General features: G+C 33.6%; 51 protein-coding genes and 1 tRNA gene (2 of these 52 only partly in view). 23 read left to right on the forward strand and 29 right to left on the reverse strand.

Translation table 11 applies throughout. The features are described from left to right. Both FJV36_RS14810 and FJV36_RS14815 read right to left on the reverse strand, forming a co-directional pair. On the reverse strand, positions 1–21 hold the 5' end (the start) of the coding sequence (locus tag FJV36_RS14810) for a hypothetical protein (RefSeq protein WP_158728464.1). It extends 399 nt beyond the left edge of the window; 21 of the gene's 420 nt are visible here — the first part of the coding sequence; it begins with the start codon at positions 19–21; the stop codon falls past the left edge of the window. A 330-nt stretch (positions 22–351) separates the two neighbouring features. After that, a tRNA-Phe gene (locus FJV36_RS14815) sits at positions 352–424 on the reverse strand. A 98-nt stretch (positions 425–522) separates the two neighbouring features. Here FJV36_RS14815 and FJV36_RS14820 point away from each other — a divergent pair. From FJV36_RS14820 to FJV36_RS14840, 5 genes are all read left to right on the forward strand, one after another. Further along, entirely contained in the window at positions 523–1,254 is a 732-nt protein-coding gene (locus FJV36_RS14820) for a type III pantothenate kinase (protein ID WP_158981231.1), read from the forward strand. Further along, complete coding sequence (locus tag FJV36_RS14825) at positions 1,251–2,501, forward strand: hypothetical protein (protein WP_158981233.1); 1,251 nt, start codon at positions 1,251–1,253, stop codon at positions 2,499–2,501. The genes FJV36_RS14820 and FJV36_RS14825 overlap by 4 nt, the downstream gene beginning before the upstream one ends. Positions 2,502–2,529: 28 nt before the next feature. After that, positions 2,530–3,084 carry an LPS export ABC transporter periplasmic protein LptC gene (gene lptC / locus FJV36_RS14830; protein WP_158728467.1) on the forward strand — a complete coding sequence of 185 codons (555 nt, stop codon included), beginning with the start codon at positions 2,530–2,532 and terminating at the stop codon, positions 3,082–3,084. An 11-nt stretch (positions 3,085–3,095) separates the two neighbouring features. Beyond that, positions 3,096–3,299 carry a hypothetical protein gene (locus tag FJV36_RS14835; RefSeq protein ID WP_158728468.1) on the forward strand — a complete coding sequence of 68 codons (204 nt, stop codon included), beginning with the start codon at positions 3,096–3,098 and terminating at the stop codon, positions 3,297–3,299. A 348-nt stretch (positions 3,300–3,647) separates the two neighbouring features. Then, positions 3,648–5,744, forward strand: a complete 2,097-nt coding sequence (locus FJV36_RS14840) for a peptidylprolyl isomerase (protein WP_158981235.1) — start codon at positions 3,648–3,650, stop codon at positions 5,742–5,744. 74 nt (positions 5,745–5,818) lie between these two features. Here FJV36_RS14840 and FJV36_RS14845 read toward each other — a convergent pair whose 3' ends face one another. Beyond that, on the reverse strand, positions 5,819–6,733 hold the full coding sequence (locus tag FJV36_RS14845; protein ID WP_086452717.1) for a GYDIA family GHMP kinase: 915 nt from the start codon (positions 6,731–6,733) through the stop codon (positions 5,819–5,821). Positions 6,734–6,793: 60 nt separating this feature from the next. After that, entirely contained in the window at positions 6,794–8,110 is a 1,317-nt protein-coding gene (locus tag FJV36_RS14850; protein ID WP_086452718.1) for a hydroxymethylglutaryl-CoA reductase, degradative, read from the reverse strand. Between the two features lie 180 nt (positions 8,111–8,290). Between FJV36_RS14850 and FJV36_RS14855 the strand changes: the two genes are divergently transcribed. The 6 genes from FJV36_RS14855 (at position 8,291) to FJV36_RS14880 (ending at position 16,500) form a co-directional block, all read left to right on the forward strand. Beyond that, positions 8,291–10,462 (forward strand): S9 family peptidase, encoded by a 2,172-nt coding sequence (locus FJV36_RS14855; protein WP_158981237.1) that lies wholly within the window; start codon positions 8,291–8,293, stop codon positions 10,460–10,462. 34 nt (positions 10,463–10,496) lie between these two features. After that, positions 10,497–12,170, forward strand: coding sequence for a peptide MFS transporter (locus tag FJV36_RS14860; protein WP_158728473.1), 1,674 nt, complete (start codon positions 10,497–10,499; stop codon positions 12,168–12,170). A gap of 78 nt (positions 12,171–12,248) precedes the next feature. Continuing rightward, positions 12,249–13,907, forward strand: a complete 1,659-nt coding sequence (locus FJV36_RS14865; RefSeq protein WP_158981239.1) for a peptide MFS transporter — start codon at positions 12,249–12,251, stop codon at positions 13,905–13,907. Between the two features lie 3 nt (positions 13,908–13,910). After that, positions 13,911–15,422: a peptide MFS transporter gene (locus FJV36_RS14870; protein ID WP_199250873.1), complete on the forward strand. Its 1,512-nt coding sequence runs from the start codon at positions 13,911–13,913 to the stop codon at positions 15,420–15,422. Positions 15,423–15,474: 52 nt separating this feature from the next. Continuing rightward, positions 15,475–15,933, forward strand: a complete 459-nt coding sequence (locus FJV36_RS14875; RefSeq protein ID WP_158728475.1) for a thioredoxin family protein — start codon at positions 15,475–15,477, stop codon at positions 15,931–15,933. 111 nt (positions 15,934–16,044) lie between these two features. Then, the gene (locus FJV36_RS14880; RefSeq protein ID WP_158728476.1) at positions 16,045–16,500 is read left to right on the forward strand and encodes a thioredoxin family protein; all 456 of its coding nucleotides are present in this window, start codon (positions 16,045–16,047) and stop codon (positions 16,498–16,500) included. Positions 16,501–16,511: 11 nt separating this feature from the next. On the opposite strand, the gene FJV36_RS14885 is transcribed toward FJV36_RS14880, so the two are convergent. Genes FJV36_RS14885 through surE form a run of 5 tightly spaced genes read right to left on the reverse strand, consistent with a single transcriptional unit; the run spans position 16,512 to position 21,361 of the window. Beyond that, complete coding sequence (locus tag FJV36_RS14885; protein WP_158728477.1) at positions 16,512–18,548, reverse strand: ComEC/Rec2 family competence protein; 2,037 nt, start codon at positions 18,546–18,548, stop codon at positions 16,512–16,514. A 60-nt stretch (positions 18,549–18,608) separates the two neighbouring features. Continuing rightward, positions 18,609–19,139 (reverse strand): C40 family peptidase, encoded by a 531-nt coding sequence (locus FJV36_RS14890; protein ID WP_158728478.1) that lies wholly within the window; start codon positions 19,137–19,139, stop codon positions 18,609–18,611. A gap of 28 nt (positions 19,140–19,167) precedes the next feature. Then, a complete protein-coding gene (gene lpxB / locus FJV36_RS14895) occupies positions 19,168–20,280 on the reverse strand; it encodes a lipid-A-disaccharide synthase (RefSeq protein ID WP_158728479.1) in 1,113 nt (370 codons plus the stop codon). 36 nt (positions 20,281–20,316) lie between these two features. Continuing rightward, on the reverse strand, positions 20,317–20,589 hold the full coding sequence (locus FJV36_RS14900) for a hypothetical protein (protein WP_158728480.1): 273 nt from the start codon (positions 20,587–20,589) through the stop codon (positions 20,317–20,319). Then, entirely contained in the window at positions 20,582–21,361 is a 780-nt protein-coding gene (gene surE, locus FJV36_RS14905) for a 5'/3'-nucleotidase SurE (protein ID WP_158728481.1), read from the reverse strand. Before surE ends, FJV36_RS14900 begins: the two co-directional genes overlap by 8 nt. A gap of 208 nt (positions 21,362–21,569) precedes the next feature. On the opposite strand from surE, the gene FJV36_RS14910 reads away from it, so the two are divergent. Both FJV36_RS14910 and FJV36_RS14915 read left to right on the forward strand, forming a co-directional pair. After that, positions 21,570–23,747 carry a carboxy terminal-processing peptidase gene (locus FJV36_RS14910; RefSeq protein ID WP_158728482.1) on the forward strand — a complete coding sequence of 726 codons (2,178 nt, stop codon included), beginning with the start codon at positions 21,570–21,572 and terminating at the stop codon, positions 23,745–23,747. A 132-nt stretch (positions 23,748–23,879) separates the two neighbouring features. Continuing rightward, the gene (locus tag FJV36_RS14915) at positions 23,880–24,722 is read left to right on the forward strand and encodes a DNA/RNA non-specific endonuclease (protein WP_158728483.1); all 843 of its coding nucleotides are present in this window, start codon (positions 23,880–23,882) and stop codon (positions 24,720–24,722) included. 59 nt (positions 24,723–24,781) lie between these two features. Here FJV36_RS14915 and rodA read toward each other — a convergent pair whose 3' ends face one another. The 6 genes from rodA to purH all read right to left on the reverse strand — a co-directional run bounded on the left by rodA (position 24,782) and on the right by purH (position 32,008). Continuing rightward, positions 24,782–26,017, reverse strand: a complete 1,236-nt coding sequence (gene rodA, locus FJV36_RS14920; protein WP_158728484.1) for a rod shape-determining protein RodA — start codon at positions 26,015–26,017, stop codon at positions 24,782–24,784. Further along, positions 25,992–27,977: a penicillin-binding protein 2 gene (mrdA, locus tag FJV36_RS14925; protein ID WP_158728485.1), complete on the reverse strand. Its 1,986-nt coding sequence runs from the start codon at positions 27,975–27,977 to the stop codon at positions 25,992–25,994. Before mrdA ends, rodA begins: the two co-directional genes overlap by 26 nt. Further along, positions 27,974–28,480, reverse strand: coding sequence for a rod shape-determining protein MreD (locus FJV36_RS14930; RefSeq protein WP_158728486.1), 507 nt, complete (start codon positions 28,478–28,480; stop codon positions 27,974–27,976). The genes mrdA and FJV36_RS14930 overlap by 4 nt, the downstream gene beginning before the upstream one ends. Further along, positions 28,473–29,297: a rod shape-determining protein MreC gene (gene mreC, locus FJV36_RS14935; RefSeq protein WP_158728487.1), complete on the reverse strand. Its 825-nt coding sequence runs from the start codon at positions 29,295–29,297 to the stop codon at positions 28,473–28,475. The genes FJV36_RS14930 and mreC overlap by 8 nt, the downstream gene beginning before the upstream one ends. A gap of 102 nt (positions 29,298–29,399) precedes the next feature. Next, positions 29,400–30,428: a rod shape-determining protein gene (locus FJV36_RS14940; RefSeq protein WP_086454445.1), complete on the reverse strand. Its 1,029-nt coding sequence runs from the start codon at positions 30,426–30,428 to the stop codon at positions 29,400–29,402. Positions 30,429–30,481: 53 nt separating this feature from the next. Then, entirely contained in the window at positions 30,482–32,008 is a 1,527-nt protein-coding gene (purH, locus tag FJV36_RS14945; protein WP_158728488.1) for a bifunctional phosphoribosylaminoimidazolecarboxamide formyltransferase/IMP cyclohydrolase, read from the reverse strand. A 195-nt stretch (positions 32,009–32,203) separates the two neighbouring features. Here purH and FJV36_RS14950 point away from each other — a divergent pair, with 195 nt between their 5' ends. Next, entirely contained in the window at positions 32,204–33,454 is a 1,251-nt protein-coding gene (locus FJV36_RS14950) for an ABC transporter permease (protein WP_158728489.1), read from the forward strand. A gap of 134 nt (positions 33,455–33,588) precedes the next feature. Here FJV36_RS14950 and accD read toward each other — a convergent pair whose 3' ends face one another. From accD to FJV36_RS14965, 3 genes are all read right to left on the reverse strand, one after another. Next, positions 33,589–34,443, reverse strand: a complete 855-nt coding sequence (gene accD, locus FJV36_RS14955; protein WP_086454725.1) for an acetyl-CoA carboxylase, carboxyltransferase subunit beta — start codon at positions 34,441–34,443, stop codon at positions 33,589–33,591. Between the two features lie 67 nt (positions 34,444–34,510). Continuing rightward, entirely contained in the window at positions 34,511–35,578 is a 1,068-nt protein-coding gene (fbaA, locus tag FJV36_RS14960) for a class II fructose-bisphosphate aldolase (protein ID WP_158728490.1), read from the reverse strand. Positions 35,579–35,637: 59 nt separating this feature from the next. Next, positions 35,638–38,205, reverse strand: a complete 2,568-nt coding sequence (locus FJV36_RS14965) for a BamA/TamA family outer membrane protein (protein WP_158981241.1) — start codon at positions 38,203–38,205, stop codon at positions 35,638–35,640. 37 nt (positions 38,206–38,242) lie between these two features. On the opposite strand from FJV36_RS14965, the gene FJV36_RS14970 reads away from it, so the two are divergent. Further along, positions 38,243–38,968 (forward strand): RNA methyltransferase, encoded by a 726-nt coding sequence (locus FJV36_RS14970; RefSeq protein WP_158728492.1) that lies wholly within the window; start codon positions 38,243–38,245, stop codon positions 38,966–38,968. A 30-nt stretch (positions 38,969–38,998) separates the two neighbouring features. Here FJV36_RS14970 and FJV36_RS14975 read toward each other — a convergent pair whose 3' ends face one another. The 4 genes from FJV36_RS14975 to FJV36_RS14990 all read right to left on the reverse strand — a co-directional run bounded on the left by FJV36_RS14975 (position 38,999) and on the right by FJV36_RS14990 (position 41,841). After that, on the reverse strand, positions 38,999–39,703 hold the full coding sequence (locus FJV36_RS14975; RefSeq protein ID WP_158728493.1) for a porin family protein: 705 nt from the start codon (positions 39,701–39,703) through the stop codon (positions 38,999–39,001). A gap of 1 nt (position 39,704) precedes the next feature. After that, entirely contained in the window at positions 39,705–40,436 is a 732-nt protein-coding gene (gene ubiE / locus FJV36_RS14980) for a bifunctional demethylmenaquinone methyltransferase/2-methoxy-6-polyprenyl-1,4-benzoquinol methylase UbiE (RefSeq protein ID WP_158728494.1), read from the reverse strand. A gap of 577 nt (positions 40,437–41,013) precedes the next feature. Continuing rightward, the gene (locus FJV36_RS14985; RefSeq protein ID WP_158728495.1) at positions 41,014–41,496 is read right to left on the reverse strand and encodes a dihydrofolate reductase; all 483 of its coding nucleotides are present in this window, start codon (positions 41,494–41,496) and stop codon (positions 41,014–41,016) included. Between the two features lie 15 nt (positions 41,497–41,511). Beyond that, positions 41,512–41,841: a 2TM domain-containing protein gene (locus FJV36_RS14990; protein WP_158728496.1), complete on the reverse strand. Its 330-nt coding sequence runs from the start codon at positions 41,839–41,841 to the stop codon at positions 41,512–41,514. Positions 41,842–42,082: 241 nt separating this feature from the next. On the opposite strand from FJV36_RS14990, the gene FJV36_RS14995 reads away from it, so the two are divergent. Then, positions 42,083–42,379 carry an isoamylase early set domain-containing protein gene (locus FJV36_RS14995; protein ID WP_158728497.1) on the forward strand — a complete coding sequence of 99 codons (297 nt, stop codon included), beginning with the start codon at positions 42,083–42,085 and terminating at the stop codon, positions 42,377–42,379. A gap of 19 nt (positions 42,380–42,398) precedes the next feature. Here the strand turns inward: FJV36_RS14995 and FJV36_RS15000 are convergent, their stop codons facing one another. From FJV36_RS15000 to FJV36_RS15020, 5 genes are all read right to left on the reverse strand, one after another. Then, on the reverse strand, positions 42,399–43,223 hold the full coding sequence (locus FJV36_RS15000; RefSeq protein ID WP_158981243.1) for a thymidylate synthase: 825 nt from the start codon (positions 43,221–43,223) through the stop codon (positions 42,399–42,401). An 18-nt stretch (positions 43,224–43,241) separates the two neighbouring features. Then, a complete protein-coding gene (locus FJV36_RS15005; RefSeq protein ID WP_158981245.1) occupies positions 43,242–44,525 on the reverse strand; it encodes an amidohydrolase family protein in 1,284 nt (427 codons plus the stop codon). Between the two features lie 122 nt (positions 44,526–44,647). Continuing rightward, the gene (locus FJV36_RS15010; protein WP_158728500.1) at positions 44,648–45,271 is read right to left on the reverse strand and encodes a bifunctional nuclease family protein; all 624 of its coding nucleotides are present in this window, start codon (positions 45,269–45,271) and stop codon (positions 44,648–44,650) included. Between the two features lie 149 nt (positions 45,272–45,420). After that, on the reverse strand, positions 45,421–46,386 hold the full coding sequence (locus FJV36_RS15015) for an electron transfer flavoprotein subunit alpha/FixB family protein (protein ID WP_158728501.1): 966 nt from the start codon (positions 46,384–46,386) through the stop codon (positions 45,421–45,423). A 73-nt stretch (positions 46,387–46,459) separates the two neighbouring features. Then, positions 46,460–47,206, reverse strand: a complete 747-nt coding sequence (locus tag FJV36_RS15020; RefSeq protein WP_158728502.1) for an electron transfer flavoprotein subunit beta/FixA family protein — start codon at positions 47,204–47,206, stop codon at positions 46,460–46,462. A 292-nt stretch (positions 47,207–47,498) separates the two neighbouring features. Between FJV36_RS15020 and FJV36_RS15025 the strand changes: the two genes are divergently transcribed. The 5 genes from FJV36_RS15025 (at position 47,499) to FJV36_RS15045 (ending at position 55,063) form a co-directional block, all read left to right on the forward strand. Then, the gene (locus FJV36_RS15025; protein ID WP_144891543.1) at positions 47,499–48,476 is read left to right on the forward strand and encodes a pyruvate dehydrogenase complex E1 component subunit beta; all 978 of its coding nucleotides are present in this window, start codon (positions 47,499–47,501) and stop codon (positions 48,474–48,476) included. 97 nt (positions 48,477–48,573) lie between these two features. Further along, entirely contained in the window at positions 48,574–51,060 is a 2,487-nt protein-coding gene (locus tag FJV36_RS15030; RefSeq protein WP_158728503.1) for a DUF5686 and carboxypeptidase-like regulatory domain-containing protein, read from the forward strand. A 96-nt stretch (positions 51,061–51,156) separates the two neighbouring features. Further along, a complete protein-coding gene (locus FJV36_RS15035) occupies positions 51,157–51,759 on the forward strand; it encodes a DNA-3-methyladenine glycosylase (RefSeq protein WP_158728504.1) in 603 nt (200 codons plus the stop codon). A 106-nt stretch (positions 51,760–51,865) separates the two neighbouring features. Continuing rightward, positions 51,866–52,396: an inorganic diphosphatase gene (locus tag FJV36_RS15040; RefSeq protein WP_086453321.1), complete on the forward strand. Its 531-nt coding sequence runs from the start codon at positions 51,866–51,868 to the stop codon at positions 52,394–52,396. Positions 52,397–52,507: 111 nt separating this feature from the next. Next, entirely contained in the window at positions 52,508–55,063 is a 2,556-nt protein-coding gene (locus FJV36_RS15045) for a sodium-translocating pyrophosphatase (RefSeq protein WP_158728505.1), read from the forward strand. 87 nt (positions 55,064–55,150) lie between these two features. Here FJV36_RS15045 and FJV36_RS15050 read toward each other — a convergent pair whose 3' ends face one another. After that, a complete protein-coding gene (locus tag FJV36_RS15050) occupies positions 55,151–55,765 on the reverse strand; it encodes a deoxynucleoside kinase (RefSeq protein WP_086453323.1) in 615 nt (204 codons plus the stop codon). Next, a complete protein-coding gene (locus FJV36_RS15055) occupies positions 55,765–56,556 on the reverse strand; it encodes a hypothetical protein (protein ID WP_158728506.1) in 792 nt (263 codons plus the stop codon). The genes FJV36_RS15050 and FJV36_RS15055 overlap by 1 nt, the downstream gene beginning before the upstream one ends. A 114-nt stretch (positions 56,557–56,670) precedes the next feature. Between FJV36_RS15055 and FJV36_RS15060 the strand changes: the two genes are divergently transcribed. Further along, a complete protein-coding gene (locus FJV36_RS15060; protein ID WP_158728507.1) occupies positions 56,671–57,567 on the forward strand; it encodes a GLPGLI family protein in 897 nt (298 codons plus the stop codon). A 31-nt stretch (positions 57,568–57,598) separates the two neighbouring features. Beyond that, positions 57,599–57,671 carry the start of a carboxypeptidase regulatory-like domain-containing protein gene (locus FJV36_RS15065; RefSeq protein WP_158728508.1) on the forward strand. It continues 2,678 nt past the right edge of the window, so 73 of the gene's 2,751 nt are visible here — the first part of the coding sequence; the start codon lies at positions 57,599–57,601; its stop codon lies beyond the right edge, outside the window.

Genomic DNA, 57,671 nt, shown 5'->3' on the forward strand with positions numbered 1-57,671 from the left:
CGGGCAGGCTAAAAGCTCCATGTATATAAATTTTGCATAAATATACTAAATTAGCAACATTCTAAATCAGAATTGTTTATAAAAAAACAGAATAAATATACAAACTGTTTATTTTTACCTGTCATTTGTTGTGGTATTATCAGTAAAATAAGGTTTTGACTGTAAGTGATTTTAAAGAAAAAGAAGATTTAGTGCAACAGGAGTAAAATTGCTACAAATAGATTTATGGTGTCTTGAAAAATAGTTTGTAGGTAATGCGTAGTGTTAAAATAAAATTGAAAACTAGTTTTTAATTTTATTTTTGCGAGGCATATAAAAACAAAAAACCCGAATATCTCTATTCGGGTTCTGTGGTACCTCCAGGGATCGAACCAGGGACACATGGATTTTCAGTCCATTGCTCTACCATCTGAGCTAAGGTACCGTGCTATTGCGGGTGCAAATATAGAATCATTTTTTGTTTCTCCAAAATAAATTTAAAAAAAAATGAATTTGTATCTTCGTCATTTTAAATATTTAAATATGGTTCTAGTAATAGACGTTGGGAATACCAGGATTAAAGCGGCTGTTTTTGAAGGAGATAGGTGTGAGGGAGTTTTTGTTTTTGCTAAAGAGGAAGTTCAAAAAAATATTGAAAATATTTTAGAAAAATATCCTTTTGTTATTCATGTTGCAGTTTCATCAGTTGGTTTTGTAGATGAAATTGCTTTTTTAGACCATCATTCAAAGTTAAAAGTACACTATGTTAGACGTGAGGATGAGTATCCCTTTTGTAATAAATACGCAACACCAGCAACATTAGGAATTGATAGAATGGTTTTGGCTGCGGGTGCTGTATTGCAGTTTCCTGGGCAAAATAGGTTGGTAATAGATGCTGGGACTTGTGTAACTTATGATTTTATAGATGATCAAGATGATTATTTGGGTGGTGCTATTTCTCCTGGCTTAAGATTGAGATACGAATCTTTGCACAATTTCACAGCAAAACTTCCTTTGCTTACTTTGGAAATGCCAAAAGACAGTATTGGCGATTCTACTAACAGTTCTATTCATTCAGGTGTAGTAAATGGATTGGTTCATGAAATCGATGGATTCATAGCAGATTACAAATTGAGGTATTCAAATTTTATAATAATTTTAACGGGCGGTGATGCAGTTTTTTTGGCTAAACGATTAAAAAATACCATATTTGCCAATTCAAATTTCCTATTAGAGAGTTTGAATAGAAAATTTCATTATAACATCAAAAAATGATTAAAAAAATTTTAATAAGTTCTTGCTTGTTTTTTTCAGTAGCAACTTTCGCACAAGAAGGATCGGCATCTCCATATTCTTTCTACGGTATAGGTCAAATAAGGTTCAGAGGAGCTCATGAATACCGTTCTATGGCTGGTGTTGCGGTAGAGCAAGATAGTATACATATCAATTTACAAAATCCTGCAAGTTATGCTAATTTGAAATATACAAGTGTGGTTCTTGGCGGTACGTATGGAACTACAACTTTAAAAAATGATTCGCAATCTGCAAATGCAACAAGAACAACTATAGATCACTTAGCTGTTGGTTTGCCAATGGGTAAATTAGGTCTAGGTTTTGGTTTGATACCTTATTCGTCAGTTGGTTTTAAAATACAATCTACATCTGATAATGATGCGGATACTAACAGACGTTTTGATGGAAAAGGTGGTTTGAACAAAGCTTTTTTAGGGCTTGGCTACAAAATCACTCCTAAGTTTAACATTGGTGCCGATGTGAGTTATAATTTTGGTAAAATTGAGACCAATAGCTTTGAGTATATTAACGGTGTTGCTACTGGAACTCGTGAATTAAACACTGCTGATTTATCAGGTGTTAATTTTAGTTTGGGAATGATGTTTGAAACCAAATTGTATAAAAAGATTAATGCATACAGTAGTTTAACGTATACTTTACAAAGTAACTTGAGGTCAAATAACTCTCGTAACATTGCAACTGCGCTTTATAGTTCAAATTTTAACATTGCGGTTATTGATGTTCTTGCAGATATTAATTCGTCTAAAGATCTAAGTATGCCTAGTAAAATTGCGCTTGGTGGTGGTATTGGAGAATCTAGAAAATGGCTCTTGGGAGGTACAATAGAGTATGGAAAAGCTTCAGGTCAAGCCAATGAATATAATAATAGTGCTAATGTAGGTTATGGTAAATATGGTAGTGTTTCTCTAGGAGGTTACTTTATTCCTCAATACAATTCCTTTACCAGTTATGCCAAAAGAATTGTGTACAGAGGTGGTTTGAGATATGAAAAAACGGGTCTTGTTATTAATTCAGAATCTATCAATGACATGGGTCTTACGCTTGGTGTAGGTTTGCCGCTTAATGGAACTTTCTCAAATGTAAACCTTGGTTTTGAATTAGGTAAAAGAGGTACGACAAAAGCTAATTTGATTCAAGAAAACTATGCTAATGTTAGTATTGGGTTTTCATTAAATGAAAAATGGTTTGAAAGAAGAAAGTTCTACTAGGATTCTTTTTTGCTCTTAATAGCGGTATATGACAATTACGAAACGTTTTTTTTTAAAATTTGCAGCCATTAGCTGTTGTGCATTTGCACTGGTAAGTTGTGAAAGTAATTTTAAAAATATACAAAAAATTAATTTCTCGGAGTTTGTACCTAGTAGCGATGCTGATTTGGTTGATTTGAAATATACGGATTCTGGACGTATAACGGCGGTCTTAGTCAGCCCAAAAATGCTAGATTATGCTACCGTTGATTTTCCATTTACTGAATTTCCAAAAGGTATTGATGTAACATTATATGATAAGAAAGGAAAAAAAACGTTTATTCAATCAAAATATGCAGTTTCTTACAAAGCTACTAATATGATTGACTTACAAGGAAACGTAAAAATCTTCACCGAAGACGGACAAAAGTTAGAAACAGAGCAATTGTATTTTGACCAAAAAAACGAATGGTTTTTTACCGAAAGAAAGTTTAAATTATCAGGTGCCAAAGGAGTTTCAAACGGTCAAGGAATAGATTTTAGTAAAGACTTTAAGATCATTAATTCACAAAAAATAACGGGAGAGGTTCAAACAGAAGAATAAAATATATTATCATGAAATATTTAAAATACACACAATATGTCTACTTACTTTTTGCAGCCTATCTTATTTTTGATGGGGTTAAAAAACTCAATAATCCAGCTCTTGGTGAAGCTTGGTTGAATTTTATAATAGCAGCTTTTGCAGTGTTTATGTTTTTCTTCAGAAGGAGGTTTGCTAAAAAATTTGAAGAACGAAATAAAAATATGAAACCATAAAAATACTTGATTTGTTTATTTGTCAAGATAGCTTTCTTTGATGAAATTTTGGTTTTAACTTCAATAAAACAGAATGGTTTTAGGTTTAGTAACATAAGTTTTAAGTAATTTTTCAGATTTAATTTAATGTTTATTTTAAAGGTTAAATGGTCATGAAAAAAGCCCTTAAAAGTGTTTAAAACCCTCAAAAATCATTGGTTTAAGCTAAATTAAAAATACTAAATAATGCTTGAAGGCTTTATTTTATTGGGAAAACAAATTTTCTTGCAAAATAAAAGGCTACTAGTATAATTATTAATTAGATAATTGTATTTTCGCAAACTGAATATAAAAATTAACAACAATAAAATGGCAGTTTTACAAAAAATTAGACAACGTTCACTTCTCTTGATACTCGTTATTGGGTTTTGTTTATTAGCATTTATCATAGGTGATATATTCAACAGTGGTGGTTTTAGCAGTACTTCAAAAGATGTAGGTAGTGTTGATGGAAAAGACATTTCATTTGAAGATTTTAGAGTTAAAGTTAGTAATGTTGAAAAAAGTGGTCAAGGCATTACTTCTACACAAGCTGCAAATAGAGTATGGGACCAAGAGGTTTCTGTTGCTTTATTAACATCTGAGTTCGAGAAACTAGGATTACGTGTAGGTGAGAAACATTTGTTAGAGATTTTTAAAGCGGATCAAAACATAGGTGGTAATCCATTGTTTTTAAATGCTGCTGGCGTTTTTGATGTTGCAAAATTTAAACAATATTTTAAAGCAAATCCAGAGCAAGCTCAGTTTTTGAAAGACAGAGAAAAAGATGCTGATTTGAATGCCAAGTTTCAATTGTACAACACGCTTATCAAAGCTTCAGTTTTTACAACGGATGGTGAAGGTAAGATGAAGTATGAAATGGAATCTAACAAAGTAAATTTTGCTTATGTTGCTGGTTTGTATTCAACAATTAAAGATAGTGAAGTTAAAGTTTCTGATTCAGAAATTGTAGATTTCATGAGTAAAAACAAGAAAAAATACAAAGCTGACGAATCTCGTGAAGTAGAGTATGTATTAGTTGAAGACAAAGCATCACCAGCTGATGAATCTGAAATTAAAACTAGAATAAACGGATTGTTATCTGGTAGTGTGGTGTACAACCAAAAAACAGGTAAGAATGATACTTTGCCAGGATTTAGAACTACAGCAAATGCAGTAGATTTTGTAAATTCAAATTCAGATATTCCTTATGACTCTACATACATTGCTAAAAAAGATTTACCAGCTGTAGATGCTGATAAATTGTTTAACCTTGCTCCTGGTGCTGTTTACGGACCTTATATGTTTGGTAAATACATTTGTTTGTCAAAATCATTAGGTAAGAGAGCTGCTGTTAATGTTAAGGCTAGTCATATTTTAATAGGATATGAAGGTTCTCAAGTTCCAAATCAAAAAGAAAAAAGAACTAAAGAGGAAGCAAAAGCTAAAGCAGAAAGTATTTTAGCTCAAGTTTCGGCTAATCCAGATAGTTTTATGATGTTGGCTTTTACAGCTTCTGATGATTCTTCTGCACAACAAGGTGGTGATTTAGGTTACTTTGGTCCAAACCAAATGGTAAAACCGTTTAATGATTTTGTATTTAATAATGGTATTGGTAAAGTAGGTTTAGTAGAAACTGAATTTGGTTTCCACGTAATTAAAGTTACTGATAAACAAGACGGAATTCGTTTAGCAACTGTTGCTCAAAAAGTAGAGGCTTCTGAGGCTACTGCTGATAAAATATTTACGCAAGCTACAAAACTAGAAATGGATGCTGCTGATAAAGATCTTAATGCAGTTGCAAAAACATTAGGATTAAAAGTTGCTCCTGCAGTTTCTGTAAAAGGATTAGATGAGAATTTTGGTTCTCTTGGAAATCAAAGAACAATTGTTCGTTGGGCTTTTGAAAAAGGAGTAAAAGTTGGTGATGTAAAACGTTTTGAGGTTGCTAATGTTGGTCACGTTATTGCTAAATTGAAAAGCATTGACGATTCTGGACTAATTGCAGTTTCTGTTGCAAGACCTTACGTTGAGTCTATTTTGAAAAACAAAAAGAAAGCAGAATTAATCAAAGCTAAAATGAATGGTTCTTCTCTTGAAGCTATTGCAAAAGCAGTGGGAGGAACAGTACAGCAAGCTAAAGGATTAACTATGGAAAATACCATGTTGCCGAGCGTAGGTCCAGAACCAAAAGTAGTAGGTAATGCATTTGCATTAGCAACTAACAAACTTTCTGCACCAATTGAAGGTAATACAGGAGTTTATGTGGTAAAAAATGTAGGAGTTGTAAAAGCGCCAGCCTTAAAAAGCCATGCTGCTTATGTTACAAAACTTAAAACTCAAAGTGCATCAGATGCTAATAGAGTTATTCCTGCTCTTAAAGAAAACGCAAAAATTGAAGATAACAGAATGGATTTTAATTACTAATCCAAGCTGATCAAATATAAAAAAACCCGATGCTGACAAAGTATCGGGTTTTTTTTATGAATATAAATGATGAGCTACAAGATCATCTCCTCATAAGGAATTACAGTCTCATATCCTTTTGACTTGAAATAAGCGGTTGGGTTATGTTCTGATACTGCCATTACAAAATCTCCTCCCCAAGCGCCAAGGCTTTTTACAACACCATCAAAATCTGGAAATGAAGTATCTTTCACTATTGTAGTTTCTAAAATGGAACTCAAATGGGTTTCGTGTTGTGCCAGAGCATCCATAAATGGTAAAAGAGTTGAAGCATTGTAAACTGCAGTTGTAAGTTGGTTGTTTTTTACTATTGTTTCGGCTAAGTTGTTTTTTTTATTTTTTTGATAGGCTGCAATAGCTGTTTTACTATTTTGCTTTTTATTGAGATACACAAAATAAATATTTTTTGTAAATTCAGGATTGAATTCAATTTGTTTAACGGTTGGATTGCCGTCATTTATCTGAAAAAGAATAGGCGTATCATTTTGTGCGCAAGCAATATCGTATCCGCTACCTCCAAAGCTATTTTTTAACAACGTGAAGGCATCAATTTGTAACCATTGGGCAATGTTGTTAATTAAAGTAGATGACGTTCCTAAGCCCCAATTTTTAGGAAAACTGAGTTCAGTAGTAACAGTGTATCCATTAGCATTGAGAATGAATTCAGGATTCAATTTATAAGCTTCGTGTAAAATAGTGGTGAGTGTACTTTTTACAGTTTCCGTTTGATCTTTAGTCCCATTAGTAATATCAGAAAATGAAAGCGTGTCTTGAAACCATATTTGACCATCAAAGTCATAACTTATCCAAACTATTTCATTGTTTTTACTTGTTTCTACACAAAGATTTTGTCCTTGTTTTGTTGGCAATGCAAAGGCTTGTGCGCTATCAAGAACAAGATATTCTCCTGTTATTAAAAGTTTACCATTACTATAAAATGTTTTTTTCATCAGTATTGTTTTAATCCAAATCAAGGTTTTTAATTTTGATTGGAAAATCAAAAATCAATCTTATTTTCTTAGGCTTTCAATAAAGGAAACTACGGCGCTATGAGAAACAGCATTCTTCTTGAAATGATTTTGAATCAAAAGACGTTCTTCATTGCTGGCCTCAAATTGATTGATTATATTATTTAAGTGCATTTTCATGTGACCTTCTTGAATGCCGGTGGTAGTCAACGAACGCAAGGCTGCAAAATTTTGTGCTAACCCTGCAACTGCAACATATTGCATGAGTTCTTGTGCAGAAGGTTTTTCTAGCATTTCGAGAGAAAGTTTTACAAGAGGATGCAGCGATGTTAACCCTCCAACGGTTCCTAATGCTAACGGAATCTCCAACCAAAAAGTAAAAATTCCATCTTCTATTTTGGCATGGGAAAGACTAGAATAGGTTCCGTTACGGGAAGCATAGGCGTGAATTCCGGCTTCAACCGCACGGAAATCATTACCTGTAGCCAGTACAACCGCGTCCACTCCGTTCATGATTCCTTTATTATGAGTAACAGCACGGTATGGTTCTATTTCGGCAATTTGAACAGCTTGCACAAATTTCTCTGCAAATACCTGTGGGTTTGGTATTTGTTTTTCATCTAATTCAGCAACAAGACATGAAACTTCAGCTCTTACAATGCAATTTGGCACATAATTTGAAAGAATACTCATTACTACTTCAATTTCTTTCTCTGACGTTGAGAATAAATCATAGTGTTGTGCTTCTTCTTTTAAGGTTTTGGAAAATTGTTCCAAACACGAATTTATAAAATTAGCACCCATGCTATCTTTAGTATCAAAAGTAGCATGTAACTGGTAATAGTTTGGTAATAAATCAGTTTTATCTTTTAGAATTATATCGGTAATTCCACCGCCGCGTTTTTGCATATTAGCGGTGATAGACTCTGTTTCGGAGAAAAATTTATTTTTGTTTTGAGCAAAAAACAGGCTTAGTTTAGATACATCACCTTTGAATATAAAATGAACTTGGCCAATTTTTTCAGTATTGATGACCGAAGTTTTAAAACCTCCTCGTGTAGCCCAGAATTTGGCAGCTTTGGATGCTGCTGCTACGACAGAGCTTTCCTCAATAGCCATTGGGATGGTGCGGTACTTGCCGTTTATCAAAAAATTGGGTGCAATTCCAAGGGGTATATAAAAATTCGTAATCGTGTTTTCTATGAACTCATCATGAAGTTGTTGAATTTTTTCATCGTTGTTCCAATAATTTTTAATTACCGCAATTGCTTCAGATGGATTGGAGAAATATTCTGTTGCAATCCATTTGATTTTTTCTTCTTTTGATAATTTTGAAAATCCACTTATGGTCTTGTTCATTCTCAATTGATTAGGGTGTACTATACTGCAAAGATACGTTATTAGCGGTTTTATTTGCAATCTAAATCATTTCAATAAGAGTGAGTTTTGGCAAGCTGTTTTTACATTTAACATAAAAAATAACTGATTATTGTAATTTTTTCACTAAAATTGACGGTTTTTTATCTCTAATCTAATAGTATGTATTCAAAAAATTATATCGCTTTATTTTTATTTGTTTGTTTTTCGGTTATTGGACAACAAAAAATAACCATTGATGAAATGTACAACGGTACCTTTCGAACCAAAGGAATGGATGAATTGCAATCCTTAAAAAACACGAATCAATACACTGTTTTAAACGTAGATATGCAATCTAGGAGTATGCAAATTGATTTATATGATTTTGCAACTTTAAAGAAAACGGTAACTTTAATTGATACTAAATCACATCAAGAGTTGGCTAGTGGAATAGACAGTTATTCCTTTGATGCTTCAGAAAAAATGATATTACTGGCTTGTAATTCCAATCAAATTTTTCGTCATTCATTTACAGCCGATTATTATTTGTACGATATAACTACAAAAAAGTTGAAAAAACTTTTTGATTTTCAAGTTCAAGAGCCAACCTTTTCACCTGATGGAAAAAAAATTGCTTATGCTAGAGAGAATAATCTGTATGTTTATGATCTAGCTACTGCTAAATCTACTGCTATAACAACAGACGGACAAAAAAATAGTATCATAAACGGAATTACAGACTGGGTTTACGAAGAAGAATTTGCTTTTGTGAAAGCTTTTGACTGGAGTACTGATAGTAAAAAAGTAGCTTACATCCGTTTTGATGAAAGTAAAGTACCTGAATTCTCTATGTCTATGTTTGCTAAAGATTTATATCCTACAATGCAAACTTTTAAATATCCAAAAGCAGGTGAAAAAAATGCAGTAGTATCTTTACATATTTATGATGTGGATGCAAATGCAGTAAAAAATATAAAGCTGGACAATTATAATGACTTTTATATTGCCAGATTAAAATGGACAAATGACAGTAATCTTGTTTCGGCTCAGGTTTTAAACCGTCATCAAGACAATTTAGATTTAATTTTTGTTGAAGCCACATCTGGAACTACAAAAGTAGTTTTGAATGAAAAGGACAAAGCCTATGTTGATGTTACTGATAATTTGACTTTTCTCAAAGACAATAGTTTTATTTGGACGAGTGAAAAAAATGGTTTCAACCATATTTACTTGTATGACAAAAATGGAGGTTTAAAAAATCAAGTTACCAATGGAAATTGGGAAGTAACTAATTATTATGGATATGATGAAAAGACTAATTCAGTTTTTTATCAATCTGTAGAAAATGGTTCCATTAATAGAGATGTATATAAAGTTTTGCTTAATGGCAAAGGAAAAGTACGACTGTCTCAAAACACAGGTACTAATGCAGCTACTTTTAGCCCAAATTTTCAATACTACATCAATACATATTCAAGCGCTTCGCAGCCTACTACCTATACTTTGAATGAAGCCAAGGCTGGAAAACAAATTCAAGTAATAGAAAATAATGAGGCTCTTGCGACCAAATTAAAGAAATACGATCTACCTGCCAAAGAGTTTTTTGTGTTGAAAACAGAAAAAGGCATAGAATTGAATGCATGGATTATAAAACCAAAAGATTTTGATCCAAATAAGAAATATCCAGTTTTCATGTACCAATATTCGGGTCCTGGATCTCAACAAGTAAATAATGAATGGAACAGTACTGATGATTACTGGTTTATGATGTTGTCACAACAAGGCTATATTGTAGCTTGCGTTGACGGACGAGGGACCGGTTTTAAAGGCGCCGATTTTAAAAAAGTGACTCAATTGCAGCTAGGGAAGTATGAGGTAGAGGATCAAATTGATGCTGCCAAAGTAATAGGAAATTATTCATTTGTAGATAAATCTAGAATTGGTATATTTGGCTGGTCTTATGGTGGTTTTATGGCCTCTAATTGTATTTTAAAAGGCAATGATGTTTTCAAGATGGCAATTGCGGTAGCTCCAGTAACTAACTGGCGTTTTTACGATAGTGTATATACAGAGCGCTACATGACTACGCCACAAGAAAACGCTAGTGGATATGATGATAATTCTCCTATAAACCACGTGAATAAATTAAAAGGAAAGTACCTATTGATTCATGGATCAGGAGATGATAACGTACACGTTCAAAATGCTATGCAAATGATGGAGGCTTTGATACAAGCCAATAAGCAATTTGATTCTCAGATATATCCGGATAATAACCACGGGATTTATGGTGGTAAAACTAGAGTTCAATTGTATACAAAAATGACAAATTTCATTAAAGAGAATTTATAAAAGCGATAATTAAAAACAAACCAAATTAATAAAAATGAGTGAAATAGCAGTAAAAACAGGACATCCAAAAGGACTTTGGGTGTTATTTGGAACCGAAATGTGGGAGCGATTCAATTTCTATGGAATGCGAGCTATCTTGACCTTGTTCTTGGTGAACTCACTGATGATGAAAGAAGAAGATGCCTCTTTAATTTATGGAGGATTCTTGGGACTTTGTTATTTAACTCCTATGTTAGGTGGTTTTATTGCCGATAGGTTTTTTGGAAACAGAAATTGTATTTTGCTAGGTGGATTGATGATGGCAATTGGACAATTCTTTTTGTTCATAAGTGCTAGTGTATTTGGTGCTAACATCAGTTTAGCAAGTACTCTAATGTGGTCAGCATTAGGAATTATAATTTTTGGAAATGGTTTCTTCAAGCCAAATATTTCTTCTATGGTTGGGAGTTTATATCCAAAGCAAGAAAAAAGCAAACTAGATACAGCATTTACAATTTTCTACATGGGTATCAACTTAGGAGCTTTTTTAGGTCAGTTGATTTGCCCAATTGTAGGTGATGTTAAAACAGAAGGAGTAAGAGATATTCACGCCTTTAAATGGGGATTTTTAGCAGCTTCTATTGCTATGTTAATTGGAACTGCAGTTTTCTATTTTCTTAAAAACAAATATGTAGTTACGCCAGAGGGAAAACCTTTAGGTGGTTTGCCTTCTAAAAATGATGCTTCTGACTATGAAGAGGGAGAATCTCAAAAAGCTGTTTTTTCGCAGAAAGCATTAATTGGTGCAGTAGTAGCATTTTTTGGATTGGGATTAATTTTCCATTTTGTATTTGGACAAAACTTTATATACTCTTTAATTTACGCTAGTGGTTTATCACTTGCGGGATTAATAATTTCAGATTCATCACTTACAAAAGTAGAGAGAGATAGAATTTTTGTAATTTATATTGTTGCTTTCTTTGTTATATTTTTCTGGGCAGCTTTTGAACAAGCTGGTTCGTCCTTAACATTTATTGCCGATAATCAAACAGATAGAAACTTTTTCGGGTATAATATGCCACCATCGATGGTTCAAATTTTTAACGGATTATTTGTTGTAGCATTTGCAGTACCATTCAGTATGTTGTGGGATTATTTAAGAAGCAAAGACAGAGAGCCAATTTCACCTGTAAAACAAGCAGTTGGTTTAGCGTTAATTGCATTGAGTTATTTTATTATTGCTTACAATGTGAAAGATTTAGGAAACAATGGTTTGCTTGCTATCAAATGGTTGATTCTTTTGTATTTGATTCAAACTTGTGCGGAATTATGTTTATCACCAATAGGACTGTCATTAGTTGGTAAATTATCTCCGAAGCGTTTTTCTTCTTTATTATATGGAGTATTCTTTTTATCAAATGCTTCAGGTTATGCCTTGGCTGGAACATTAGGTTCTATTTTACCTGCTACTGGTGATAAATTCAATAAAGCAAAAGAACTTGGAATCGATTTACAAGCGGTTTTAGATAAAAAAATCACTTTAACTGTAGAACAATTGGCAATTTTAGAGAAAAATCAAATCAGTCCAAACAATCCAGTTTTTGCCGGATTTGAGATTCATAATTTATTTGAATTTTTCATGGTATTTGTTATTCTTTGCGGATTGGCAGCTGTTATTTTAATGGCATTAACTCCAAAATTGAAAAAAATGATGCACGGTGTGCGTTAACTAAATTTTAAAAATATTTTTATATCTTTCAAACCTACAAGAAATCCTTGTAGGTTTGTTTTTTTAAACCAATTTATTATGTGGAAAAGTCACCCTAAAGCATTGCCTTACTTATTTTTATCTGAAATGTGGGAACGTTTTGGTTATTATTTAATGATCGGAATTTTTACCTTATATCTTAAAGATGTTGAGGCTGGATTTGCCATGACTGAGAAAGAAGCTTCTGATTTGTATGGAACTTTTATTGCCTTGGTGTTTTTAACCCCGTTCATTGGAGGATTAATTGCAGATAGGTATTTAGGATATAAAAAGTCAATCGTCATGGGTGGTATAATGATGGGCGCCGGTTATTTTATGATGGGAATTCATAGTTTGCCGATGTTATATTTTGCCATGACTTTGGTAATTGTAGGAAACGGATTTTTTAAACCTAATATTTCAACGTTATTAGGTAATTTTTACAACGAAGATCAATATAAAGAAAAGAAAGACGAAGGATACAATATTTTCTATATGGGGATAAATGTTGGTGCTTTTATTTGTAATTTTTTTGGTGCGGCTTTGCAAATTTTATTAGGATGGCAGTATGCTTTTATGGCTGCTGGTTTAGGAATGTTTATAGGTGTAATAGTTTTTCTTCTGGGAACTAAGCACTATGGTGATAAAACCGAAAAGAAAGGAATTCAAGAAGGGGATATGCCTTTTTCAAAAATTGTCTTGTATATTTTAGTTCCATCGGTAGTTTTTGGGGTAATAGGTTGGTTAATTAAAGGGGTGCAATCTGAGATGAATTTAGACAGTTCTATTTTTGGATCTGATAGCACTGATGCATTTATTTTTGCTTGTCTGCCCGTAATTTACTTTTATGGAAGTTTGTATTTTAAAGCAAAACCTGAAGAGAAAAGACCAATTGGTGCATTGCTTTCCATATTTGCAGTAGTGATTTTATTTTGGGCTGTTTTTAAATTAAATGGGTCGGCATTAACAACTTGGGCAGACAGATATACTGATAGAGAAATTACAGGCACTACACAAGTTGTTTTTAGTAATTTAAAATTAGCTAAAGACATTGAATATAAAAAGGACTCAACAGAATTGTACGATGCTAGTTTTAGATTGCAAAAAGAAAACGGTGCCGTTAAAAAGGTTGTAGATTATCCAGTATATTATAGAAATGTAGCAAAAAGTAAAACACCTCAAGAAGGTTCGGCAGTTTCTATTTGGGCTACAAATTTGAGTCAATCCATCAATCCAGGTTGGGTTATTATTTTGACGCCACTTGTTGTTGCTTTTTTTACGTTTTTAAGAAGCAGAAAGAAAGAACCTTCAACTCCAACAAAAATTGCTTTTGGATTGTTGATATCGGCATTGTCTGTTTTGGTAATGATTGCTGCGGTTCACATTGGTAGTAACGGAATGGAAAAAGTATCCGTTTGGTGGCTTGTTGCAAATTACGGAATCATAACCATTGGAGAATTATTTCTTAGTCCGATGGGATTGTCAATTGTCTCTAAATTGTCTCCTAAAAACATCACTGCTTTAATGATGGGTGGATGGTTTTTATCTACATCCATTGGAAATAAATTATCTGGAGTTTTGGCAAGTATGTGGGATCAATATGATGATAAGGCCAATTTCTTTTGGGTGAATTTTGGCTTACTGATGTTTGCTACACTTTTAATGTTTGCTCTGGTTAAAAATTTAAACAAAGTAATGAAAGACCACGGAATTAATTAAGGTATGGAAATCAATCGGTCATTAGAAGAAATTCAAAATTTCAAAGGAAAGTATCCAAAACAATTGTGGTATTTGTTTTTTAGTGAAATGTGGGAACGGTTTTGTTTCTACGGTATGCGTGGTATGCTCGTGGTTTTCATGGTGAATCATTTAGCTATGAATGAAACGGTAGCTAACCTGCAATATGGTGCTACGCAGGCTTGGGTATATGCCTTTACATTTATTGGAGGATTATTTGCTGACAAAATTTTAGGTTTAAGAAAGTCACTTTTTTGGGGTGGAATTTTAATGATTATAGGTAGTGTCATCCTAGCTGTTGATCCTAAGAATTTTTTCTTTATTGGTTTGGGTTTCACAATTGTTGGAACAGGTTTTTTTAAGCCTAATATTTCATCAATGGTAGGGCAATTATATAAAAATGACGATCCACGCAGAGATGCTGGTTTTTCATTCTTTTATATGGGTGTAAATCTTGGAGCATTGATTGGAGGTTATCTTTGTATTGCTGTGGCGGAAGGATCTATGTGGCAATCGTTAGTACCGGAAAATTTAAGATGGAATGTTGGCTTCGGGTTTGCGGCGATTGTTATGATTGTAAGTCTGCTAACCTTTACTCAAACTCAAAAAAGCTTAGGACCAATAGGACTTTCTCCCTTAATGGACATTGAAAAATCGAAGAAAAAAAATCTTGAAATTGCAACATATTTAGGTTCGCTTTGCGTTATTCCGTTAATAATAATCATGGTTGCAAATACCCAGTATACCGATTATTTTATGATTTTTATTGGTCCTGCATCTATATTGTATTTGTTCTATGAAATGAAGAATTTTTCTTTAGTAGAAAATAAAAAGCTTTTAGCTGCTTTAGTGTTTATCATTTTCTCAATCTTCTTTTGGGCTTTTTTTGAGCAAAGTGGAGGTTCGTTAAGCTTATTTGCTGCAAATAATTTAAACAATGATATTTTGGGAGTTGAATTAAGTCCAAATGGAGTAAACAATGCAGCCAATTCGTTTTTTGTTATAGGTTTTGCAGCATTAGTGGGATTGGTTTGGTTGTGGATGGCAAAAAGAAAGATTGAACCCAACACAGTTATTAAATTCGGTTTGGCCTTTATATTTCTTGCTGGGGGTTTTTGGATATTCTATTACACTAAATTTTTTGCAGATGTTAATGGAAGAACTTCATTAGGGATTTTTACTATTGGTTGGTTGGTGATTACTTTTGGAGAATTGTGTTTGTCACCAATAGGAATGTCTGCAATGACTAAGTTGTCTCCTCAAAAAACACAAGCCGTAATTATGGGGATGTGGTTTTTAGCCAGTGCATACGGACAATATTTTGCTGGAATACTAGGGGCAAATATTGCAGAAGCATCTGAAAATGCATCCAACTTAGACAAACTTTACGTATATGCTGATGGGTATTACCAATTGGGGATTTATGCTTTAATTGCAGGGTTAGTTTTGATTTTAATTTCACCACTCATTAAAAAATTAATGCAGGAAGTAAAGTAACTACACCTTTTTTGGTACTATTTTTGAATATATTTGTAAAAAATAAAACACTATGAAAAAAATTATAATTACGCTTTTGCTGATAACTTTTTCAGTTGTTGCACAAGCACAAGACTTGGTTTGGGAAACTAATATTAACAAGGCAATGGAAGTTTCGACCAAAACAAAAAAACCGATGTTGTTGTTTTTTACAGGAAGTGACTGGTGCGGCTGGTGTATTAGGTTGCAAAAAGAGGTTCTTAAAACACCTGAATTTGCAAAATGGGCAAATGATAATGTAGTATTGGTTGAGCTTGATTTCCCTAGAAAATCCAATCAAACGGAAGAAACTAAAAAGCAGAATAGTGAATTGCAAATGGCATTTGGGATACAAGGTTTTCCAACGGTACATTTTGCAAATGCTAAAACTGTTGATGGTAAGATTAATTTTGAAGGTTTAGGTAGTACGGGATATGTTGCTGGAGGACCAGCAGCCTGGTTAGCAGAAGCTAATAAAATTTTAAAAAAGTAAATTGATAAGGTTTTTTCTATTTATAAAGATTATTTCAATATATTTCCTTTTTTTGTTATTGAATATTCTGTTTTTTTGTTATTTTTATAAAAAATTTTTAAGACCTGACTTATGATTAAGAAATTACTTTTTGCGTTTATACTTTCGTATAGTTTTAATATGAGCGCCCAAACCTTAAATTGGTCCACTGATGTAAATGCTGCCATCGAAGTAAGTAACAAAGAGAATAAACCCTTGTTGTTATTATTTACAGATAAAAGCGCTTCAAATGACCTTTTATTTTCTCAAGTTTTAAACACACTTGATTTTGCCTTATGGTCACGTGATAACGTGGTAATTGTAAAAATAGATCTTAATGAGGATAGTACGAATGACAATATTGAACGTAATCTAAATTTAAAAAAGGCTTTTGCAATTGATGCAAACCCTTCTATTTGTTTTGCAAGAGGTAGTTCTAGAAAAGGTAAGATAAATTATCAGTTAATAGGTAAAATGGCTTATAAGCCTGGAGGTGTAAAGGCTTGGTTAGCTGATGCTAAAATACTTTTAACAGTAACCGAAGAATAATTAGGTATAATTTACTTGATACTGTAAAATCCCTTTTCACGAGTCATGTGGAAAGGGATTTTTTGTTTGTCACAGCTGTTTTTCCAATATTGCTGAATCGTTTTAAAGTTTGAACCATCTGCTACCACCATTTTAGGTTGTAGTTCCATTAATGCTCTATCTAAGTTTATTTTTGTGGATTGAGTTAGTATTAAGATATCGGGTTTTATATTTGGTAAATATTGCATGGAGCTGTCTAGCACAAATATTCTCTTTTCATTGTAAAATATAAAATTTCGCAAAGACTGTTTTTTTTCTACAGCTGCATTATTGCCTGTCAAGTATGTTGTTAAGGCAGTAAGTTCTGTTTTTTTTGGTACATCTATGCTGCTGTTATATATCATGTACGTTTCTCCTTTTTTTATGGTTATAAGTGTTTGTTTGGGCAAATGAAAAATAATAAGTTCACTATTTGTAGCATCACTCCAACGAGTGTAAAAGTATACTGCTTGAATGACAAGTATTGATGTTAGTACAGCAACTAGTTTATTGAAGTTTGGTTTTTTTATCCAAATTACGATGCAAATAATACTGGCGTATGCACTTATTAACATAAAAAGCTGTAATGGTATGTCTTTAATTATAAACTGTTCAAATGAGGCAATAAAGTGTATTATTTTATTAAGTATAGTAATGCTCCATTCAAACAATTGAGATAAAAATTGTGGAACATCATATACAGCAGCGCAAAGCATTACGAGTACACCAATTACCATAATTACTCCTAACAATGGTATTACTATTATATTGGTTATAAAAAATAGTCCAGGAAATTGATGGAAATAATAAATGCTTAATGGTAGGGTGCCAATCTGTGCTGCAAACGATACGGTTAAGATATCCCAAAAATATTTTGTTAATTTATTTTTTGGTTGGTAAAGCAGGTTTAGCATTGGCTGTAGCCAAATTATAAAAAATAGCGCTAAATAGCTTAGTTGAAATCCTACGTCAAATAAAAACGAAGGTTCAAAAAGTAGAATTATTAGCATAGAAACTATTAAGGTATGATAGATGTTTACGCTACGCCTAAGATGACTCCCAATTGCAATAAAAGAGAACATAGTAACAGAGCGTACCACTGATGGTGCTAAACCAGCAAGTATGCCAAACAAAATAAGTGATGTTAGAATAATAAATAGTTTTATCCAAGAACCTTTTGTAGTATTTGGTACGGGTCTTAAAACCAATGTCATAAAAATTAGTATGAAACCTATGTGAAGACCTGAAACGGATAAGATATGTACAGCACCTGCATATTGGTAGTTTTTTATAATTTCGGGTGAGATGTCTTGTTGTTGTCCTAGTATAAGTGCCATGGCAACTTGAAGTTCTTCATCCTTAAAATTATGATCTTGTAAGTTGTTTAAAATGCGTGATCTTAATGCATCCGAGTAGTACCAAAGATCTTTTTTGGATTGTTTTGCAATATTTATGACGTCACTTGAAGTGTACATTTGACCATAAATATGTTTGTTTTCTAAATACTTTCCATAGTCAAATTGATAAGGATTTTTGGGTGAAGTGTTGGGGTGTATTGAGGTTTTTAACTGAATAATGCTTCCTATTTTTAATGTTTTTTGGATGCTATCATTATGTATGTTCAGGACTATTTTACCTGATTTAGTTTCATTGTTAATATGAGTAATGGTTGCTACGTACCGATCACTAAATGAAGTTTTTTTTAATTTTTCTCTAATGATTAATGTATACGTTTTTTCTTTTTGGAATACATTTTTAACTTGTAAGTAATGACTCGCTCTGAAACTATCAGAATGTATACGCTGCGTTGTAATTCCAATTAATCCTGCTAATAACAATGCACTTATTCCAAATAATGATGGTGCTTTATTATTCTTTTTTAGAAAAAAGTATTGTGCTGCTAATGCAATAAGTGAAAGTAGTATCGCTGCAAAAATATAATTTGTGGGTAAAAAAATATAATGAGACAAAAGAAGTCCTATTATAAAACCGATTGTAATTTTTATCAGTGGGAATTGAAGCACTTTCATAACTCTAAAGTACACATTTTAAACAAGTAAGAGCTATTTTGTAGTAATAAAATTGTAAAATTATAAAAGTCTATTAGCTTGAACAAAACTCTTTTTGTAGTAAGGCTCCTTAGTTGATGATACAATTACACCTTTTGATGTAGAGGCATGAATAAATTTAATTTCTTCATCAGAGGAATCAATTACAATGCCCACGTGATCTATTGTCTTATTTTTGTTGTTAGAAAAAAATACTAAATCCCCTTTATTGACTTTGTCTTTTTTTGCATTTAAAACTATTCCAGTTTTGGATAATTGGATTGAATTATGAGGCAAAATAATATCTTGTTGTTTAAATAGGGTAATAATTAATCCAGAGCAGTCAAAACCTTTTGGACTAGTTCCTCCATATTTGTAGGGAGCTCCAAGTGCTTTTTGAGCATTTTCTACCACCGATTGGACTATTTTTTCTGTCTTTTTTTTATTTGTTGAAGATGTTATTGCTTTGTAGTCGCGTTTTATCGCCGTTGAACTAGAATTTGTAGATGCACAACTGTAACCCAAAAGCACAATAACAGCAACTGTTATACTGCGTCCGAGTACTTTTTTCATTGATATGTATGAAGTTTTGAAATTCAATTTAAAATAAATCTTTTACAATTAAAGCTGCTGTTTTTTCACTGGCACCATGACCACCTAATTTGTTCTCTAGAATTATATATTTTTCTAAAATAGTATTGCGTTTTTCGGTTTTCAAGATTTTGTGCAACTCTTCTTTGATGCGTTTTGTATTACATTCATCTTGAATGAGTTCTGTAACCACCTCTTCGTCCATAATGAGGTTGACTAATGATATGTATTTTAATGTGATAATTCTTTTTGCAATTTGATAGGATATCCAATTTCCTTTGTAACATACTACTTCTGGTACTTTAAATAGAGCCGTTTCAAGCGTAGCCGTGCCTGAGGTTACTAAAGCTGCTGTAGCATTTTGTAATAAATCATAGGTTTTATTTGCTACAAACTGGATGTTACTTTGTGTTATAAATGGGGTGTAAAAAGAGTATTCTTGGCTTGGAGCCCCAGCAATTACAAATTGATATTCAGGAAAATCATTAGAAACACTCAGCATGATTTGTAGCATTTTTGTAATTTCTTGTTTTCTACTTCCAGGAAGTATTGCTATGATCGGTTTGTCACTCAGATTGTTTTGTTTTCTAAAATCTATTTCAGTACCATTCGATTTGTTTTGAATGGCATCTATCAATGGGTGTCCAACAAAGTCAACTGGATATTGGTGTTTTTCTTCGTAGAATTTTTTCTCAAAAGGTAGTATGACAAACATTTTATCAATGTCTCTTTTAATATCAGATATTCTATTTTCTTTCCAAGCCCATATTTGAGGAGAAATATAGTAATGTGTTTTGATTCCTAGTTTTTTGGCCCACTTTGCAATTCGGAGATTAAATCCAGGGTAGTCTATAAAAATCAAAACATCAGGTTGGAATTCCTGAATGTTCTTTTTACAAATGGTAATGTTGTTTAGGATTGTTTTTAAATTGAAGACAACCTCAATAAAACCCATAAAGGCTAGCTCACGATAGTGTTTTACTAATGTACCGCCTACGTTTTGCATTAAATCACCTCCCCAAAAACGAATTTCTGCGTGTGGATCTTTTTTGAAAAGCTCTTTCATTAAGTTAGAGCCGTGTAAATCGCCAGAGGCTTCACCTGCAATTATGTAATATTTCATGGTTGTAAACGCTAATGTTGAAAATGAATTCTGAATTTAAATAACTAAGGTTAAAATGGCTAATGCTATTACAGAAAAAACAATGCCTTGTGCGATTTTTTCTCTGTTTAATTTTAGAGCTACCCCAAATGCTCCCAGCGTTAAAACACAGCTTAAGGTTATTATTTTTCCAAGATTACCCTGTGATTTTAATATTTGAATGCCCGCAATAAATTGGTAATCTGTGAAAAAAAACATAAAAAGGAAGCTGCCTAAACCTGTAGTTAAAAGTCCTATTATAAATCCTATAAGCATGTCTCTCTTATTCATTCCAAGTAAAGGTGTTAAGTTGTTGAATAGCATGATGTGCAGTTAAATCAAATTGTACAGGTACTACCGATATGTATCCGTTTTTTAATGCCCACTCATCAGTATCTTCTCCATGATCTTGATTTACAAATTCTCCAGCTAGCCAATAGTAATCTCTGCCTTGAGGCGTTTTGCGCTTGTCAAATTTTTCTACCCAAATGGCTTTTGCTTGTCGGCATACTCGTATTCCTTTGATGTTTTCTTCTTGTAGTTTTGGAAAATTAACATTTAGTAAAACACCCTCGGGTAAACCATTTTCAAGAACTTGTAGTGTAATCTTACGAATAAAGGTTTTTATGGCGTCAAAATTTGCATTCCAATCATAATCCAAAAGTGAAAACCCAATGGCAGGTATACCTTCAATTCCTGCCTCCATGGCAGCACTCATGGTGCCTGAGTAGATTACATTTATAGAAGAATTTGAACCATGATTTACGCCAGATACGCAAAGATCTGGTTTTCTTTCTAAGATTTCATTTACAGCGAGTTTAACACAATCTACCGGAGTTCCAGAGCAACTGTATTCTAAAAAGGCGTCTGAATCTTTAGATATTTTATTTAAGTATAACGTGCTGTTTATGGTGATGGCATGTCCCATTGCACTTTGAGGTTTGTCTGGTGCTACAACAACAATTTCGCCAATTTCTTGCATTACAGCTATTAAAGATCTCAGTCCAGGTGCCGATATACCATCGTCATTTGTAATAAGTATGAGTGGCCTGTTTTTTTTCATTTACTTAAAATTAAAAAAAAGAATATATATTTATTATAGTAACAAATGTACTGACTGAAATTGGTAAATACTGAACTAAATGTAAAAATTTAATATCAATTGAACTTTCATTTCATAACAATAAAACATTTTATATCTTTAACAAAAATTTATGGCATCATGTCTTTATATGGCATGGTTTTTACCGTATCTTAGAATAAAAAAATTCATGAATACTATTCTTCACTTTATGAAAAGAAATTATAAAATACTTATTGTTGTCGCATGTATTTCGATGGCTTTATTTGCATTCAATATCAAAGGTGCAAAAAGTAATGATCCTGAAAAGGATAAGTTATTATTAGAACTATTGACTTTTGTTATTGAGAAAGGACATTATAGCCCAGCAACAATAGATGATAGTTTTTCCAAGGGCATTTACAAGGATTACATTGTAGCATTAGATCCTTCTAAACGTTTTTTCTTACAATCTGATATTGATGAGTTTTCAAAATTTGAACTGCAGTTAGATGATCAATTATTGAACAAAGATTTAAGTTTCTTTAATCTTACTTATGATCGATTGATTAAAAGGATGAACGAGAGTACTAAAATTTACAAATCAGTGCTTATTAAACCTTTTAATTATGAAACTGACGAGAGTTTCAATGTTGATTATGAGAAGGCACCATATGCTAAAACTCTTACCGAATTAAATGATAAATGGAGAAAACAAATCAAGTTGTCAACCCTTTCCTCATTGGTTGACAAGCAAAGATTAGAAGAAGATAAAAAGAAAAATGATGCTAAGTATGTGGTAAAATCTTTTGAAGCATTAGAAAAAGAAACAAGAGAGAGTTCTTTAAAATCTCTTGATGAGTACTTCAGTTTTATAAAAGATTTAGATCGTAATGATTGGTTTTCAGTTTATATAAATGCAATCACAGGTCGTTTTGATCCCCATACCAACTATTTTGCTGCCGAAGAAAAAGAACGTTTTGATGTAAGTATAAGTGGGAAGTTAGAAGGTATTGGAGCAAGATTGCAGAAGAAAAATGATCTTACTGAAATATCTGAGCTTATATCTGGTGGGCCTGCTTGGAGAGGTAAACAACTAGAATCTGGTGATTTAATTATGAAAGTTGCTCAAGGCGATGCTGAGGCTGTTGATGTTGTAGGAATGCGTCTTGATGATGTAGTTAAAAAAATTAAAGGACCAAAGGGTTCTGAAGTACGTCTTACCATTAAAAAAGTGGATGGGACTATTAAAATTGTTTCTATTATCCGTGATATTGTTGAAATAGAAGAAACTTACGCTAAGTCTAGTGTGGTTGAGAAAAATGGATTGAAATATGGCGTTATATATTTGCCGAAATTTTATATCGATTTTGAAAATCCAGAGGGTAGGGATGCTGGTAAAGATATAGCTCTTGAAGTAGATCGATTAAAAAAAGAGGGTGTTAGCGGGATTGTTTTGGATGTTAGAGATGATGGTGGTGGGTCGTTATCTACTGTTGTTGATATTGCAGGATTATTTATTGAGCAAGGTCCTATAGTTCAAATTAAATCGGCTGGACGTAAAAAAGAAGTTTTGTATGATAAGGATCCAAAAATTGAATGGGATGGACCACTTGTAATTATGGTGAATAGCTTCTCGGCGTCGGCTTCTGAAATACTTGCAGCTGCAATTCAGGATTACAAGCGCGGTATTGTAATAGGAAGTAAACAAACCTATGGTAAAGGTACTGTTCAAAACGTGTATGATTTAAATACGCTTGTTCGTAATAGTGCAGTGGGAGATTTGGGAGCCATTAAAACTACTACTCAAAAGTTTTATAGAATAAATGGAGGATCTACACAGTTAGAAGGTGTACATAGTGATATTGTGATGCCTGATCGCTATTCTTATTTAAAAATGGGTGAAAGGGATATTGATAATGCTATGCCTTGGGATAAGATTGATCAAACTAGTTATCAATTATGGAATGATAATTCTAATTTTGCCCAAGTAATAATGAATAGCAAAAACAGAATTATTCAAAACACACAATTTCAGTTAATTGAAGACAATGCTAAATGGATTGATGGACGTAGTGAGGAAAATATATACAGCTTGAACATCACTAAATTTAAAATTGCTCAAGCTCAAATTGAAGAAAAAGCAAGAAAATATAAATCAATTGTTGATTATAAAAACAATTTGAAATTCAGTTCTTTGCCAAATGAAGTGGAGGCTATGAATCAAGATAGTTCATTAAAAGAGAAAAGAGAGAGATGGCATGAAGCCTTGTCAAAAGATGTTTATGTAGAAGAAGCTCTAAATGTATTAGATGATTTGCAGTCTAAGGCATTTACTAACAAAGCATTGCCGGTTAAGGTAAAGAAAGACAAGCTTGTAAAGTCGTAATTGATTACAAACATGCGAAAACGCTCAAAAGTAGTTTTGAGCGTTTTTTTTATGCCTATTTTTTAATATTTCCTTATCTTTATTATTATTAGTTTTTTTTAACATTATCGAAGTGATATGAGTTTTAATCGAATGAAAAAAGTAATAGGGTGTATTATAATAGTTACGACACTTTATTCTTGTAAACAGGAGGTGTCAAATACTCAAAAAGGCTTTGCACCAATCGCTAATGAGAATAGTGAATATGCAAATGGGAGTAAACTTAAGGGCGAATACAAAAGAGAATTTCATTTCGCTACAAATGATTTGTTACCAATATCGACCACAAATACAATTGTAAAGCACAATTATTATTCTCTTTCATATAATGAAACTTACGAACAAGCAGAGTGGGTTGCTTATGAATTAAAGAAGGATTACATAAAGAACAATAACTTTAAACGCCCTTTTTTTATTGAAGACACCAAAGTCGAAACTGGATCTGCTGATTGGAGAAATTATAAGAATTCTAATTATGATAAAGGACACCTTTGTCCAGCAGGCGACATGGAATTTTCTATGTCAGCGTACAACGATACTTTTTTCACCTCGAATATTTCTCCGCAGGACAAGCAATTTAATGGTGGTATATGGAATAGATTGGAGCAAAAAGTTAGGTATTGGGCTGTGAAAGATAATGGTGTGTACGTAGTAACAGGAGGTGTTTTGAATAATTCCTTAAATACTATTGGTAAAGAAAACGTAGCTGTACCTCAATATTTTTATAAAATATTGATGAATCGCTCAGGAAATAGATTGAAAATGATTGGTTTTTTAATGCCTAATCAACCAAGTGATCAACCTTTATATAAATTTGTAGTATCTGTAGATACAATAGAAAAACTCACGGGAATTAATTTCTTTCCTCAGTTAGAAGATCGTTTAGAAAACCAATTAGAAGCTAACAAAGATTATAAAGATTGGAGTTTTAAATAAATTTACAACCACACATTCAACAAGAATTAGGCTAAAAGTTTTGAAAACTTAAGCAACAATTACCATTCATTTACTTTATTAGCATCCATTTTGATGAAAATAAACAGTAGAATTGTAAAGCCCCATAAACCTGATCCTCCGTAGGAGAAAAAAGGTAATGGTACACCAATTGTTGGGAATATTCCAGATACCATGGCGATATTTACAAAGAAGTGCGTAAACAAAATAGCCGCTACACAGTACCCATAAACTCTACTAAACTTGGTTTTTTGCCTTTCGGCTAAATATATAATTCTAAGAAATAATCCTGCAAATAGCGCTATTACTACTAGTGATCCTGCAAACCCCCATTCTTCGCCAACTGTTGTGAAAATATAATCGGTATGTTGTTCTGGTACAAAGCCACCTTTTGTTTGTGTGCCTTCTAGAAAACCTTTTCCCAGCCAACCACCAGAACCTATTGCTATTTCTGATTGATTAGTGTTGTAGCCCGATCCTTTTAAATCTACTGCTTTACCCAATAAAATATTAAAACGGTCCCTGTGATGCTGTTTAAAAACATTATTGAAAATATAATCAACAGAAAATACAAATCCGGAAATTAGTGCAAACAAGATACCGCTTAAGACTACATTTCTATCTGCTAATCTTGATTTATAATGAACTAAAACAATAACAAGTAAAGCTGCCAAAACAACGTAAATAGGCTCAATTATTAATGTAAGTACAAATAATAAAATGGTTATGAAGCCTGTCCAAACATACCAGGAAGGTAAACCTTCTCTGTATAAAACAATGATAAAAATACTATATATTAAAGCGCTGCCAGGATCTGGTTGCGGAAGTATAAGAAGTACAGGTAAAAGTATTATAGCTAGTGCTTGAATTTGTCTATTTGGATCTTTTAAATTGATTTGAGAATCACTTAAAAACTTTGCTAATGCAAGTGAGGTTGCTGCTTTTGTAAATTCAGAAGGTTGTAGTGTGAAGCTGCCTATTGCGTACCAGCATCTTTGGCCAGCTATGGTTTTTCCAAATAAAAATAAACCTAGTAATGATATCAGTGCAACTACAAATATGATACTAGCATACTTTTCGTAAAACTTACCATCAACAGATACAACAATAAAGATTAGGGGTATTGTAAATAGAATGAATATCAATTGTTTCTCATAAGTGTCTTGCATAGACGATAATGAGGAGGAATATATATTCAACCAACCTAATAGCACTAGCACCGTATAAATAATGATGCTGATCCAGTCAATATTATTTGTTATACTTTGGTTTTTCATTAGATTGAGAAGCTAGTTTTTTTTCTTTAATGGTATCAGTAGTCAAGGGAACTTTTTTAGGTGTCCCTAACTTTAATTTTTGTAATGAATCTGCTATTTTTAATTGCAGTTTAACGGCTTCCGAAAGTCCGCCTAGCTTGGCATAACGGCCTTGTAAACTGGTTGCTAGAATTCTTTTTTCAAGGTCGACACGGGTGATTTTATGTCTTAGGTATTTTTCAATCATTAAACTTGCAATCGGTCCTGCAATTGTAGCGCCATATCCGCCATTTTCAACCATTACTGCTATGGCAATTTTAGGGTTGTTCATTGGAGCAAATGCTACAAATATAGAATGATCTTCCATTTTTACTCGAACACCGCCAATTCTAGTGGAGTTTTCCGCGGTACCTGTTTTTCCGCATATTTCAATTCCTTCCACTCGAAGTCCTCTAGCGGTACCTAGGTTATAAACATCAAATAAACCGCTTATGATGGGTTTGAAAAACTTCTTATCAATTGTAGTAGTGTGTTTAGTAGTGAATTTGCTTTCAATTTTTACTCCTTCTATTTTTTTTATGATGTGAGGCGTGTAATAATATCCTTCATTAGCTACTGTTGCCATCATATTTGCTAGTTGAATTGGGGTCATAAGAACTTCTCCTTGACCAATTGCATTGGATACAATTGCGGTGCTTCTCCAGCCACCATTAGGGTACATTCGTTTGTATGTTTTTGAGGTTGGTACTAATCCTCGTTTTCCTGTAGGTAAGTCATACCCCATAAATTGGCCTAAACCAAAACTTTTAAGGTGATTGCTCCAAACGTCAACTGCATAGGCTGGTTTAGCATATTTATTTATGGTTTTCATATACGCAGTTGCAAAATAAGAGTTGCAAGACTCAAAAATTCCTCTATGCAATTGAAGTGCGCCTCCATGACAGTGGCATCCCATAAATCTACCTCTAGCATAGCTAAAACCTCGATTGCAAAAGACGGTTGTATTGTAGTCGATTACGCCTTCTTGTAAAGCAACAAGACCTGTTAAAATTTTGAATGGCGAACCAGGTGGGTATTCAGCGAGTAAACCACGATCGTACAATGGTTTAGCAATAGAGTCTCGGTATAATTTGGTGTAATTCTTAGAACGTTGTCTGCCTACTAGAATTCCAGGGTCATAAGATGGAGCTGTTACAAGTGCTAAGATTTCACCAGATTTAGGTTCAATGGCAACAATTCCACCTCTTTTATTAATCATTAGCTCTTCTCCGTATTTTTGGATTTCGGCGTCAATGGTTAGGTTGATGTCTTGGCCTTGAACGGCTATGGTGTCATATTTGCCTGCTTTGTAGGATCCTATTTCACGATTATGTTTGTCTTTCTGAAGATATTTTACGCCTTTAATACCACGTAATAAAACCTCATAGCTTTCTTCTACACCTTGTTTTCCAATTAAATCTCCGCTATTGTAGTAGGGGTTTTTTTCAATTAGTTTTTCATTTACTTGTGTTATAAATCCAAAAATATTTGCTCCAAAATTTACCTCGTAATCTCTTAAGGAACGTTTTTGAAAATAAAAACCTTCGTATTTACGAATCTTTTCTTGAAAAGCAGCAAACTCAGTTTTGTTTAATTGTGGTAAGAAAACAGAAGGTAATCTTGGGCTGTAAACAGTTGCTTTTGCTATCTTTTTTATGAAATCCTCTTTTGTTATATTTAGTAATTGACAAAACTCCAGTGTGTCAGTGTCCTTAACTTCTCTTGGGATGACCATTATGTCATAAGACGCTTGGTTAGCTACAAGTAATTTTCCGTTTCGATCATAAATATAACCTCGTTCAGGATACTCGTACTTCTTTTTAATAGCGTTATTCTCTGATTCTAATTTTAAGGTTTCATCAACCACTTGTAAATAAAAAATCCTTACAACCAATAATAGCGTAGCAATGATTATTAAGCCGGGCAAAAGTGCTTTTCTCATCTTTTATTAGGCTTGATTAAATAGATAATAATGATGCAAATAATTATTGTAAAGGAAGTACTTAGTAAGACTGTAAGCATTGTGTCTAAGATAAAACTCAATTGAAATGCTTCTAATAAAAACAAGGTAAAATGATGTATTACCACCGATAATAAAATAAAAGAAAAACGCTGTGGGGTTAGTACCTCATTTAATTTTATGGTTTGGTATTCATAACTCAAACCAAATGCAAATTTAAAAAGAGTAGGGCGTAAGTAAGCTAACAAAATACATGCTGTGGCATGCGTTCCTCCAGAATTACTAAAAAGATCCAAGATGATACCTAGTAAAAAACTAGATGCCAGCAAGGCAGATTTGTTTCCATTTACAGGATACAAAATGATAAACAATACATAAGGAAACGGACTTATATAGCCTAGTAAGTTCATATTGTTGAATACGATTATTTGTAATGCTAATAGTAGAATAAATCGAAATGTGTTGACAAACATCGTGCTATTCATCTTTTTCTTTTTTTTCTAAATTAGTAATCTCTTCTTTGTCCTTGCTTTTAATAATGTATACATGACCCAAATTAGTCATGTCATTAAATAATTTTACGTCAAGCGTATAAAAATTTGTTTGAGTATCTCTATAAATTTTTGAAATAGTTCCAATGTTAATGTTTTCTGGAAAAATCACAGATTGACCACCTGTCACAATGGTATCGCCGATTTTTATCATTGCTAGTCGAGGTAAATCAGTCAATTGAACAAATCCAGTGCTTTTTCCGTTCCAGTTTAGAGAACCAAAGTGATTTGACTTCTTAATCTTAGCGTTAATTTGCGATCTTTTATTCAGGATAGAAATTACGGTCGCATAATTTCTTGATGTGTTTTCTACAATTCCTACAATCCCCAAGCTGTTGATCACACCCATATCAGGTTTTACTCCGTCTAGTTCCCCGGAGTTTAATGTTAGGTAGTTTTCATATACACTATAGGAGTTGTGAATAACTTTAGAAACCAAGATATCGCTAGGTTTTACGCCTTTCAAACTGTCCATTAATTTTACGCTAGCGGTATCTTTTTTGTTAAAGAGTAAGCTTTTAAGGGTTGCGTTTTCTTGTGCTAATGCGTCATTTTGCGCTTTTAAATTCAAATATTCATTGACATTGTTTATCTTTTCATAAACGCCACCACTCAAAAAATTAGCAGAACTTATTATTTTACTTCTATGAAACGAGTGAGATTGAATGGTCAAGGAAAGTGATATACCCAAAAGCAGCAAAAACAGCAATCGGTTGCTGTTTTTAAAAATAAAATTAAAAATTTGCTGCATTTTCTTAAATGAATTATTTTAAAGTAAATTGAAACAAAAACTAAATCCTAATTATAAATTAAATTGGTAAACCTAACTAGGATTTAGTTTTAAGTGTTTTAATTATTTAATAAGTATACTTTTAAATTTAACTATGTTTTTCAAGGCCATACCAGTACCTCTTACAACAGCTCTCAAAGGATCTTCTGCTATATAAACCGGTAAGTCTGTTTTTTGAGAAATTCTTTTGTCAAGACCTCGTAGCATTGATCCACCACCTGCAAGATAAATACCTGTATTGTAGATATCAGCAGCTAATTCTGGCGGTGTTTGAGACAAAGTTTCCATTACTGCATCCTCAATCCTTTGAATAGATTTGTCTAATGCTTTTGCAATTTCTCTATAAGACACTTCTACTTGTTTTGGTTTACCAGTTAATAAATCTCTTCCTTGAACAGACATATCCTCTGGAGGTGTCTCAAGATCTTCTATGGCTGCTCCTATTTGGATTTTTATTTTTTCGGCTGTGCTTTCTCCCACAAATAAATTGTGTTGCGTACGCATGTAGTATACAATATCATTTGTAAAGACATCACCAGCAATTTTTACGGATTTGTCACATACAATGCCGCCAAGTGCAATAACGGCAATTTCAGTAGTACCACCTCCTATATCAACAATCATGTTTCCTTTTGGTTGCATGATATCAATACCAATACCTATCGCTGCTGCCATTGGTTCGTGAATCAAGTATACTTCTTTACCATTTACACGCTCACAAGATTCTTTTACAGCACGCATTTCCACCTCTGTAATTCCAGACGGGATACATACTACCATGCGGAGCGCTGGTGTAAACATTCGTTTTTTTAATGCAGGTATGCTTTTTATAAACATACTGATCATTTTCTCTGAAGCATCAAAATCAGCAATTACACCATCTTTCAAAGGTCTTATTGTCTTAATGTTTTCATGCGTTTTACCTTGCATCATATTGGCCTCTTTACCAACAGCAATGATTTTTCCAGAAATTCTATCGCGTGCTACTATCGAAGGGCTATCAATTACTACTTTATCATTATGTATGATTAAAGTGTTTGCGGTACCAAGGTCTATCGCAATATCCTCGGTCATGAAATCAAAAAATCCCATAAGTTTTTTAAGGGTTAAAAGTTATTTAAAAATGCCAGACAAAGTTAAACAAATTAATGTTTAAAATGACGTGTTCCTGTAAATACCATTGCAAGATTATTTTCGTTGCAATAATTGATGCTCAATTCATCTTTTATAGATCCTCCTGGTTGAATAACGGCTGTGATTCCTGCTTCTTTTGCTAATGCTACACAATCCGGAAACGGAAAGAAGGCATCGCTAGCCATGGATGCACCTTGTAAATCAAATCCGAAATTTTTAGCTTTTTCAACAGCTTGCATTAAAGCATCAACACGAGAGGTTTGTCCTGTACCCGAAGCAATAAGTGTACCGTTTTTTGCAAATACAATTGTATTAGATTTGGTGTTTTTGCAAATTTTAGAAGCGAAAATTAAATCTTTAATTTCTTGCTCAGTAGGCGCTGTATTGGTAACGGTTTTTAGGTCCTCTTTAGTATCTGTGATGTTGTTTCTTTCTTGAATTAATAATCCATTTAAACACGTGCGTACTTGTTTTTGTGGCAAATCTAATTCGTTTTGGATTAAAATAATTCTGTTTTTCTTTTCTTGTAGTATGGTAAGAGCTTCATCATCGTAAGTAGGAGCAATTACTACTTCACAAAACAAAGAATTGATTTCTTGAGCGGTTGCTACATCTATTTTAGTATTTGAAATTAAAACACCTCCAAAAGCTGATGTAGGATCGCACGCTAATGCGGCAACATACGCTTCATGAATTGTAGGTCTGCTGGCTAGTCCACAGGCGTTATTGTGTTTTAAAATAGCAAAAGTTGGACCATCAGTTTTAAATTCATGTATCAAATTTACAGCTGCATCAACATCTAGTAAATTGTTATAAGAAAGTTCTTTTCCATGAACTTTTTTGAACATCGCATCAAAATCACCAAAGAAATATCCTTTTTGGTGTGGGTTTTCTCCGTATCTTAAAACTTGACCATCTGCAATACTTTCCTTGTAAATGGTTTCATCTGTATTGAAATAATTGAAAATTGCTCCATCATAATGTGAAGATACGTGAAATGCTTTGGTAGCAAATAATTTACGATCTTCTAATGTTGTAGCGCCGTTTTGTTTAGTGATGGTCTCTAAAAATAAACTATATTGTTCCATAGACGAAACAATAACGGTATCTTTAAAATTTTTAGCTGCTGCGCGAATTAACGATATGCCGCCAATATCTATTTTTTCAATGATATCAGCTTCACTGGCTCCTGAAGCAACTGTTTTTTCAAATGGGTATAAGTCAACTATTACTAGATCTATTTGGGGGATGTCAAATTCTTTCATTTGTTGCACATCACTTTCATTATCTTGACGGTTTAGTATCCCACCGAAAACTTTTGGGTGTAATGTTTTAACTCTTCCTCCTAATATAGATGGGTAAGAAGTTACATCTTCTACAGGAATTACTGATATTCCAAGATTTTTTATAAAATCTTCTGTTCCACCAGTAGAATAAATTGTAACATTTTGACTGTTTAGTTGTCTAACGATTGGCTCTAATCCTTCTTTTGAAAATACAGAGATTAATGCTGATTGAATTGTTTTTGTTGTGCTCATTGTGTAGTTATAGTTATGAGCTGCAAAAATAGTTTTTTAATGTTAAAATTAAGCCATTTAAAATTGAGATAATTTTAATTTATACATCTCTTTTTTTTGATAGGTTTTACAGCAAGAATGGTTTTTAACCTTTTTCGAATTTATTAGGTTTTTGATTAATATTTATAGATTTTTACTTAACACAATACACATTATATGTTAGTTTACCTTAGGTTGTTACGAGAAAGTTTTGGATTTGCTATGAGTGCCTTGCGCAACAATAAGTTAAGAACCTTACTTTCGCTATTGGGTGTTACCATTGGAATTTTCTCAATCATTGCAATTCTAGCTGCGGTAGATTCTTTGGATAAAAAAATAAAGAAAGATTTAAGTAGTTTAGATAAAAATACGATTTATTTGATGCGTTTTTCTTTTGGTCCTTCCGAAATTCCGCAATGGAAACGAGAGCAATTTCCCGATGTTAAATATGACGAGTACGAATATTTGAAAGGCTCTATGAATGACGTAGACCAAATGGCATTTCAATTTTTTGTAAATCGAGAAAGTTTAAAATACGAGTCAGAGTCTGTAAGTGATGTGAATATTGTCCCTGTTTCTCATGAGTTTATTGATATACAGGGTCTTGAATTTGATAAAGGTAGGTTTTACAATGAATCCGAATCTAATTCTGGTGCTCCCGTAATTGTTTTAGGATTTGATATTGCTCAAAGCCTTTTTGGCGAAAGCGAAGCTATTGGTAAAAACCTGCGTTTGTACGGCCAACGTTTTACTGTTATTGGTACTTTAAAAAAGCAAGGTGAAGGAATGTTTGGTGATAGTAATGACACTTCTGTTTTTATTCCAGTTAATTTTTTAAGACAAATGTATGGTGATAATAATAGTGCTATGACACCTGTTATCCTAGTTAAGCCTGATAGTGGGATTGATATGGATGCTTTTAAAGCTGAGCTTGCTCAGAAACTTAGAAATTTTAGAGGTATGAAAGTGGATGAAATGGATAACTTTTTCATCAATGTGCTTTCTGGATTTACAGATTTACTAGACGGAATCATTGGTGCAATGCGCGGTGGAGGCATACTGATTAGTGTTTTCTCGTTTTTAGTAGGTGGATTTGGTGTGGCTAACATTATGTTTGTTTCTGTTAAAGAGCGTACTAATTTAATTGGGATTCAAAAATCATTAGGTGCCAAAAACAGATTTATACTTTTTCAATTTTTGTTTGAAGCTATTATTCTATGCGTAATCGGAGGAACTATCGGATTAATTATTGTGTGGTTGTTGTCTATTTTATTGACAAATGTATTGGAATTTGAGTTTGTCTTAAGTTTTTGGAATATTCTAATAGGTTCTGGATTATCGATTATTGTTGGGGTAATTTCAGGAATTTTACCTGCTATTTCGGCTTCTAAATTAGATCCTGTTGAAGCTATTAGAACAGGTATGTAAAAGATTTTTTGTAAATTTTAATTGTTTATTCAAAAAAAAAGCAGCTTCCCAATTAAGAGAAGCTGCTTTTTTAATTTTAATGAAGCAAAAAGAATTGAATTTCATTCTGCTTATACTATGCTTTGAATGTCAATTTATCGTACAGGATTGTTTTGAATTAAATCTATATACAAGTTAATTTTGTCTTTCAATTCTTTTCTTGGAGTAATAAAATCTAAGAAACCGTGCTCAAGAAGAAATTCAGCAGTTTGAAAACCTTCTGGCAAATCTTTCCCAGTGGTGTCTCGTACTACTCTTGGGCCTGCAAAACCTATCAATGCACCTGGCTCAGCGATGTTAATGTCACCTAGCATAGCGTATGAGGCTGTAGTTCCGCCCGTAGTAGGATCGGTACATAAAGAAATATAAGGCAACTTAGCTTCAGCTAGTTGGGCTAGTTTTACGGATGTTTTTGCTAATTGCATTAAAGAATAAGCAGCTTCCATCATTCTGGCTCCACCTGATTTTGAAATCATCAAAAACGGCATTTTGTTTTTGATAGCGTGATCTATTCCTCTGGCAATTTTTTCGCCTACAACAGCTCCCATAGATCCACCAATAAAAGCAAAATCCATACAGCAAATTACTAAATCTTTACCTTTAGATTTCCCTACACCTGTTCGTACGGCATCTTTAAGTTTGGTTTTGTCCATGACATCTTTCAATCGATCGGCGTACTTTTTTGTATCCACAAAATGAAGGGGATCTTTTGAAGTCATGTTTTTGTCTAACTCAACAAATTCATTGTTGTCAAACAAAATTTGAAAATACTCAGCGCTACCTATTCTTACATGGAAACCATCTTCTGGGCTTACAAATAAATTGCGAGCAAGTTCATCGGCATCAATAATTTTTCCTGTAGGTGATTTGTACCAAAGTCCTTTCGGAATGTCCATTTTGTCTTCGGTAGCAGTTGTAATCCCTTTTTCTTTTCTTTTAAACCAAGCCATATTTATTGTTTTTGTTGTTTCAGGTTTAAAGTTTTGAAACCTTAAACCTGAAACTTTAAACTTTTTATTATAATGTATTCACGTTGTTCAAGTCAGCAAATGCTTGCTCCAATCTTGTATTGAAAGTGATTTCGCTTTCACGCATCCATTTTCTTGGGTCGTAATGTTTTTTATTTGGAGCGTCAGCTGCTTCTGGATTACCAATTTGTGTTTTTAGATAATCGATATTTTTAATCATATAATCACGAATACCCTCTGTAAATGCAAATTGTAAATCAGTGTCTATATTCATTTTGATAACGCCATAGCTTATTCCCTCTCTGATTTCTTCCAGTGTAGATCCTGATCCACCGTGAAAAACAAAATCAACAGGGTTGTGACCTGTGTTAAATTTATTTTGAACAAAATCTTGAGAATTCTTTAAGATTTTTGGAGTTAATTTTACATTTCCTGGTTTGTATACTCCGTGTACATTTCCAAAAGCGGCTGCAATTGTAAAACGAGGACTTATCTTAGAAAGTTCCTCGTAAGCATAAGCTACCTCTTCAGGTTGAGTGTATAATTTTGAGCTGTCTACATCAGAGTTGTCTACACCGTCTTCTTCGCCACCTGTAATACCTAGTTCAATTTCAAGAGTCATACCCATTTTGCTCATTCGCTCTAAATAGCCTTTGCAAATTTCGATGTTTTCTTCAATTGGTTCCTCAGATAAATCAATCATGTGCGATGAATATAGAGGTTTTCCTGTTTTAGCAAAATGTGCTTCGGATGCGTCTAATAAACCATCAATCCAAGGTAGTAATTTCTTTGCACAATGATCTGTGTGTAAAATTACAGTTGCGCCATAAGCTTCTGCAAGTGTATGAATGTGTAAAGCTCCTGCAATACCTCCAGCTATTGCTGCTTTTTCTTCTGCATTAGATAATCCTTTTCCAGCATTAAACAGTGCTCCACCATTAGAAAATTGAATGATAACTGGTGCATTGAGTTTTGCTGCTGTTTCAAGAACGCCATTTATTGTGTTTGAACCAGTTACGTTTACGGCAGGTAGTGCAAATCCTTTTTCTTTAGCATAATTAAAGATTTCTTGAACCTGATCTCCTGTTGCTACCCCTGGTTTTATGTTGTGAGCCATAGTGTTAAATTTAAGTTTTTTTTTAGTTTTAGTTCTGCAAAAATAGGAATTAAATAGTATTAGAAAGGATAATTTATACCAAAATTTAAAACAGAGTTGGTAAAGTTGTACTCTTTGAACCATCTTTTATTTATTTCATTGGCTGGATTATAAGTTTTAAAACCCAAATCAAAACGGATTACAAAAAAACTCAAGTCGTATCTGAGTCCAAAACCTGACCCTAAAGCGATGTCCTTAAAATCTCGGTAGCTGGTAAATGTAGATTTCTTATCCTCAACATTATCCAATACATTCCAGATGTTTCCGGCATCTGCAAATAATGCTCCTTTTAAATCGCCAAGAACTTTAAATCGAAATTCACCGCTTATGGCAATTTTCATATTCGCTTCATTGAAATCATTTACTGCGCCACTACTTCCTGGTCCTAGTGCATAGGGTTGCCATGCTCTATTATCATTTGATCCTCCTGAAAAATAACTTCGTGAAAACGGAATATTATTAGAGTTGCCAAAGGGAATTGCAATTCCAAAAAATGATCGAAATGCAAATACTTTGTCTTTTGTAACTTCCCAGTGTTTGATATAGTCAAATTCAGTTTTAATGTATTCTGAATATTCTAAATTGAAAATCTCATAGTTTCCATTAGAATTTCTTTTTTGTTTTGTTGAGGATGCAAATGCAGATAATAATGTACCTGCAGATTCAATTTTTGTTTTAAATAAATAAAAGGTGTTGTCTGTAATGTCTTTCTTGGTTGTTTTAGAAAAAGTGAAATTTGTTGCTAGTATAAAGTCATTTTCGGTTAATCTTCGTCTTCTTTCTTCAATGCTTTTTACAGTTTGAAAAGCAGTGGAAACTATTGGTTTTAAAAACGCAGCACTGTTACTCAATACATCGTTTGTAAATGCCGACGTTCCTCTTTCAATACTAAGATTTCTTGATGTAGGGTTGTCGTAATAAGTAGTATTGGAGTTATATTCTTTACTAATATTATTTAAAGCATTATAGGATGATTTGTAAACGTTGAAATAATTTTGAGGGTTTAAATTTCGTACAAATTGAGTGTTTAGTAGATCAAATCGAGCTGTATTATTTTTTTGCGGAGTCCAATTATAGGATAGTGTACTGGTGAAATTTTCTTTGTCTAAGCCAATGTTTTGTTGTTTTGCAAAACCTACTGTAATCAGCGTTGAGGGAATCATGCTTTTTGGGATGATTTTTTCGGTTTTGAAAGGCATAAATATCCTTGGGATATTTAGTTTTAAATCTAAACCATATTCGGATACATTGAAAAAATTATTGTTCGGATTAGCCAAATCTCGAGAAGATCCAATATTGCCTCGTACTGCTAATTCTAACGTTTCGGCACCATTAAACACATTACGTACGGTCTCAGAAATACTAACTCCAATACCGAAATCTTGAATGTTAGAATGTGTTACATCAAGGGTAGTTCCAAAACTGTATTTTTTTCTAGGGGTCAAAAATACTTTTGCAATGAGAGAATGTGAAGTAGTATCTCTCTTGTCAATTTCATATTGTATAGAGGGATAATTAAAAATTTTTAGATTGTTTAAATAGCGTGTTGTTAGGACGGTTTTGCTATCTGCGTAAAAACCTCCTTTTGTAATGAAAAGGGCATTGGTTATGGCTTTTGGGTTGTACTTTAGTTTGTTTTGGCTGTAAATTGTGAAGCCATTATAGGTAATGCTATCTTTGATTTTAAATGAATTCAGATTGGGGCTATAATCCGAAAATATTTTTACATCACTAATTTTATATATTTTGAACGGTTCTGTTTTTGTACTGTCATTCAGTTGGTATGAATAATTTGCAACCAATAAATTGATGTTTGCTTTATTCACTTTTTTTATGGTGTCTATATCAAATGTGATATAATTTGGCTGAAAATAATAGGCACCATTGTTTCTAAAATGAGTTGTGATTCTGTTTTTTTCATTTTCAAAATCTACTGTCTTGTATGAATTGCCGCTTTTAATGTAGCTTGCACTTTTTATAGATGTAAATAGAGAATCTAGGGCAGGAGTTAATATTGTTATTTTTATAGTATCCAGAGTATATTCTGCACCTGGGGTGATACTGTACTTAATCTTTCCTTTTTTTGTGTCAACTGTGTCAATACTATAAGATGCATTTACATTGAAAAAACCGTTATTGAAAAAATAATATTTCAACCTGAATAAAGATTTGTCCGCTTTTTCTTTATCTAAAATAACAGGAGCCTCTCCTGTTGTTTTTAAAAAATCATGAATGCCATGATACCAAAAAGATTTCCCCAATCGGTCAACTTGTTTTGCAGAAAGCCATTTTGATTTCCGGCTGTACTTTTTGGGATTATTGGTAAATTTTGCTTGATAAGTTGAATCAGGATTTAAATTTGCAATAGAGTATAAATTAAGTCTTAATCGGTAACCTAGGAAGGTGCTGTTTGGTGTTTGGTACAATTGATTGAAAATAGTTTCATCAGAAACATTTTTATCATTTACTGTTATTTCATTCTTTGTAAGCAGTAATTTTCCATCTGGAACTCTTTTTACAGCGTTACAGGCACAAATTAATATTGCAATTAGAATAAATGCAGTTATTTTTGTAGAAGTTTTTTTCAAGAGGTATAACATATTTAATTCAAAAGTACATTTTTTTATGGTTAGTAAAAACCAAATAAAACTTATAACGAGTTTACAGCAAAAAAAATATAGGATTGTCCATCAATTATTTTTTGCCGAAGGGGTAAAGGGTGTTCAAGAGTTAATAGATTCGGATTTTGAATTGGTTAATTTGTACACTACCTTAAACGATTTTGATACCATTCCTCCTGCCATTAGAACTGTGGTGCAAGAGCAAGACTTGAAGAAAGTCTCAGCGCTAGCAACCCCTAGCTCTTGTTTAGCAGTTTTCAAAATGCCTTTGGAAAAAAATGTCCATAAAGCGGGTTTAATTCTAGCATTAGATTCTATTAGAGATCCGGGAAATTTAGGAACTATTTTAAGATTGTGTGATTGGTTTGGAATACAACAAGTCCTTTGTTCAAAAGAAACGGTTGATCTTTATAATCCAAAGGTGGTGCAAGCCACGATGGGGTCTATCGCTAGAGTAAATGTGAACTATGTTGATTTGAATTTATTTTTAACTCAAACACATCTTCCAGTTTTTGGCACATTTATGACTGGTGAAAATATTTATCAAAGCTCTTTGCCTAAAGATGGAATTCTTGTAATGGGGAACGAGGCTAATGGAATATCAAAAGAAATAGAATCTAAAATCACCAAAAGACTCACCATACCTAGATTTGGAGCTATTCAAAAAACAGAAAGTCTTAATGTGGCAACCGCTACAGCAATTGTTTTGAGTGAATTTTGTAGAGGCTAATTAAGATAACTTTGCGCTTGACCTATTTTTTTAATGAAATGTAAAATTAATTAAAATTGCTCTAGTCTTTAATGATTCAATATTACTAGTCCACGGACTGTTAGGGTCGTTGTCTCTAATTAACTCATCATTAAGTCCAAAAACACCTCGAATGGAAGGGGAGAAGATAAAGTACTCTGAAAATAGATCGATCCCAAATCCCAATTCGTAATTAGTTGACCAGCTTTTTACACGAAATTTTTGTTGAAAATTATCATCCATTAATTTGGCATTACTAGATAAGTTAAGGGTTGCAGATAGCCCGCCTAGTGCATACGGTCTAATGTTGCCTGTTCTTAATGATGAGAATTTTAACAACAGCGGAAAGTGTATGTAAGTACTGTTTACCTCACGTAAAGCATCACTTGGTTTAGAGAAATTGGGATAATTTAAGTCCCTTTTGGCGTAGTACAGTCCTGGTTCAAATCTTAAATTTATATATTCTTGGAGTTTGATATCCCCTACAATTCCCACGTTAAAACCCATAGTTTTTTTTACAAAAATATCTGGAGTTTCTGTTTTGTAGTCTATTTTAAAATCAAAAGTGTTAAAACCTAAGTAAAATCCAAAATACACTTTTTTTTGCTGAAAGTTTTCAAGATTAATAATGGGGTCTTTGCTGAAAATACCTTTTGAATTTTGAGCGGTACCCGAAATGATTCCAGTTAAAAAAAAGGTAAGAATTATTTTTTTCATATTATTTTTTAGATGCTGAATAAATGGTAGCAACACCAAAAGTTTGTGGCATGGCTACAACATCTATAAACCCAGTTTTTCTTATAATATTGTTTAATGCTTCGCCATAAGGAAAAGCTGCTGCTGATTCAGACAAATAGCCATAAGCTACATTGTCTCTTGAAAATAATTTTCCAATTAAGGGCAATATGTTTTTGGTGTAAAAATTATATCCTTGTTTATAAGGAGTTTTGACCGGTACCGATGTTTCTAAGATTACAAAAACTCCATTTGGTTTGAGCACTCTCAAAATTTCAGATAGGCCTTTCTCAAGATTTTCAAAGTTTCTTACTCCAAAAGCAACAGTTATTGCATCAAAATAATTATCCTCAAAGGGCATATTTTCGGAGTCACCTAAAACCATATCTATAGTTTTACTCAAGTTCTTATGAGCAATTTTGCGCTCACCCACCTCTAGCATTCCAGCAGAAATGTCTAGGCCAATGATTTTGTCAGCTTGCGTTTGAGTCATCAATATAGCAAGATCACCTGTGCCAGTGGCAATATCAAGTATTTTTTTTGGTTTTGATTGAGCAACTATTTGCAAGACTTTTTTACGCCATTTTATGTCGATGCCAAACGAAATAACACGATTGAGATTGTCGTAATTCCCGGAAATGGTGTCAAACATTTGAGCAACTTGTTCTTTTTTACCTAGAGAGGAATCTTTGTATGGAGTGATTTTTTGTGACATTTTTTTTGTTTGTACAAATATAATACAATCTAAAGGAACTAGTAATGTGTTTGCATAATTTGGAGCAAGAATTATTTTTTAACTTAATAAAGTTGAAATCTTTCGTTTTTTTACAAAAAAATCAAAATATCACTAAAAGTGGGTATTGTATGGGTGGTTTTTAATCCACACATTTGTACTCAAGAAATAAGCATAATAAATGGTTAAAAGACAAATGGTGGACAAAAGTAAATGGATAGTTCTTGCGTTACTTATCTCGTTTGTTCTAGTTAGATTTTTTGAGCGTACTGTTGTACAAAGCAGTATTGAGGTTAAAGCGCAACATACGTTCTTAGGATTAAATTTGTTTTTGGAAATTTTAATTTTTTTCGTCTTTAGTACCTTCGTGGTATTTGGTATTAAAGGCTACTTTGAGATGTACTCTCAAAGGTTTTCAAACATTATTATCGCCATATCTGGTTTGTTATTAGTGTTTGTAATTTTTATTTTATGTTATCAAATACTCTTTCTAGAGTAGTCCACCATTTTTAACCAAATGCTAAAAAAAAACATCCTGAAAGGGATGTTTTTTTTTGTGCTATAGTCTAGTGTATGTTTGATATGTAAATGCGTATTGGTGCTTTTCATCGGGTGCATGATATTCAGTTGCACTAATTTTCCAGTTGTTTAGATCTATTTCTGGAAAGTAAACATCTGCTTCAAAGTGGTGATGTACTCTTGTAATGTCAAGTTGATCTGCGTATTGAAGTCCTAGTTTGTATATTTCTCCCCCACCAATAATATATTTATCTTCTTTTTCAGGGCAATGACTTAATGCTTTTTCAAGACTATCTACAATAATACAGTCTTTCGCTTCGTATTTTTTGTCTCGGGTAATAATGATGTGTTTTCTATTAGGTAATGGTTTAGGAAAACTTTCAAATGTTTTTCTACCCATTATAATATGATGACCTGATGTAAGCGTTTTAAATCTCTTAAAATCATCTGGTAAATGCCACATCAAATCGTTGTTTTTTCCTAAAGCATTGTTTTCTGCAACGGCAGCAATCATTATGATCATAATGTTATCAGGTTATTATTGTTCGTTATTATTAATTTGAGTTTGTAATTGGTCTATTTTCTTTTTTTGTAAGGCAACCAATCTGTCAATTTGCTCTCTTTCCCAATTTTTATTCATAAAACGATCTGTAATAAATATTTTTATAAAATGTAGTGTAAATAAAAATAACCATACTGTGATGATGTATAAGTACCAATTTGAAATAAAAGAATTTTCAAATAAATGTTTTAACGTAAATAGTAATAAGCTACTTAGCACAAAGAGAACAAAATGAAAGTAAAGTCGTTTTTTTTGCTTGATTCTACGTCTTGCATATTCGTACTGCTCGTGTATTTCTCGTTCCATTTTTTAATCTTTTAATGCATAAAGATAAAGTTTATTTCTTAAAATGTATCAATTGAAAATCGTATAATTTAATAATGTAATTGATTCATCATTTTTGATTCCAAAATTTTATGCCTTTAAAAATATAAAATAGTTTAAAATTTAACACTGTTTTAAGTATTTTAGAAATTCTGTTGATGTGTTGTTGTATGTTGTTGAATTTTTATTTACTTTGTTCTATAAACTTATAAATGAAATAGTTATGGCGGTTAAAAAACAATTTATCAAAACTAAACCTGTGTGTAAAGTTACTTTTTCTATACCTGCAAAAACAGCTCAAAAAGTGGCTGTAGTGGGTGATTTTAATAATTGGGACCCTTCTCTTGGTGCATTAAGTAAATTAAAGAACGGTACTTTTAAGGGTATTTTTGATTTAGATAAAAATGCAGATTACGAATTCAAATATCTAGTTGATGGCGCCTATATCAATGAGCCAGAAGCCGACTCCTACCGATGGAATGCTTTTGCTGGAAATGAAAACAGTGTTCTAGTTGTTTAAACTATAACACTGTTCTTAATTATACTGCCACACTTCCTTTTATACTGTCATGTGGATCATAACCTTCAAGTGTGAAATCTTTAAATTCAAATGCAAAAAGGTCTTTTATTTCTGGATTCAGGATCATTTTTGGCAATGGTCTTGGACTTCGTGTTAATTGCAGTTCCAGTTGTTCAAAGTGGTTGTTGTATATATGTGCATCGCCGAAAGTGTGAATAAATTCGCCTACTTGCAAATTACAAACTTGTGCAATCATCATTGTTAGCAATGCATAAGAAGCTATATTGAAAGGGACCCCTAAGAAAATATCAGCACTGCGCTGGTATAATTGACATGATAATTTTCCATCTGCTACATAAAATTGAAAAAAGGCATGACAAGGGGGTAATGCGGCTTTGTTATTAGCAACATTTTCGTCAAATGATTTTGTTGTATCTGGCAAAACGGATGGATTCCATGCTGAAACTAACATTCTACGGCTATTTGGATTTGCCTTTAATTCCTTTATCAAATCTGATATTTGATCAATTTCTTCATTATTCCAGTTGCGCCATTGCCTCCCGTATACTGGTCCAAGATCACCGTTGGCATCAGCCCAAGCATCCCAAATTTTCACACCGTTTTCCTGAAGATATTTGATATTGGTATCTCCTTTTAAAAACCATAACAATTCATAAATAATTGATTTTAAATGCAGTTTTTTTGTGGTCACCATAGGGAAACCCTCGTTTAAGTCAAAACGCATTTGATAACCAAAAACACTTTTTGTGCCCGTTCCTGTTCGATCTCCTTTTTGACAACCGTTTTCCATAACGTGTTGTGCCAAGTCTAAATATTGTTTCATGTTTAGTGTTTCAAAACGTTAGTTTTTGTAAATTTTACCGTCTTTCATTACAAAAACTATTTTTTCAAGTGTTTTTATTGTTGTAATAGGACTTTCGTCAACTGCTATAATATCTGCAAGAAAATTTTCTTTTATTTGACCTACAGTATCAGCTATTCCTAATAATGATGCATTTGTAATTGTGGCGGCTTGTATTGTTTCTAGCGCGGGCATTCCGGCTTCTACCATATAACCAAATTCTTTTGCATTATTTCCGTGAGTAAAAACACCTGCATCAGTACCAAATGCAATTTTCACTCCTTTTTTATATGCTTTTGCAAAAGTTGCTTTTAGTTGTGGACCTACTTCTCTTGCTTTTGGGACTACAATTTCAGGATAGTATCCATTTATTTCTGCGTTTTTCTCTACTTCTTTTCCCGCGGTTAAAGTTGGAACAAGATAAGCGTCGTATTTTTTCATCAACTCCATCGTTTCCTCACTCATAAAAGTACCGTGTTCAATGGTTTTAATTCCGCCAATGATTGCTCTTTGCATACCTTCGTCACCATGAGCATGTGCAGCAGTGAGCATGTTGTAATCCTTCGCTGTTGAAGTGATTGCTTTTATTTCTTCTAAAGTAAACTGAGGATTTTTTCCGCTTTTTGCAACGCTTAATACTCCACCAGTTGCTGTTATTTTGATTACATCGGCACCTTCTTTATAGCGTTCTCGCACTGCTTTTACAGCTTCTTCGGGGGAGTTAATTACTCCTTCATGTGGTCCAGGATCACCTACAAGTTTACGATTACTGCCGTTTGTAGGGTCGGCATGACCGCCTGTTGTTGCAATAGACTTTCCTGCTGTAAAAATACGAGGACCTTTGACAATTCCTTTATTAATTGCGTTTCTAATAGAAATGTTTACTCCTGTACCGCCTAAATCTCGTACTGTTGTAAAACCTGAAAGTAAGGTAACCTCGGCACAACGAACAGCTTGAAATGCAATGTCTGCTTCGTTTTCAAGATACTTAGACATATAGCTTTTGGTATCGTGTTCACCCTCTATATGAACGTGAAGGTCAATTAAGCCTGGTAAAACGTACTTTTTCTTAAGGTCTATTTCGATATCATTTGGTTGCGATTTCGATATAAAACCTTCTTGGATTTTTACGATTTTATTTTTGGAAACAATTACCGTGTGGTTTACCAGTTCTTTTCCAGTTAAGGTGTTTAATATTTTTCCACAATGCAAATAGATGTCTTGGCAAAAAGCATCAGTACTGCATCCTAATACAAGTAGGAGTAAGACAAGTTTTGTTTTCATAGTTTGATTTATAGGGAATTGTAATCAAATATAGGATTTAATAAAACAGTTTTCAAATAAATGTCCTGCTGTTTTAGTATTGCCAATTCTAAATAATTAGGATACTTTATGGATTTCCTGATTTATCGTTTTGATATTTCATCACGTATTTTTGCCGCTTTTTCATAATCTTCATTTCCAACAGCTTGATCTAGTAAGTCATGAAGTTCTGGTAACGTATGTTTTGAGTAGGTGTTTCCAGCTTGATTGGTTTCGTCCTCATGACCAAAAGTGTCTGGATTTGATAATACATCGTCTAGGTCTTGATTGTCTTTGTTGGGATCAAGCGGATTTGTTTTTAAGAAAATACCAGCTTTATCTAGTATATTTTTATAGGTAAAAATAGGAGCTTTAAAACGCAGCGCCAAAGCTATAGCATCAGAAGTTCGAGCGTCAATTATCTCCTCGATTTTGTCTCTTTCACAAATAATACTTGAGTAGAAAACACCATCTACTAGTTTGTGGATGATTACTTGTTTTACTACAATATCAAAGCGTTCTGCAAAATTTTTAAATAAATCATGAGTCAAAGGACGTGGTGGTTTTATTTCTTTTTCTAGTGCAATGGCAATGGATTGGGCTTCAAAAGCACCAATTACAATGGGTAGTTTTCTTTCGCCGTCAACCTCGTTCAAGATTAAAGCGTAGGCTCCGTTTTGAGTTTGACTGTATGAAATTCCTTTTATAGATAGTTTAACTAAGCTCATAATTGTGTTGATGGAAAAGTACAAAGTACTTTTTTTTAAATTAAAAGTAAGTGGCATTTCCTGTAAAAAGAAATGCTACTTAAAAGCAAAGATACAAATATCTTGATTTAAGTAGCATTTAAAATGATGTAATGATTTCTTTTTCCTTATTAGTTTTGCGCTTTAAAGGCCTTGAATTTTTCAATTAATTGAGGTACAATTTCAAAGGCATCACCTACAATTCCGTAATCAGCAACTTTAAAGAAAGGTGCTTCAGGATCGCTATTGATCACTACCTTAACTTTAGAAGAGTTAATTCCAGCAATATGTTGTATGGCACCTGAAATTCCAATAGCAATATATAAGTTAGTGGCTACCGGTTTTCCTGTTTGTCCTACGTGCTCTCCGTGAGGTCTCCATCCTAAATCAGAAACTGGTTTAGAACAAGCTGTTGCAGCACCAAGTGTTGTTGCTAATTCTTCAATCATTCCCCAGTTCTCTGGACCTTTAAGTCCACGTCCTGCTGAAACTACAATGTCAGCATCAGCTATAGAAACTTTTCCAGAACCTTTTTCAACAGATTCTACTTTAACTCCAAAATCATTTTCGCCGATTGTTGGGTTGAAGTCTACTTCGGTTGCTGATACAGCATTTTCAAAAATACCATATGAATTCTTAGCTAAGCCTAAAATCTTAACATCGGTATCAATTTGAGTGAAATTGAAAGCTTTGTTTGAGAAAGCAGTTCTTTTTACTTGAAAAGGGCTTGTAGAAACTGGTAAACCTACCACGTTTGATGCAAATCCAGCCTCAAGTGCAACTGCAACTAGTGATGATAAGTAAATACTGTCTGTAGTACTTGATAATAAAACTAGTTTTGAACCTTCTTGTTGTGCAGCTTGCTTAATAACATCAGCATAAGCCTTTGCAGTAAAACCAGATAATTTATCATTGTTTACTTTAAGAACTTTGTCTACACCGTATGTAGCTAATTCAGATACATCACTTGCATTAACAGTAACAGCTGTAACTGTTGTTCCAAGAGTTTCTGCTACTTTCTTAGCGTAAGAAGCTAGTTCGAAAGCTACTTTTTTAAATTTTCCTTCTGCGTATTCCGCGTATATTAATATTGACATACTATTTTTGTTTAAAGTTTAAAGTTTGAGGTTTAAAGTTTAGCAACTGAAAACTGTGACTGAAAACTGATTACTAAATTACTTTTGCTTCGTTGTGTAATAAATTGATTAACTCATCTAAATTATCTGCATTTACCAGTTTCACAGCTGATTTAGGAGCAGGTTTTTCAAACTTAACTGCTTTTGTATTCACAGTAGCATCAACAGGCTCTAGGATAGTTAAAGCTTTTGTTCTTGCAGTCATAATTCCTCTCATATTAGGAATACGCAAGTCTTTTTCTTCTACAAGTCCTTTTTGTCCACCAATTATTAATGGTAAAGTAGTGGCAACAGTTTCTTTTCCACCATCAATTTCACGTACTGCTTTTACAGTAGTTCCGTCAACTGTTAAGTTAGTGCAAGAGTTTAGGAAATTATATCCTAAAATTCCAGCGATCATTCCAGGTACCATTCCACCATTATAATCTAATGATTCTTTACCTGCGATAACAATATCGTACCCTCCGTTTTTGATTACTTCGGCTAATTGTTTAGCCACAAAAAATCCGTCAGTAGGTGTTGCGTTTACTCGAATAGCTTCGTTGGCACCAATTGCTAAAGCTTTTCTTAAAGTAGGTTCAGTGTCAGGACCTCCAACATTTACAACAGTTACTGTTGCGCCTTGTTGCTCTTGAAACCAGATAGCACGTGTTAGTCCAAACTCGTCATTTGGGTTAATTACATATTGAACACCGTTTGTGTCAAATTCAGAATCTCCATTGACAAAGTTAATTTTTGATGTAGTATCAGGAACGTGACTGATGCAAACTAATATTTTCATACCTATATTTTTTATTAATCTTAATTTCTTTTACAAATTTAAAATATTAATTTGATTAATATACTATGCGTGCATAATATTTTTTTTTAAATTACATCGATTTCGTAGCCCGGATAGTAGCGGCATCCTTCCTGTGCCGCCTTTAGGCACAGGAAGATACAGCGTAGAGCCGGAAAAAGCTCCTGAAAATCATCAGTGTAAATCCTGAATTAATTTAGTATGTTTTATGCTTTTAAGTGATTTAAAATATTTATTTTTGCTTTTCGAAAATTAGACACATACAACATATAATATGAGAACGATACAATTTAGAGAGGCTATTTGCGAAGCGATGAGTGAAGAAATGCGTCGCGATGAGTCCATATACTTAATGGGTGAAGAGGTTGCTGAATACAATGGTGCTTACAAGGCGTCTAAAGGGATGCTTGCAGAATTTGGTGAAAAAAGAGTGATTGATACTCCTATTGCAGAGCTTGGTTTTTCAGGTATAGCAGTGGGATCAGCCATGAACGGTTGTAGACCAATTGTAGAGTATATGACTTTCAACTTCTGTTTAGTTGGAGTTGATCAAATTATAAACAATGCTGCCAAAATGCGTCAAATGAGTGGTGGGCAATTTAATGTGCCAATTGTTTTTCGTGGGCCAACAGCTTCGGCAGGTCAATTAGGAGCAACGCACTCTCAAGCTTTAGAAAACTGGTTTGCAAACACTCCGGGTCTTAAAGTTGTAGTTCCATCTACGGTTTATGATGCAAAGGGATTATTAAAAGCAGCTATTCGAGACAACGATCCTGTGATTTTCATGGAATCTGAGCAAATGTATGGTGATAAAGGTGAAGTGCCAGATGGAGAGTATGTTATTCCGCTTGGAGTTGCTGATATTAAAAGAGAAGGTACTGATGTAACAATTGTATCTTTTGGAAAAATTATCAAAGAGGCTCATATTGCTGCTGATGAATTAGCAAAAGAAGGGATCTCTTGTGAAATTATCGATTTAAGAACGGTACGTCCTATGGATTACGAAACGATTTTGACTTCGGTTAAAAAAACCAACCGTTTGGTAGTTCTTGAAGAGGCTTGGCCTTTTGCAAGTGTGGCATCGGAGATTACATATATTGTTCAAGAGCGTGCATTTGATTTCTTAGATGCCCCTATACAACGTATTACGACTGCAGATACACCTGCGCCTTACTCTCCGGTTTTGTTAAAAGAATGGTTGCCTAATGCTGGTGACGTTGTAAAAGCGGTAAAGAAAGTAATGTATAAATAAAATTCTCATACAACTCTTTTGATGGAGTTGTTATTTGTGATTTTTAACCTTAATAACTTCATCAATGGTTCTATTGGTGAAGTTTTTTTTATTTGATATGAAAAAGAATCTTTTGATTTTGTTTTTAGTTTTTTGTGGTTTTGCATCCAATGCATTAGCGCAAACTAAAATAAGTGGTATTGTCGTGGACAAACAAAACCAACCGATTCCGTTTGCCAATGTGGTTTTTAAAGGATCAAGTGAAGGAATTGTTACGAATGAAGATGGGAATTTTTATTTGGAATCCCAAAAGACGTATAGCGTTGTTTTGGTTTCTTCAGTAGGTTTTTCTGAGAGAGAAATTACATTAGAAAAAGCAGTTAACTATAATTTTAAAATCACGCTTAATGAAGCTGAAAGTTTAAATGAAGTTGTGGTGTTTGCTGGTAAGACTTCAAAGAAAAATAATCCAGCGCTAGATATTTTGAGAAAAATTTGGGAACGAAAACGTAAAAACGGATTGTACCAGTTTGATCAGTACCAAATGGAAAAGTACGAAAAAGTAGAATTTGACATGAACTCCTTAGACAGTGCTTTTATGAAAAATAAAATTTTTAAGGGCATGGAGTTTATCTTCAATCAAATGGATACTTCAAGAGTTACTGGTAAAACGTATTTACCCGTTTTTATTAATGAATCTCTTAATGATGTTTATGGAGATAATGTTTTAAAGAAAGTAAAAGATAAAATTAAAGCCAGTAAAACATCTGGATTTGATGGCAATCAGCAAATATTAGCTTTTGTAAAAGATTTATATTCGGATTACAACATTTACAACAATCACTTAACTTTTTTTGACAAAAGTTTTACGAGTCCATTGTCTAAAACAGGTATTGATGTCTATAATTATGTCCTGAAAGACAGTGCCTACATTGATAAAAAATGGTGCTACAATATAGTGTTCTATCCAAGAAGAAAAAATGAATTGACTTTTAAAGGTGATTTTTGGGTGAACGATTCTACTTATGCCATTAAGAAAATTAATATGGCAGTGACTAAAAGTGCTAATATTAACTGGGTAAAAGACATTTATATTGAACAAGAATTTGAGGTAGTTAGTGACTCCGTTTTTTTATTGACAAAGGATTATTTAATGTCTGACTTTGCCTTGAATAAAAAAGAAGATTCAAAAGGAGTCTATGGAAAACGAACGACTTATTTTAGAAATCATCAGTTCAACAAACCCTTGCCGGCATCTTTTTACAAAGACGAAGTCAATTATATGGATGATGAAGTCTATAACAAATCAGAAGAATATTGGGACGACAACCGATTTGAGAATTTAAGCAAAGACGAGTTAGGGGTATACAAAATGTTAGACACCCTACAAACAGTCAATAAATTCAAACGCTTGTACAACCTAGTTTCTATACTTGGTAGCGGCTATGTCGAATTTAAAAATTTTGATTATGGTCCTGTTTTTTCTTCCTTTGGATTCAATGAAGTGGAAGGGATACGATTGCGTGTAGGCGGCAGAACGTTTTTTGGACCTAATGATCCTTGGCGACTTCAAGCTTATACCGCGTATGGTTTTGATGATAATAAATTTAAATACGGTGTTTCGGGAAAATGGATGGTCGATAAAAAAAATAGAATCATTATTTCAGGAGGAAACAGGCGTGACATTGAACAAATAGGCGCGAGCTTAACCACAACCAATGATATTTTGGGACGTAGTTTTGCATCGTCAGCAGTTTTTTCATCAGGAAGTAATGGGAAACTGACTAACATTAATTTAACCAATATTGCACTAGAGATAGAACCTATTAAAAACGTGGTTATCCAAGCTGGGGTTTCGTATCGTACTCTTGAGTCGGCATCTTCTACTTTTAGTTTGGATTATTTTACAGATAGTGCAAAACAGGTGACCAAAAGTGATGTAAAGCAATCTGAAGCCAACCTTCAAATTGAGTTTTCTCCAAAACGTAAAACAATTGGTTTTGGCGTAGAGCGTAGTATTGTTGATAGTCCATATAGCCGCTTCTTTGTCAATTATAGCCATGGTTTCAAGGGACTTTTGGATAGTGATTTTAAATATGATAAGTTGCAATTGTATTACAAGCAGCCTATCATTATTGGTCCACTAGGAAGAACAAATTTAATCATGGAAGTAGGGAAGACTTTTGGAGAAATTCCGCTTGGTTTGTTGAGCGTAATTCCAGGAAATCAAACGTATTTTACTATCGAAAACACTTTTAGCAATCTTAATTTCTATGAGTTCGTTTCAGATGAATACATAACCTTACAATGGAATCACAACTTTAATGGCCGCATTTTTTCTAGAATTCCGTTTATGCGCAAACTCAATTGGAGAGAAATTATAGCAGTGCGCGGGGTATACGGTTCTGTTACTGATGGCAATAGAGCAATAAATGCATCTGGCTTGGTTTATAATGCTCCAGAAAGAGGCTACTGGGAATATAGCGCCGGTATTGGAAATATTTTTAAAGTATTCCGTATTGATTTTGCTTGGAGAGGTAATTATCTTAACACGCCAGGGGCCAATAATTTTACGGTAAAAGGTTCTTTTGGATTTAATTTCTAGGAGCTAATCCGGCTGTACACTATATCTTTTTATAAGGCGAAAAAAAATCGCCTTATAAAAAGGATGCCGTTTCCATCCGGGCTAAAAAATCAAATTATGCAAGAAGCCATCGACTACCTTTTAGAAAAAGATACCATTTTCAAGTCAATCATTGAAAATTACGGATTGCCAACCATTCCCAAAAGACCACAAGGTTTTGAGACTTTGGTGTTATTAATTTTGGAACAACAAGTTTCTATTGATTCGGCGAAAGCCACTTTTTTGAAAATAAAAACTACTCTAAAAACGATGGCACCCGAAGCTCTTCTTGATGTGTCTGATGCCGATTTTAGGAATCTTGGCGTAAGCCGACAAAAAACGTCCTATATTAAAGCTTTGGCGACAGCGCTATTAAATAAAGAACTTGATCTAGAAAGTTTGCCAGCTAAAACCGCTCAGGAAGTTCGGGAAGAACTCATCAAAATCAAAGGCATTGGGAACTGGACCATAGATATTTATTTAATGTTTTGCTTGCAAGCACCAGATGTATTGCCACTTGGTGATATAGCAGTTGTCAATACCTTAAAAGAATTACTGGACATTCATGACAAAGAACTCATGTATGCACACGCACAGCAGTGGAGCCCATATCGGTCCTATGCGACTTATTTATTGTGGCATCATTACTTGAAGAAACGAAATAGAACCATTACGTATTAAAAGTAGGTTTTTTTTAAATTTATTGTAGAGATAACCTTTAATTTTCATTGCAAAAACGTATCGTTTGATTACTTTTGCAGGATAATTATAGATAAGAAAAACTAAAATGACTGCAGACAAAGTAACAACTTTCGATGTCTTAATCGAAATACCAAGAGGAAGTAGAAATAAATACGAATATGATTTCGAAATAAAAAGAATGCGTTTTGATAGAATGTTGTTCTCTTCAATGATGTATCCAGCTGATTACGGATTTATCCCTGAAACTTTAGCATTAGATGGAGATCCATTAGATGTATTAGTTTTGGTGAACGAACCAACTTTTCCTGGTTGTGTAATGGAAGTAAAGCCTATTGGAGTATTTCACATGGCTGACGATAAAGGACCAGATGAAAAAGTAATCTGTGTGCCTGTTTCTGATCCAATTTGGAATTCATTAGAAAACCTTTCAGACATTAACCCACACTTATTAAAAGAAATTGAGCACTTCTTTCAAGTATACAAAGATCTTGAGAACAAAAAAGTAGATGTTGAAGGTTGGGGAGATGTAAACGAAGCATACGCAATCATCAAAGAATGTACAGAGCGCTTCAATGCAATCGAAAACAAACCAGAAGGTTTATTTAGTATTAAGTAATAATTTAGCATAATAATTGTAAAAAAAGCAATATTCCGTTTGGAGTATTGCTTTTTTGCTTAAATTCGTTTGGTTACACAATAAGTATTAACTATAAACCAAACCAAAATTATGAATACAATTATGATTTATTTGCCAATCGCCATGGCATTCATTGGACTGGCATTTATGTTTACAAAACGAGCATGGGTTTTAAAACAAGATCCAGGTGACGGTAAAATGAAAGAGATTTCAGATTACATTTACGAAGGCGCTTTGGCTTTCCTCAAAGCAGAATATCGATTATTGACTTTCTTTGTTATTGGAGCCAGTATTGCATTGGCTGGTATTTCGTTTATTGTTCCCACAACACATATATTAATAGTAGTGGCTTTTATTTTTGGTGCATTCTTCTCAGCCCTTGCTGGAAATATGGGAATGAAAATAGCGACTAAAACGAATGTGAGAACTACGCAGGCTGCTCGAACGAGTTTGCCGCAAGCTTTAAAAGTGTCTTTTGGTGGTGGAACCGTAATGGGACTTGGTGTTGCAGGTTTAGCGGTTTTAGGTTTGACCACATTCTTTATATTTTTCTTTCATTTTTTTATGAACGGTGTCTGGACTTCAACAGAAGATATGACCATTGTTTTGGAAACTTTAGCTGGCTTTTCTCTTGGAGCAGAATCAATAGCGTTATTTGCGAGAGTTGGTGGCGGTATTTACACAAAAGCCGCCGATGTAGGTGCCGATTTAGTAGGTAAAGTAGAAGCAGGAATTCCAGAAGACGACCCTCGAAATCCAGCTACAATTGCAGATAATGTAGGAGATAACGTAGGCGATGTTGCTGGTATGGGTGCTGATTTATTTGGCTCTTATGTTGCAACGGTTTTGGCAGCAATGGTGCTAGGGAATTATGTGATCAAAGATATGGATGGTGCTATTCAAGATGCTTTTGGAGGTATTGGACCCATTTTATTACCAATGGCAATTGCTGGTTTTGGAATTTTATTTTCGATAATCGGAACCATGTTAGTGAAAATCACAGATGACAATGCCAAAGAAGCACAAGTACAAAAGGCTTTGAATATTGGGAATTGGGTTTCTATAGGTTTGACTTTAGTAGCTTGTTACTTTCTAGTGCAATACATGTTACCAGAAACCATGAAAATGGATTTCTTTGGAGAAGGAACTAAAGAGATTTCGTCCATGCGTGTTTTTTACGCCACAATTGTAGGTTTGGTTGTAGGTGCGGTTATTTCATCGGTTACTGAATATTATACGGGCTTAGGTACAAAACCGGTAATGGCTATTGTACAAAAATCAAGTACGGGAGCGGGTACCAACGTAATTGCTGGATTAGCAACCGGAATGATTTCAACTTTTCCAACGGTTTTATTATTTGCAGCAGCGATTTGGTCTTCGTATGCGTTTGCAGGATTTTATGGAGTGGCTTTGGCGGCATCAGCAATGATGGCAACCACAGCGATGCAATTAGCAATCGATGCTTTTGGACCTATATCGGATAATGCGGGCGGAATTGCAGAAATGAGCGAATTGCCTAAAGAAGTACGTACCAGAACCGATATTTTAGATTCTGTAGGGAATACAACAGCAGCAACTGGGAAAGGATTTGCTATTGCTTCGGCAGCATTGACATCACTAGCCTTATTTGCAGCTTATGTAACATTCACGGGGATTGACGGAATCAATATTTTCAAAGCGCCAGTTTTGGCCATGTTATTTGTAGGCGGAATGATTCCCGTAGTTTTCTCGGCGCTAGCCATGAATTCAGTAGGGAAAGCTGCTATGGATATGGTTTACGAAGTGCGTCGTCAGTTCAGAGAAATTCCTGGAATTATGGAAGGAACTGCAAAACCAGAATATGCTAAATGCGTTGATATTTCGACCAAAGCCGCTTTACGCGAAATGATGTTGCCAGGAATTTTGACTATTGGTTTCCCAATTGCGATTGTTCTACTTGGAAAATTAGTTTATGCCGATAACAACCAACTCATCGCTGAGATGCTCGGCGGGTACATGGCTGGAGTTACGGTTTCGGGTGTACTTTGGGCAGTGTTCCAAAACAATGCTGGAGGTGCTTGGGACAATGCCAAAAAGTCTTTTGAAGCAGGTGTGATGATCAATGGTGAAATGACCTATAAAGGTTCTGATGCGCACAAAGCAGCGGTTACTGGTGATACAGTTGGTGATCCTTTCAAAGACACTTCGGGACCATCTATGAATATTTTGATCAAATTGACTTGTTTAATTGGTTTGGTTATTGCTCCCATTTTAGGAAATGGTCACTCAGATGTAGCTTCAGTTAAGTCTTGTTGCGCTGCTCATTCTAAAACAGAAATGGTTTACAGTATGGGCAAATGTGCCCCTTCAAAAATGGCTAACATGACTAAAGCAGAATGTGAAGCGATGTGTAAAGAAAACGGATGTACACCTGAACAAACAGCAAAATGTTTGGCAAATTTTGATGCCAATGGTAAATATAAAAATCAAAAAACAGATTGTTTTGATACCAGTAAATATGAGAAAAAAACCGTGAACGTAAGTATCTCTTCTACAGATGGAAAGACTGTTGGGAAAGTAACAAAAATAGTCAACGGAAAAACAACAACAGAGGTTTTTGAAGGTACAGAAGCTGAAGTAAAAGCCAAAATTGATGCTGTGAAGTAAAATAGTAAAATCATATAATAAAAAAAATGCCTTGCAATTTGCGAGGCATTTATGTTTTATAATAATAGGTTATTTTTTTTTGTTGTTCTAAAACAACCCGTTCAATTCGGCATCGATACGGTTAAAAATATTTCCTAAATCTTCAGGATTGTCAACAAAATTTATGTTGTCAACATCAATGATTAATAATTTTCCTTTGTCATAGGTTTGTATCCAGCCTTCGTAGCGCTCGTTCAAACGGCTTAAGTACTCAATTGATATGGAGTTTTCGTATTCGCGGCCACGTTTGTGTATTTGTCCCACTAAATTAGGGATAGAACTTCTTAAATAAATCAGTAGATCGGGTGCTTTAACCGTTGACTCCATCAATTCAAATAAAGAAGAATAATTCTGAAAATCACGATTGGTCATTAAACCCATCGCATATAAGTTGGGAGCAAAAATGTGCGCATCCTCATAAATGGTTCTGTCCTGAATGATTTTTTTACCGCTTTCGCGAATTTGCATCACTTGACGAAAACGGCTGTTCAAGAAATAAATTTGTAAATTAAAGGACCAACGTTCCATTTGATGATAAAAATCATCTAAGTACGGATTGTCAACTACATCTTCAAAATGCGGTTCCCACTTAAACTGTTTCGCTAATAATCGGGTTAAAGTTGTTTTTCCTGAGCCTATATTTCCTGCTATTGCTATGTGCATTACGGTATTATGATTTTATAATTGCTAATTCCTGAGGTTGTAAAAATAGATAAAATTTGGTCTTTGTAATGAAATTTGACAAACGTTTTTTCGGAAATTACCAACTGTGTTTTTTGTTCTTTTGCTACATCAACAAAGTATAATTCTCCGCTTTTAGAATAGATGTATTGGGTGTCATTTAAAAGGGCAATAAAATCAAAATCAGGTGTGCTATGTATTTTTTTTATTTTTCCAAAAATGTCACAAGCGTACCAGTTTTTTGCGGTATCAATCCATTGGAACAAATTGAAATCAGTGCTGTAAAATATAATGTTTTCACTTAAGGGTGTCGCCAGTGTTTTGTAATTCTGATTCAAATAATCGTACAAGCCTATTTGTTGATTCATGCTGTTATAAACCCAAATCTGGTTTTGAGAAGCTATACCTACCGCTGTTGGGACTATTGGTATTGGATTTTCTGAAAAATTTATTTTTTGAGTCTCATTCAATTGATTGTCTAGAGTAATAACCGTATTGAAATTTTCGTAAAATAAAACTAATTTGAGAGGGTTTTGTAGATCGACCTTTGTGATCTTCCCCAACGAAATATTTTTGTAATCCAATCTTTCGCTCCCATTAATTTTAGAAAAAACATCATTTTTAAGGGTGTAATAAAACCCAAAGGAGTCGTATCCTAAAAAATCATCAGCATCCACAGCAATCGTGTTCAATTTTGTAACAGTTTGTTTCTGATTTTGACAAAAACCTATTGTTGAACAGTAAAATAGGGTCAAAAAAACTAATTTTTTCATAAAGGTAAAATTACAATTAAACCAAAAGCTTAATTAATTGTCTTAATATTTATTTAACAGTATCGTTGTAACAAAAATACTAATATCTACTCTTATTTATTAAAAACCATCAAGATGCAAAGATTAATTTTAACATTGGTAATCGCAGTAGTTTCCTTTTTAGGGTTACAAGCGCAGGAATTTCAAGGAATGGCTGTTTATGAAAGTAAAACGAGTACTTCTGATTTTAAATCCAGAATGGAAGGCAACAAAAACATGACCCCTGACATGCAAAAAATGATTGAAGAACGAATGAAAAAGATGTTCGAAAAAACATTTATTCTCAACTTTAACAAAACGGCTTCCATTTATAAAGAAGAAGAAAAATTAGAGGCTTCAAATCAAGCAGGTGGCGGATTCCGAATGATGTCAAGCTTCGCAGGAGGTGGCGGAACGTATTACAAGAACGTAAAAGACAAACAATACAGCAACGACAAAGAGTTTATGGGTAAAGAATTCTTGGTTAAAGATTCGCTTTCAAGTCTAGCTTGGAAAATGGAATCCGAAACAAGAGTAATAGGCGGGTATACTTGTTACAAAGCTACTGCAACAAAGAAACCAAGCGCTACAGATTTTAGAAATATGCGTCCTCGTAAAGATGATGCTGAAAAGAAAGAAGGAGCAAAACCTGCTGAGGAGAAAAAAACCAATTTTTTGGATGCTGTTGAGGTACCAAAAGAAATTGTGGTTACCGCTTGGTATACGCCTGAAATCCCAGTGAGTCAAGGACCTGAAGGCTATTGGGGTTTGCCTGGATTAATTTTGGAAGTAAATGATGGACGCACAACTATTTTGTGTTCAAAAGTAGTTTTAAACCCAAAAGATAAAGTTGAGATTAAAGCGGTTGCAAAAGGAAAAGTAGTTTCGCAAAAAGAATATGACGAAGCCGTGATGAAAAAAATGGAAGAGTGGAGAGAGATGAATCAAGGACGTGGCGGAAATGGCGGCATGCAAATGCGTTTTGGAAATTAATCCGAACACATTAGAAATATACCCAATTAAAATGAGAAAAATTTTATTACTGATCGCCTTCATAACGGTCTCAATTTCTTTTGCACAAAATATCCGTTTGGAAG

The organism is Flavobacterium sp. I-STPP5a, from assembly GCF_009764685.1.
GTDB lineage: Bacteria > Bacteroidota > Bacteroidia > Flavobacteriales > Flavobacteriaceae > Flavobacterium.

Excerpts from the sequence above, each read along its gene's own strand:
- FJV36_RS14820 (WP_158981231.1), top strand. The coding sequence starts at position 523 with ATGGTTCTAGTAATAGACGTTGGGAATACCAGGATTAAAGCGGCTGTT.
- FJV36_RS14825 (WP_158981233.1), top strand. The coding sequence starts at position 1,251 with ATGATTAAAAAAATTTTAATAAGTTCTTGCTTGTTTTTTTCAGTAGCA.
- lptC (WP_158728467.1), top strand. The coding sequence starts at position 2,530 with ATGACAATTACGAAACGTTTTTTTTTAAAATTTGCAGCCATTAGCTGT.
- FJV36_RS14835 (WP_158728468.1), top strand. The coding sequence starts at position 3,096 with ATGAAATATTTAAAATACACACAATATGTCTACTTACTTTTTGCAGCC.
- FJV36_RS14840 (WP_158981235.1), top strand. The coding sequence starts at position 3,648 with ATGGCAGTTTTACAAAAAATTAGACAACGTTCACTTCTCTTGATACTC.
- FJV36_RS14845 (WP_086452717.1), bottom strand. The coding sequence starts at position 6,733 with ATGAAAAAAACATTTTATAGTAATGGTAAACTTTTAATAACAGGAGAA.
- FJV36_RS14850 (WP_086452718.1), bottom strand. The coding sequence starts at position 8,110 with ATGAACAAGACCATAAGTGGATTTTCAAAATTATCAAAAGAAGAAAAA.
- FJV36_RS14855 (WP_158981237.1), top strand. The coding sequence starts at position 8,291 with ATGTATTCAAAAAATTATATCGCTTTATTTTTATTTGTTTGTTTTTCG.
- FJV36_RS14860 (WP_158728473.1), top strand. The coding sequence starts at position 10,497 with ATGAGTGAAATAGCAGTAAAAACAGGACATCCAAAAGGACTTTGGGTG.
- FJV36_RS14865 (WP_158981239.1), top strand. The coding sequence starts at position 12,249 with ATGTGGAAAAGTCACCCTAAAGCATTGCCTTACTTATTTTTATCTGAA.
- FJV36_RS14870 (WP_199250873.1), top strand. The coding sequence starts at position 13,911 with ATGGAAATCAATCGGTCATTAGAAGAAATTCAAAATTTCAAAGGAAAG.
- FJV36_RS14875 (WP_158728475.1), top strand. The coding sequence starts at position 15,475 with ATGAAAAAAATTATAATTACGCTTTTGCTGATAACTTTTTCAGTTGTT.
- FJV36_RS14880 (WP_158728476.1), top strand. The coding sequence starts at position 16,045 with ATGATTAAGAAATTACTTTTTGCGTTTATACTTTCGTATAGTTTTAAT.
- FJV36_RS14885 (WP_158728477.1), bottom strand. The coding sequence starts at position 18,548 with ATGAAAGTGCTTCAATTCCCACTGATAAAAATTACAATCGGTTTTATA.
- FJV36_RS14890 (WP_158728478.1), bottom strand. The coding sequence starts at position 19,139 with ATGAAAAAAGTACTCGGACGCAGTATAACAGTTGCTGTTATTGTGCTT.
- lpxB (WP_158728479.1), bottom strand. The coding sequence starts at position 20,280 with ATGAAATATTACATAATTGCAGGTGAAGCCTCTGGCGATTTACACGGC.
- FJV36_RS14900 (WP_158728480.1), bottom strand. The coding sequence starts at position 20,589 with ATGAATAAGAGAGACATGCTTATAGGATTTATAATAGGACTTTTAACT.
- surE (WP_158728481.1), bottom strand. The coding sequence starts at position 21,361 with ATGAAAAAAAACAGGCCACTCATACTTATTACAAATGACGATGGTATA.
- FJV36_RS14910 (WP_158728482.1), top strand. The coding sequence starts at position 21,570 with ATGAATACTATTCTTCACTTTATGAAAAGAAATTATAAAATACTTATT.
- FJV36_RS14915 (WP_158728483.1), top strand. The coding sequence starts at position 23,880 with ATGAAAAAAGTAATAGGGTGTATTATAATAGTTACGACACTTTATTCT.
- rodA (WP_158728484.1), bottom strand. The coding sequence starts at position 26,017 with ATGAAAAACCAAAGTATAACAAATAATATTGACTGGATCAGCATCATT.
- mrdA (WP_158728485.1), bottom strand. The coding sequence starts at position 27,977 with ATGAGAAAAGCACTTTTGCCCGGCTTAATAATCATTGCTACGCTATTA.
- FJV36_RS14930 (WP_158728486.1), bottom strand. The coding sequence starts at position 28,480 with ATGAATAGCACGATGTTTGTCAACACATTTCGATTTATTCTACTATTA.
- mreC (WP_158728487.1), bottom strand. The coding sequence starts at position 29,297 with ATGCAGCAAATTTTTAATTTTATTTTTAAAAACAGCAACCGATTGCTG.
- FJV36_RS14940 (WP_086454445.1), bottom strand. The coding sequence starts at position 30,428 with ATGGGATTTTTTGATTTCATGACCGAGGATATTGCGATAGACCTTGGT.
- purH (WP_158728488.1), bottom strand. The coding sequence starts at position 32,008 with ATGAGCACAACAAAAACAATTCAATCAGCATTAATCTCTGTATTTTCA.
- FJV36_RS14950 (WP_158728489.1), top strand. The coding sequence starts at position 32,204 with ATGTTAGTTTACCTTAGGTTGTTACGAGAAAGTTTTGGATTTGCTATG.
- accD (WP_086454725.1), bottom strand. The coding sequence starts at position 34,443 with ATGGCTTGGTTTAAAAGAAAAGAAAAAGGGATTACAACTGCTACCGAA.
- fbaA (WP_158728490.1), bottom strand. The coding sequence starts at position 35,578 with ATGGCTCACAACATAAAACCAGGGGTAGCAACAGGAGATCAGGTTCAA.
- FJV36_RS14970 (WP_158728492.1), top strand. The coding sequence starts at position 38,243 with ATGGTTAGTAAAAACCAAATAAAACTTATAACGAGTTTACAGCAAAAA.
- FJV36_RS14975 (WP_158728493.1), bottom strand. The coding sequence starts at position 39,703 with ATGAAAAAAATAATTCTTACCTTTTTTTTAACTGGAATCATTTCGGGT.
- ubiE (WP_158728494.1), bottom strand. The coding sequence starts at position 40,436 with ATGTCACAAAAAATCACTCCATACAAAGATTCCTCTCTAGGTAAAAAA.
- FJV36_RS14985 (WP_158728495.1), bottom strand. The coding sequence starts at position 41,496 with ATGATCATAATGATTGCTGCCGTTGCAGAAAACAATGCTTTAGGAAAA.
- FJV36_RS14990 (WP_158728496.1), bottom strand. The coding sequence starts at position 41,841 with ATGGAACGAGAAATACACGAGCAGTACGAATATGCAAGACGTAGAATC.
- FJV36_RS14995 (WP_158728497.1), top strand. The coding sequence starts at position 42,083 with ATGGCGGTTAAAAAACAATTTATCAAAACTAAACCTGTGTGTAAAGTT.
- FJV36_RS15000 (WP_158981243.1), bottom strand. The coding sequence starts at position 43,223 with ATGAAACAATATTTAGACTTGGCACAACACGTTATGGAAAACGGTTGT.
- FJV36_RS15005 (WP_158981245.1), bottom strand. The coding sequence starts at position 44,525 with ATGAAAACAAAACTTGTCTTACTCCTACTTGTATTAGGATGCAGTACT.
- FJV36_RS15010 (WP_158728500.1), bottom strand. The coding sequence starts at position 45,271 with ATGAGCTTAGTTAAACTATCTATAAAAGGAATTTCATACAGTCAAACT.
- FJV36_RS15015 (WP_158728501.1), bottom strand. The coding sequence starts at position 46,386 with ATGTCAATATTAATATACGCGGAATACGCAGAAGGAAAATTTAAAAAA.
- FJV36_RS15020 (WP_158728502.1), bottom strand. The coding sequence starts at position 47,206 with ATGAAAATATTAGTTTGCATCAGTCACGTTCCTGATACTACATCAAAA.
- FJV36_RS15025 (WP_144891543.1), top strand. The coding sequence starts at position 47,499 with ATGAGAACGATACAATTTAGAGAGGCTATTTGCGAAGCGATGAGTGAA.
- FJV36_RS15030 (WP_158728503.1), top strand. The coding sequence starts at position 48,574 with ATGAAAAAGAATCTTTTGATTTTGTTTTTAGTTTTTTGTGGTTTTGCA.
- FJV36_RS15035 (WP_158728504.1), top strand. The coding sequence starts at position 51,157 with ATGCAAGAAGCCATCGACTACCTTTTAGAAAAAGATACCATTTTCAAG.
- FJV36_RS15040 (WP_086453321.1), top strand. The coding sequence starts at position 51,866 with ATGACTGCAGACAAAGTAACAACTTTCGATGTCTTAATCGAAATACCA.
- FJV36_RS15045 (WP_158728505.1), top strand. The coding sequence starts at position 52,508 with ATGAATACAATTATGATTTATTTGCCAATCGCCATGGCATTCATTGGA.
- FJV36_RS15050 (WP_086453323.1), bottom strand. The coding sequence starts at position 55,765 with ATGCACATAGCAATAGCAGGAAATATAGGCTCAGGAAAAACAACTTTA.
- FJV36_RS15055 (WP_158728506.1), bottom strand. The coding sequence starts at position 56,556 with ATGAAAAAATTAGTTTTTTTGACCCTATTTTACTGTTCAACAATAGGT.
- FJV36_RS15060 (WP_158728507.1), top strand. The coding sequence starts at position 56,671 with ATGCAAAGATTAATTTTAACATTGGTAATCGCAGTAGTTTCCTTTTTA.